Here is a 56794-nt window from a genome sequence, read left to right as displayed (position 1 = left end):
TGAGCAGCTGGCGACTAATGTGGAAAATGCGTTGACCCTCACCGAGAATGCCGAAGTCAGTTACGAACAGATTGGCAACTTGGTGATGCAGGAACTCAAGAAAGTGGACCCGGTTGCTTACGTGCGTTTTGCCTCGATCTACCGCGAATTCAAGGAAGTTGGCGAATTCGTGGATCAGATCAAGAGCATGGACAAGTAGCTCAAACCTGCGGAGCATTATGAACTTCGCAAGTCTCCTCGAAAAAGCTTTAGAGAAACGCTCTCCGTTATTTGAAAAGACGGAGGCTTTTCGCGTTGTGAACGGTGCTCCGGATGGATTCCCGGGGCTGACTCTCGACAAGTTCGGTGACCGTTACCAGATTCAATTTTTTGGCGAAGAACTTTTGCGCGAACGTCGCGCCATTGCCGATGCCGTGGCCCAGAAGTTTGCTCCGGTTTGCCTGGTGGTGAAGGAGCGTCTTTCCCGTTCGGGCAAGTCGCTGGAAAACCCGCCCATGGAAGTGGCGGTGGGCCGGCCGGAAGATTCCGTGGGCGTTGTCCGCGAGGGTTCAGCGAAGTTCCATATCGATTTGCTGGATACGGTGAACCCGGGGCTGTTCCTAGACATGCGCCATATCCGCTTGGAAATGGGTGAGCGTGGGGCCGACCGCCGTATGTTGAATTTGTTCAGCTATACCTGCGCCTTCTCGGTGCACGGCCGTCTAGGCGGTGCAGAGATTTCGACCAATGCGGATATCAGTGCGAAGATTCTGGACAAGGGCCGCGAAAATTACGCCCTCAACGGCCTTGAGCCGAAGCCGGGTGAATTCTTCAGGGGCAATGCCGTGGAATATGTTCACTGGGCGCAAAAGAAAGGCCTCAAGTTCGACGCTATCGTGCTGGACCCGCCCAGCTTTGCCCGCTTCAAGGGTAAGAATTTCAACGTGCGCGAACACCTGATGCCGTTGGTAGCTGATTGTGCTACGCTTTTGAACCCCAAGGGACTCTTCATGGTGAGTTCCAACTACAGCGAGTTCAATTTGTCAGCCTTCTCGCGGAATGCTCTTGCGGCGGTGGCTTCTGTACATCCGAAGGCGAATACGCTTTGGAACAAGTCCCAGGATATCGACTTCGTAGGTTCCGGCCATACGAAAGATAGTTGCCTGGTTGCTACGCTTATCGGAGTGTAGCCGCTTGCTACAGGCTCTATAAAGTTTATGCCCGTCCAAGTTCTAGGGACCGGGCATTTTTGTTTTGGTAGAAAGTGAAAATTTACTTTGCCGCGATGGTGAACATGCCGCTGCGCGGGATGTGAACCTTCCAGGTTAGCCACTTCATCTGCTTGTCGTTCACCATGGCGTAGGGGTCAACGAGGGCACAACTCTTGACGCCTGCAAAGTCCATGGCGGTACCGGCGAGGTCGTCGAAATTCTTTCCCTTGCCGAATACCTGATAGAACAACGGCTGTCCGAAGGTCACCATGATTTCGGGTTGAATGAAGCTGAGTTCCTTGGTAAGCATCTTGCGGAGCGCGGCTTCGAGAAGCGGCGCCAGCGGGCGCTCGGTAGACTTGAAGAAGTAGGTGACACCGATGTCTTTTTGTTCGATGCTTAGGCTTGCAAACAGGCGCGAAAGCATTTGGCCGACGGCGGTTTCAAAAAAGACGTCGGTGCTGGTTGCAGAAATGCTGCTGGCCTCGGCCGCCTTGATGGCAGGGAGCAGGAACAGAACCTTGGGCTTTTCGGGACCCACGTAGCGGGCGAGGGCTGCTTCTCTTGCATACATGGCTTCGCCCTTGATGGATTCGTAGAATGCGTCAAGGGTGACGGCGGATTCAAAAGCGGAGGCGGCGCGCTTGACGGCGCGGGGCGTTGGCATGTTTGCCGCAGGTATAGCCGTGGCCTTGGTGTCCACTGCGCCAAAAAGGCTGGGGGCAAAACCGGTGGTGTCCGGAATAGGCGCGCTTATGCCGCTTGAGGTACTTGCGCCGGGGGCTTGCGGAATGTCGGACGTAGCCGCAGCTGCAGATTGCATGGTCGGTTGCGGAACCGGACGGGGAGCCGCAGGCGGTACCGCGGGAGCCGGGCGGGCTGCCGCAGCTGTTGCGGGCTTACGGGTCAGCGTCCAGGGTTCATCTAGCAGGAGCTCCGCTTCGCCCAGGTCAATTTGTCCTGAAAGGTAATTGCGCAATTCGCTAAAGTCAAATTCGTCAGCCATTCAGGCGCTCCAGGCAAAAGTTCAAAATCGTCTCGGCCAAATCGACCTTCTCGCCCATGGCGAGGGGTGGAACGGGCTTGCCCTTTTCCACCAGGGCGAACCGCACGCAGTCGCGGCCAAAGCCGGAATCGGCGGCTACAGGCGCGTTCAAAAGCAAGGCGTCGGCGCCGCTCTTGGCAAGTTTTTCGGCGGCGTGTTCTTCAAAATGATCTGTTTCAAGTGCAAAGCCCACAATCACCTGGTCATCGCGTTTTTGCGCAACGCTGTCCCGCAAGATATTCGGGTTCGGTTCCAGCTCCAGAATCAGCTGGCTGCGGCTATCCTTGATCTTTTCGGTGGCGGCCACTTTCGGGCGGTAGTCGGCGACGGCGGCGCAATGAACGAGCACGCTGGCGCTCTTCATTCGCTCAAGGACGGCGGCGTGCATGTCGCGGGCGCTTCTAATCTTGGTCACGCGAACGCCCTTCGGGAATTCTGCTTCCATCGGGCCTGCGACCACTTCGACTTCAAAACCGTTGGCGTAGAACACCGAGGCAAGTGCCACGGCGGTCTTGCCGCTACTGCGGTTGCTGATGTAGCGAACTGGATCGATGGCTTCTTCGGTGCGGCCTGCAGTCAAGAGAACTTTCTTGCCGTGGCCAGGGAGGCTTGCATCTTGTGTCGGCGGAACATCTTGTGCCACAGGGCATGCGGGGGCGTTACGGGGGGTACCCCCGTTCGATGGGGTAGCGGATGCTGCGCCAGCGGCAGAAGCGAGGGGCAGGCTTGCCCCTTCCAACCATTCCACAATCTGTTCAGGCTCCATCAGGCGGCCTTGACCGACTTCACCGCAGGCGAGTTCACCCGCAGGGGATTCTAGCACGGTGGTGTCTTCGAAACTCCGCAGAATCTCGAGGTTGCGTTTAACCGCCGGAGAATTGTACATGGCCACATTCATGGCGGGCGCAATCACTCGCGGGCACGTGCAGCTCATAAAGCAAAGGCTTACCGGATCGTCGGCGATACCGCAGGCGAATTTACCGATGACGTTTGCAGTTGCGGGCACCACCAAATAGAGGTCTGCCCAGCGCGGAAAATCGATATGCTGGAAAGGGCGTGCTTCGACGGCGCCATTCTTCAGGTACACAGGACACTTGCTCAGGCTTGCGAAAGTCAGCGGCGCCACGAATTCGGTGGCCGCATCGGTCATGCACACGCGCACTTCGGCGCCCTTCTTTTGTAGCAGGCGCAACAGCTCGCAGCTCTTGTAGACGGCGATGCCGCCCGAGACTCCGAGAAGGATTTTCTTTCCAGCGAGGTTCATGCCGTTTAAGATAGAAATTTCGAGACCCGTTTAGTAGCCCAGTCGCTGACCAGTTTCAATATCCATGCGGCAATCATGATGGCTAGGAGGGTGCAGGCGAGGAGCGCCGTTACATTCCACTGGGTAAAGCTCCAGTGCAGTTTCTCGAAGATCTTGATAAATGCTCCTTGCGCCCAGACGATTCCCACGTGTTGCACAAGAAATACGCAGTACGAAAGGGCCGCTAGCTTTTGAAGGGGCTTGCTTATCGCATTCAGGCGAAGCAGGTGCTGCGCCAAATAAAATACGACGACGAAAAGGGCGAATGCGGCGAAGGTGCCGAGGGCGTCGGCGTTGATACGTCCCGGAATGTTTATGAGGGTTATTGCCATGAATGGAATTCCAGAGGCAACGGCGATGCGCCAATCCTTGAACCGCTCCAGATTTTCAATCAAGGCGAACCCGACAACAAACTTGAACGCGAGTGTGGCTGGGAGGGCGCTTAAAAGGCTGTGGTATTCAACGGGCAAAGCGTACTGTAATGCGTACAGGATGGCAAGCGAAAGTAGGGTGCCTACAGGAAGTTCCCTGTAGCACTTGGCCAGTAACGGATACAACAGATAGAGTAATACGATGGCGCCTACAAACCAGTCTCCGCAGAAAGCGTAGGTGTTTACACCGAAGATCTTGAAATATCCGTCAAAGCCGATAACTGTCAGCAACAGCGAAAAGGGGGTGCCTAAAAAGAAGGCGTTCCCGTCGGTTATCAGATGCCGAATCATCGACAGGGGAATGTAGAGACTCAAAATCCAGAAAGACGGGTAAATGGCCTTGATGCGCTTTGCGTAGAAGGTCTTGAACTGTTCTTTCGCATTGTCGGTGCCGCCAATGACGCCGTATTTTTTATAGAGCAGACCGCCCGAAAGTGCGATGAAAATCGTGACGGCGATGTTCCCGAAATCGTAGTTGAGCGTCTTGTTCAACAAATTAAAACAGGGAAGTCCTGCCACCGTGTATTCGTAACCAAAATGGTAGGTGATGACAAACAGCATCGCGAGGACGCGCAGAACATCCAATTCCTGAACCCGTTTTTCCATATAGATAAAATAGAAAATAGACCGCTCGGTCAGATAGAGCCGAGCGGTCATTCTGTGAACAACAAAGCCCCTGTTATTAAACAGGGGCGGTTGTGAGAGCGAGGCGATATCACATTCTTGTTAGTGCGATAGAGCCGAGCGGTCATATAAGAAATCCCGCGACTTTCATCGCGGGATTCCTTAAGCTTTAGGCTTTGAACAACAGAAGCTGATTAAGCTTCGGCTTCAGCGTCAGCCTTCTTCTTGGTGGCCTTCTTCTTCGGGGCAGCGGCTTCACCGATGGTGGTGCCAGATTCGCCCGGCTTGTGAGAGTCCATCCAAGCCTTGAGCTCGGCGGATTCACGGTTCTTGAAGTAGTCAACCACAGAGAGGAAGATCTTACGGTTGTTCTGATCGATTTCGGTCACGACAGCCGGAACTTCGTCGCCAACCTTGAATGCATCGGCCGGAACCTTGATGTATTCAGCGGTGAGCTTGGAAACCGGGATGAAGCCTTCGATACCGTCAGCGAGTTCAACCACGACGCCGCGGTCGAGCATACGAACGATCTTGCCCTTCACTTCGGAGTTAACCGGGTAGGCAGAGTCGATGGTATCCCACGGGTCTTCGGTGAGGTGCTTCATGGACAGAGAAATGCGGCGCTTTTCCTTATCGACAGCGAGCACGACGCATTCGACCTTGTCACCCTTCTTGACCATTTCGTTCGGGTGGGTGATCTTCTTGGTCCAGGACATGTCGGAAACGTGGATGAGGCCATCAACACCTTCCTTGATTTCGACGAAGGCGCCGAAGGAAGCGATGTTGCGGATTTCACCAACCACGCGGGCACCCGGCGGAAGTTCGGTTTCGATAGAATCCCACGGATCAGATTCGAGCTGCTTCATGCCGAGAGAGATACGTTCTGCATCTTCTTCAACCTTGAGAACGACAGCTTCGACTTCCTGACCAACGGTGAGGATCTTGGACGGGTGCTTGACGTGCTGGGTCCAGGACATTTCGGAAACGTGGATGAGGCCTTCAACGCCGCTATCCAGTTCAACGAATGCACCGTAATCGGTAATGGAAACAACCTTGCCCTTAACGATAGCGCCTTCCGGATAACGTTCGGCGATATCCTTCCACGGATGCGGCTTAAGCTGCTTCATGCCGAGAGAGATACGTTCCTTCTTGTCGTTGAAGTCGAGAACCATAACTTCGACTTCCTGACCAAGCTGAACCATTTCGGTCGGGTGGTTGATGCGCTTGTAGCTCATGTCGGTGATGTGGAGGAGGCCGTCTACGCCGCCGAGGTCAATGAATGCACCGAAGTCGGTGATGTTCTTGACGATACCCTTGCGAACCTGGTTCTTTTCGAGGGTTTCGAGAACGTCGCCACGCTGCTTGTTGCGTTCTTCTTCGAGAACGACGCGGCGAGAAACGACGATGTTGCGACGAGCCTTGTTGACCTTGATAACCTTGAGGTCGTATTCCTGACCGATGAGGGCGTTGATGTCCGGGATCTGACGGAGGTCGATCTGGGAACCCGGGAGGAAGGCGTCGATGCCGAACAGGTCGACAACCACACCGCCCTTGATACGCTTCGTGAGCGTACCACGCACGACTTCGTTGTTTTCGAATGCAGCGTGGATGCGATCCCACACGCGAACGAAGTCGGCCTTCTGCTTCGAAAGGATGAGACGACCGTCTTCATCTTCGAGCTTTTCGACAAATACTTCGATTTCGGAACCGATTTCGAGGGAGTCCGTGTCCTTGAATTCGTCACGAGCGATGACACCTTCGGACTTGTAGTTCACGTCGATCAGGACTTCCTGGTCGTTCACCTGGCTAATCTTACCGGTGACGAGCTTGCCCTGTTCGAGGCAATCCATGCCGGCATAAACGTCAGCGTTAGCCTTACGGAAGTCGGGGCTGCATTCGCCCTGAGCGGCGAGGATTTCAGCGAGATCTTCAGCGGTACCGAATTTGAGATTTTGAGACATATTGTTTTATTTGGGTTGCGGAACAAAAAATTCAGGCTACGCCACTACACCTACGTAGTCGAGAATCTTTTGAACCTGTTGTTCGATTGAGATGTGTGTAGTGTCAATTTCAATAGCGTCTTCCGCTTTCTTCAAGGGGGCGTTTGCGCGGGAAGAGTCCAGGCGGTCGCGTTCGACCAGGTTGTTCAGGACTTCTTCGAGCGTCACCTTTTCTCCCTTTTCAAGGAGTTCCTTGTAGCGGCGTTCGGCGCGGACCTTCACGTCCGTCACCATGAAAAACTTGTACTTGGCATCGGGGAACACCACCGTGCCGATATCGCGGCCGTCCAGGATGCAACTCTGCTTCTTGCCGATTTCGCGCTGCTGCTTGGTCATGGCGGCGCGGACCGACGGGAGGGCGCAGTAAATGCTCACATTGCTCGACACCTTCATGCCGCGGATTTCGCTTTCGCGAGAAACACCGTTGATGAGCACATGGTTTTCGGAGTCGAACCCGAGCGTGAGGCCGGCGAGCAGTTCGTCCATGGCAGGGCCTTCTTCGGCAGGCAGACCCTTTTCGAGGGCTGCAAGAGTCACGGCGCGGTACATGGCGCCTGTATCAAGATAGGTGATGCCGAGGGTCTTTGCCACGATCTTTGCGGTGGTACTCTTACCGGTACCCGAACCGCCATCGAGGGCGATAACAAAATTTTCTGAACTACTCATGAGTGGGGCTAAAAATAGAAACTTGATGCCCCAACGTCAATCAATAAAGGTCGTAATAGTAGTATGTGACGTACCCGTTGCGGTTGTCCCAGTAAGCCATGGTCATGCCGTCCCTGTAAAGGGTCAGTTCGTCATCGTCCTGGACGAAGTTGAAGTAACCGCCGAATTCTGCATCGTAGCCTTCGGTATATTCCGATTCCAGGTAGTAATAGCGGTCTCCGTCCAGGTTCAATGAGGCCAAGCCGTCGCTGTCGATTCTAAGGCTTACGGTCATGGAAGGGCTCAGGGCGCGGATGGGGCCGCAATCGTAGGCGCCGAAGGCGTCTGCGCGGCAGTCCTGCACGTAGTAGTAGCGAAAGTGCCTGTTGAAGCGGTATCCGTCTGCGGCAGGATCCGGTCCCAGGTCGCAGGCGGTGAAACTCAATAAGACAGCAAGTAATACTGCAAAAAACGACGCCTCTGGGAGCGCCGTTTTCGCAAAAGATTTCGGAAGTGTTTTCATCTTCTCGTTACGGATTGTCGTAATCACCGCCGTAGATTTCTTCTTCGGCTTCCTCGGTGTTTTCATCCTGGAAAGCTTCCGGAGCCTGCAAGTCGCGGGTGCTGCCGTACTTGCGCTTTTCTTCGTCGGTCAACTTGTTGGAGTAGACGATTTCTTCTTGTTCCTGGTTAGCAGTTTCTTCTTCTTCCTGTAAGATCTTCTGGCCCTGTTCGATGCGGCGCTTTACGCGTTCGTCTTCCATCTGCTTCAGGTTCGTACCGACCTTGGCCTGTTCTTCGGACATCACGTAGCGGCTATTGGCTTCGTCCATGGCTTCCTTGATGCCGACCAGGCGACCGCGACCGTCCACTTCAAGTCCGGCCTTGCGGAGTGTAGAAAGGGGCAGACGGCGAGCTGCAGTCTTGTATTCGTCCTTGAATTCGTAGCCGTCGGAAGTGGCGATGGCGTCAGCTTCGCTGGGGGTCACGTATTCAAGAGCTTCTTGCCAGCGGGAACCCTGCACGCAGGAGGTGAAACCCACGAGGGCGTTATCCAGAGCCTCGGGGTCGTCAGACCTAGAACCTGCACAGCCAGTCAGGACCAGCGCTGCCAGAGAAAAATAAGCCAAAAATTTTTTCATAGGATTAAACCTCCGAAAAATATAATTTCCGTATAAATATAAACATTTTTTGATAAAGTTACAGAAAAAGGATATTTTTTTTCAATTTATGCCCCTATTTCTTGCTATCATTTATGTTGATGAACGAAAAATCCGACATTTGCCGCATTATAAAAGACGATAGAGAGTTTATTCTAATTGGTACAGCCCATATTTCCCAGGCGTCCAAGGACCTGGTACGGGCGACAATCGAAGCTGAAAAACCGGATACTGTTTGTGTAGAATTAGATGAGGGCCGCCTGAATTCCATCAAGGACCCGGACCGCTGGAAAAAGACAGACTTGAAGCAGGTCATCAAGAAGAAGCAGTTGGCGACCTTGATTGCGAACCTGGTGCTGGGGTCTTACCAAAAGCGCATGGGTGCCCAGACGGGGGTCAAGCCGGGCTCCGAACTTAAAGAAGCGGTTGATGTGGCTGGAGAAAATGGTGCCGAGCTGGTACTTGCCGATCGCGACATCAAGATTACCCTCAGGCGTACTTGGGCCTGCACTCCGTGGTACCGCAAGCTGAACCTGCTGGGCGGTCTTATTGCAAGCATCTTCGACAAGACCGAAGTCAGTGAAGAAGACCTGGCAAAGATCAAGCAGCAAGATGCCTTGAGTGCCATGATGCAGGAATTCGGAAAGTCCTTCCCCGAAGTCAAGCAAGTGCTTATCGACGAGCGCGACCAGTTCCTGGCGAGCAAAATCAAGAACGCTCCGGGAAAAAAGATTGTGGCTGTTGTCGGTGCCGGTCACATGAACGGTATCGCAAAGATTATCGAAGAAGACCGGGAACTCCCCAGCGAAGAATCTATCAGTGTCATTCCCAAGAGTTCTCCCATCTGGAAAATTATCGGTTGGGCAATTCCGGTTGCAATCATCGCAAGCATTATTGCCGTGGGCGTGCATACGGGTGCCGAAAAGGCGGGCGAACTCAGTCTTCAGTGGGCCATGCTTACCGGCGGTGGAGCCATGCTGGGTACGATTGTCGCAGGTGGTCATCCGCTGACGGTTTTGGTGGCACTTATCGCGGCTCCGTTTACGGGTCTTACTCCTCTAATCGGTGTGGGCTTCTTTACGGCCCTTACGCAGGTCTACATGAGACCTCCGCGGGTGTCTGAAATGGAAACATTGTCTGATGACGTGTGGCAAGTCAAGCGCTGGTGGAAAAACCGCGTGACCCGCGTGATTCTCTGCTTCTTGTGTCCGGGAATCCCTGCCATCATCGGCAAGATTCTCGCCATCTTCAAGATTTACCAGGCCTTTTAACCTACTTAAGTCGAACGGGTAAAGCAATTAAAAAAGGCTTTCGGAAATTTTCCGAAAGTCTTTTTTTGCACAAGATGTTTCTATGAACAAAGAATAAATCTTATTCAGCGAAGAGTGCGGTAGAGAGGTAGCGGTCGCCGGTATCCGGGAGGAGTGCGACAATCGTCTTGCCCTTGTTTTCCGGACGCTTGGCGAGTTCCTTGGCGGCCCAGAGAGCGGCCCCAGAAGAGATACCCACGAGCACGCCTTCTTTCTTGCCGATTTCGCGGCCGGCTTCGAAAGCAGCTTCGTTTTCGACAGCAATCACTTCGTCGTAGACCTTGGTGTTCAAGGTTTCAGGAATAAAGCCTGCGCCAATGCCCTGAATCTTGTGGGCGCCAGCAGTACCCTTGGTGAGCACCGGAGAGCTTGCGGGTTCAACGGCCACAATCTTCACGTTCGGATTCTGGCTCTTGAGGTATTCGCCAACGCCAGAAACCGTACCGCCCGTACCGACACCGGCCACGAAGATGTCCACCTTGCCATCAGTGTCTTCCCAGATTTCGGGACCGGTGGTAGCCTTGTGGGCAGCCGGGTTTGCCGGGTTCACGAACTGGCCCGGAATAAAGCTGTTCGGGATTTCCTTGGCGAGTTCGTCGGCCTTGGCGATAGCGCCCTTCATGCCCTTGGCACCTTCGGTGAGCACGAGCTCGGCACCGTAGGCCTTCATGAGCTGGCGGCGTTCCACGCTCATGGTTTCGGGCATCACGATGATGATGCGGTAACCGCGGGCGGCAGCGACAGAGGCAAGACCGATACCGGTATTACCGGAAGTCGGTTCGATAATGACAGCGCCCTTCTTGAGCTTGCCGCTCTTTTCGGCGTCATCGAGCATCGCCTTCGCGATACGGTCCTTCACGGAACCTGCGGGGTTGAAGTATTCGAGCTTCGCGAGGATCGTGGCGCCGAGACCTTCTTCGACGTGGGTGAGTTCGAGAAGCGGGGTGTGACCAATCAGCTGGTCTGCAGAAGTATAGATTTTAGACATGGTTTTTAATCCTTATCTTTGAATTGTTTTTTCCTGTTAAAATTTACAAAGCTAACGTCAAGATGTCCTTGATAGCGGTAGCATCTAAAGGCACATAATGCCCGACATTGCCGTTTCTTACAGCTCTTGCGGCCATGGCGTCAAAATCCTTGTTGTCGATCTTGAGTTCTGTCAGGGTCGTTGCGAGGTGTAGCTTCTTGAAGAACTTCGTGAGTTCTTCAGACAAAATGTATGCCCTTTCGGTTTCGCTGTAGTTATAGGAATCGGCTCCGAAAACTCGGCTTGCCAAAAGCGCAAGGCGCCAGGGTTTCTGCTTGGCCATATATTTTGTCCAAGTGACGGTGACAACGGCCATGCCTTCGCCATGGGTAATGTTGTATTGGGCAGAAAGCTCGTGCTCGATTCGGTGGGAACCCCAGTCGGCACGACGGCCTGCATCCAGGAATCCGCCATGGGCGACGCTGGCGAGCCATTGGATTTCGCCGCGGGCGTTAATGTCCTTGGGGTTCTTGAGAAGTTTGTCGGCGTTAACCAACAATGCCCTGATAGCACCTTCGATCAGGTAGTCCGTGGTGTCGGAATTCTTTTCGTCCGAGAAATACCTTTCCAGAAGGTGAGACAATACGTCGGCAATGCCTACGAAAGTCTGGTATGCCGGGAGGCCCACGGTGTATTTGGGGTTCATGATGGCGAATTTCGGAATGATCCTGTCGTCTTCAAAACCGAGCTTCCATTCTCCGCTAGAAAGAATTGCCGCATTGGATGTTTCAGAACCGCTAGAAGCTGTCGTTGCAATCACGCCAATGGGTAACACTTGCTTGGGAGAAACACCCTTTTCAAAGAAATCCCATACATCGCCTTCGTAAGGAATTCCAAGAGCCACGGCCTTCGCCGTATCGATGGAACTTCCGCCGCCTACGGCCAGTACGAAATCGACGCCGTTCGTCTTGCCCTGCTGAACGAGTTCGCGGACAAGATCGATAGAGGGATTCGGCACCACGTTTCCGTTTTCAGAAAAACGAATACCCAGTTCCGCAACGGCACTTTTGATGACATCATAAATGCCGAGGGTCTTGATAAAATCACCGCTATAAACAAGCTGGAGCGACTTTACGCCATACGAAGCAAGCAAAGATTTTAACTTCTGCTCACTTTGTTCGCCAAAAACAATTTTTGCTGGATTATAATACTCAAAGCCTATCATTGCACTCTCCGAATAAAACAAATAAGCTTATTCAAAACGATTGCCGACAATGGATTCATTGTCAGCAATCATTCTGAGTTCACAGAGATTTTTAGATCGCGGCAAAACCGTTTTCGAGGTCGGCGATAATGTCTTCGTAATGTTCCGTACCAATCGACACGCGGATGGTTGCCGGGGTAATTTCGGCAGCGGCGAGTTCTTCAGCAGAAAGCTCGGCGTGGGTGGTGGTGTACGGGTGGATTACGAGGCTCTTCACGTCGGCAACGTTAGCCAGCAGGCTGAAGATCTTCAGGCTATCGATGAACTTGAAGGCTTCTTCCTGGCCGCCCTTGATGTCGAAGGTGAAAATGGAACCGCCGCCATTCGGGAAGTACTTCTTGTAAAGTTCGTGGTCCGGATGGTTCGGGAGGCTCGGGTGGCTCACGCGGGTAACCTTCGGGTGCTTGGTGAGGAAATCGATAACCTTCTTGGTGTTTTCCACGTGGCGATCCAGGCGGAGAGAAAGCGTTTCGACACCCTGCAACAGGAGGAATGCGTTGAACGGGGAAATAGCAGCACCTTCGTCGCGGAGGAGGATGGTGCGCACGTAAATCACGTAAGCGGCTGCACCCGTTGCGGTGAAAGGAATGCCGTAGCTCGGGTTCACTTCGGTGAACTGCGGGAACTTGCCGGAAGCTGCCCAGTCGAACTTGCCGCCATCCACGATGATGCCGCCGAGAGTCGTGCCATGACCGCCGATGAACTTGGTAGCGGAATGCACCACGATGTCAGCGCCGTGTTCAAGCGGGCGAATCAGGTACGGAGTACCGAAGGTGTTGTCGATGACCAGAGGAATCTTGTTCTTGTGGGCGATTTCGGCGATAGCGTCGATATCCGGGATGTCGGAATGCGGGTTGCCGAGCGTTTCGATAAAGATAAGCTTGGTGTTGGGCTTCACGGCAGCTTCAACACTCTTGAGGTCGTGGGTATCAACGAAAGTGGTTTCGATACCGAAGTCGCGGAGCGTGTGCTGCAACAGGTTGAAAGTACCGCCGTAAACCGTGCGCTGGGCAACCACGTGATCGCCCTTGCGAGCGAGAGCCGTGATGGCATAGGTAATGGCTGCTGCACCAGAAGCGACTGCGAGAGCGGCGACGCCACCTTCGAGGGCTGCGATACGTTCTTCGAGCACGCCCTGAGTGGAGTTGTTGATACGGCCATAAACATTACCGCCAGCCTTCAGGGCAAAACGGTCGGCAGCGTGCTGTGCGTTATGGAACACGTAAGAAGAGGTCTGGTAAATAGGAACTGCGCGAGAATCGGTTGCGGGGTCTGCCTGTTCCTGGCCAACGTGAATCTGAAGAGTTTCGAAATGGAGCTTGTTCTGTGTAGTCATTGTTTAAATTCCTTTTTTGATTGTTGTCCCCGGTGGGACGATTAAATGGTTTGTTGTTTTTTAGGCCTGGCTTTTCCAGGAATTTTCAGTTCTATTACACATTCGACAACTCATAGGCTATCCTACCTTCGCGACTCTTTCTCGCATTGTCATTCCGGACTTGATCCGGAATCTGTTTTTTCTTTGTTAAACCTTTTGGGGCGGCTTGTTCGCCCGACAGGTGGTAAATTAGAACTTAATTCCCACCATTCCAATAGGAAATTGACTGGGTATGCAGGAAAAATGCTTACATTTTTCTTACTAATAGTTTTAAACTATAACTAGTATTCGAAAAAATGCGGTTTAAACGCTATAAACCGCAATTCCAAGATTTTCCGTTAGGAATTTTGCCCTTTACTTTAGGACTGTTGCGCTTGAATTGGTCGAGTTTGACGCTATCCAGGTAATTTCTGATAATAGAATTAAGCTCTTTCCATACGGGCAGCGTAATGCAGATGTCGGCGCGCTCGCAGTTGTTCACGTCGTCGTCAAGGCAGGCGACTGGTGCAACGGAGGTTTCTAGAACCGAGAGAATTTGCCAAACGCTGCATTCCGAGGGCTTGCAGTTGAGCTTGTAACCGCCGGCTTTGCCACGGGCGCCCGTCAAAAGCTTGCCGCGCACCAGAGATCCCAAAATACCTTCCAGGTATTTTTCAGAAATTTGCTGACTTTCGGCAAGTTCTTGCAATTTGACGTATTCGTCCTTGCGTTCAGCAAGTTCGATCATCACACGGAGCGCGTAGCGGCCTTTAGTTGATATTCTCATACTAGCCCAATTATAACAAATGCTTGGAACTCAGACCATAGATTCTAGAAAAAATTTATATCAAGCACGGTCTTTTTACGGCCTGCGGGCTCAATGACTGCGGCCGAGAACTTGGCGGCAGCGAACAGGTGGTTCGTAATTTCGACAACCTCGTCTTCGGTCATGGCGTTGATTGTCTTTTCGGACTGTTCCATGGTGCGGAATTCGCCCAAGTGCAGCACTTGTTCGGCCATGCGTACCACGCGCTTTTCGGGACTGTCTGCACCCAGGTACATGCCGCCCAATATGTTTGTCTTGGTGCGTTCGAATTCGCCTTTGTTGAATCCGCGCTTCAAGAAGTTGCGGGTTTCGTTCAGTGAAAGGTCAAGTGCTGTACGCAGTTGGTGCGGCTCGGTGGCGAGCGATACGCCCCAGTCGGTGCAGTCGCGGTAAACATCGGCGGTAGAATACACGGAGTAGGCGAGGCCCTTGTCTTCTCGAATTTTCTGGAATAGGCGGCTGGCCATGCCGGCTCCCATCGCCACGTTGAACAGAGAAAGGGCGCAACGGGTGCGTTCGTCTACCAGGGAACGGTCAAAACTTAAGCCCCAGAAAAGGTTCGATTGGGCAATATCCTGCTTTTGTACGACCTTTACGCTATTGTGGGCCTTGTAAATGTCGCAGGGGGTGGTGCCGTTGATTTTCTTTTGTGCGAATTTTTCGGCACAAATTTCTACAAGTTCTTCGTGGTTGACTTTGCCCGAGGCACAAATCAAAAGCGGAATCTCGTTGATGACCTGTTCCTTGTACTTGAGCATTTGCTTGTGGGTGAGGGCCTTGACTTGCTTGATGTTTCCGGTAATGGAATGTGCAATGCCGCAACCTTTAAAATGGATTGCGTTGAATACGTCGCCCACGATTTCTTCGGGAATGTCATCGTAGCTGTGGATTTCTTCGATAATCACACGGCGTTCTTTTTCCATTTCCTTCTTGTCCATGCGCGGGTGCATGAGCATGTCTGCAATCACGTCTACGGCGAGCGGTAAATGGCTGCGCTCGATTTGGGCGTAAAAGCCTGTTTCTTGGCGGGTGGTGTAGGCTTCCAGATTCCCGCCCTTGTCTTCGATGGCGCGGGCAATTTCAAGGGCGCTGCGGTTTTCGGTTCCCTTGAATACGAGGTGTTCGTAAAAGTGGCTCAGGCCAAATTCATCTTTAGATTCGTGACGGGATCCGCGCGGAATCCATACGCCCATGGCCACCGAATAGGCGTGGGGCATGTAGTCCGTCAAAATAGTAATGCCGTTATCAAGTTCTGTCTTTTTAACAATCTGTTTCATAACTAGTTCTTTAAACCTCGATGGCTCGCGTATTCGCGGTGCTTCGCCTTCACTTCTTCGCTCACGTTCATGCAACCTTGCAGCTTGTAGAAAAAGTCTTCCAGCTGTTGCATGGTGTAAATCGTCTTTCGGCTAGTGATTTTCTTGAGCAAGGCGTCTTGCAGTTCGCTGCAGTGGACAATGCTCCAGACATTGTTGTCTTTAGGAACTTTTCGCAGGGTGCAGCGGTCGCTGAATACCACGAACGAAATAAAGTGTGCCTTTTCGTGGCGGATTTTCAAAAAGTGCTCCAGCGCAAGAATGTGCCCGATGTTCTGGCGGATGGGATTGTGGAAAGTGTGTTCGGTATGCTCGTTCAAGTGCTGCGTCCAGCGTTCGCTTTCCAGGTCGCCTACGATTTCACCGGAAAGATTCTTACTTTCAAGTACGTAGATTCCCGACTGGTGCAAAAGCAGGGCGTCGATTTCGGTGTAACCTGCGCGGGCCGGAATGTAGAGGTTGCGCATGAGAACATATCTGCGCTTGTCGGTGTCGCAGACGCGGGCAGTCAATGCCATCATCGCCGCTTCGCCGAAAATACCCCGCGGATCGTTGGCGATGCGTTCGTCATTGAATTTTGGGTCGGGCTTGAAGAAGTTTTCGCTTCGGGTGGGGGCGTGCGTAATGCCGTAGCCACCCAATTCATAAGGCCTGTCGAATTCTAGGGGATTGCTGCCGCCGAATCCTTGGCGCCTTTCCTGCTCAAAGTCTTTGAAGGTTTTGCGACGACCGTCGCTGTGGTACATTTTCCGGTTCTTTTTCGGCGCTTTTCCCTTGATCTTAAAGAAGATTAGGGCGAGTAACAAGATGAGGCCGATAAGAGTCGAAAAAGTCATGCCGCAAGTATAGAAAAAAGCCTAAATTGCGGATTTATCTGGATACAAAAAAAGCCGCTCTGGTGGGTTTGTCTCGTCTAGAGACCTGCGGCTCACATCCTGCGACCTACTCGCTGGGCGACGCCGTTTGCCTTTATCCACCAGAGGGGCTCAATGATTAATATACCACTTTTTTCTAAAAGTGGTAGAAATTTTTTTGAAAACCTTATTCCAAGTTGGAATATTCGGTACTTATTTTGTATTAACCCTGCAGGAAACTATGGGGCTTGAAGCCGAGCCCCTTTACCAGCTCGAAGTCCTTGCAACTGTTAACGCCGGCGGTGGTGAGCATGTCGTCGGTGATGGCGGCATTTGCGCCGCTCTTGAAGGCTCGCTTGCCGTCGTCGCCTAGGACGCCGCGACCTCCAGCAAGGCGGATGAATGCCTTCGGGTTGATGAATCGGTAAATGGCCACGATACGGCAGAATTCGTCGTTGGTGAGTTTCGGCAGGCTTTCGTAGGGCGTGCCGGGGATGGCGTTCAGTACGTTCACCGGTGTGGACTTGACGCCGAGTTTACGGAGGTCAAGGCACATGTCGATGCGGTCTTCCATGGTTTCGCCCAGGCCCATGATGCCGCCGCTGCAGATTTCGAGGCCTGCGGCGAGAGCATTTTGCAATGCGCCGATTTTATCGTCGTAAGTATGGGTGGTGCAGACGTCTGGGAAGTGCCTGCGGTAAGTTTCCAGGTTGTTGTGGAAGCGGGTGAGGCCCGCTTCTTTCAACTTGTCAAACTGTTCGCGGTTCAAGAGGCCCGCCGAGAGGCACACGGAAAGCCTTGTCTCTTTTTTGAGACGGCGAATAGCTTCGCTAATCTGTTCCACGTCGCGATTCGAAAGGGTGCGGCCCGAAGTCACGATGGAATAGCGCGGAATGCTTGCGGCTTCTTTCTTCTTGGCGTCTTCTACAATTTCGTCGGCGCTGAGTAACTTGTATTCGGGGGCGCCGGTGTGGTAATAGCTGCTCTGAGCGCAATACTTGCAGTTTTCGGAGCAGCGGCCGCTGCGGGCGTTCACGATGGAGCAAAAATCAAAATCGTCGCCGTGGAATTTTTCGCGGATCTCGTTTGCGGCGTCACAAAGTTCCTGGAGATCTTCGCTCAGCAGTTTAACTGCTTCATCGCGGTTGATTTCATAACCGCCTAAAACTTTTTCCTTAAGTTCCTGGATAAAAGACATATCTTACTCCTTGAACAATTTTTCGCGTGCAAATATAGAAAAGATATGTTATATTAAGAAAGTAAACATCTAATCCGTAAAAGGGAGATTTATGCTCAAGAAACTATTCCTGCCCGCCGCTGTGATGGCCATGGTCTTTACTGCTTGCGATTCCGACAGTTCTACGTCGCCGAAAACCGATGACCAGCCTCAGGGAACCGGTACGGAACAGTCTGGTGCAATAAATGGAGATGCCAATAATAATACCGTTGTGAAAACAGATCCGGCTTCTGCGAATGCTTCTTCGGGGGCTCCTTGTACCGTAGAAAAACTGTCCGCAAATTCCTTTATCATGACAATGAAACAAGATGGTGCGGTGACAAAGGTTACGACTACAATTATTGGTGACCGGGCAGAAATCGATTACGTGAGCGTGTACGATGAATCTGTGCCGCTGGCAACGGTCCAGTCTCTGTGCGAATCGAACAAGCAGGAGGCTCTAGCAGAAGAAAATGCAACTGTGACATGCGAAGGCCGGACCATGACGGCTCACGAAGTCGGCGATGCGGAAATAGGCTTTGGTGGTGCGCTACAATCTGCGGAAAATGCTTGTAAAGAGATGAATGCGTACTTCTCGGATAACAATCCCGATCAGACGGATCCCGGTCAGAATACGGACCCGGTGATTGACAATCCGAACCAGACGCCCGGTTTGGATCAGGGGTCGGGTAGAGCAACTTGCCAGATTACGGAAAATTCGACAAACATGTTGAAGATGGTTGCTGTTCAGCCGGATTCGGGATCAATTTATACATCGTATGAGTATAAAAATGAAACTCTTGTGACTGAGATTCGTTTTGAATTCCTGCCGACAGTATCGTTGAGTGAAATTAACGAGTTTTGTGCCGAAACCAAGGCGGATGTCGTTGATATGTTTGAAGAAGGCGCTGTTGCCGATGTGGACTGCGATGACCATAGTATGACTACAGTCATTACCGAACCGTCTTCGATCAATGTACTTCCGTATCTTGCTAAGGAAATGGTCGAATACTGCAATGAAATTCAGCGGACCGGTGTGATTCCTGAAGATGACGAAGACGATTTCTAACAATCTTTAACAGAAAACAAGAAAAGCTCGGCAATGCCGAGCTTTTTCTGTATAAAAGGAGATGCCCGCTCGGAGGCGGGCATGACAAGGGAAAAACAATTTTGACTTAGAAACCGTTTTTTTCAGAGAATGATGCTTGGATACATTTTGTTAAAGAAACGAGTGAGACAAGGCGTCGCTCGCCCGTAGCGTACGAGATTGTACGTGAGGTGCGAGCGCAACGAAGTATCACGAAGTTTATTTAGCAAAAGGAGGCATCACCTGCCAAAGCACGGCCTTATGAGCATGCAGGCGGTTTTCTGCTTCTTCGAAGCTCATGTTCACGTCGAGGTTGTCCATCACGGAGTCGGTGATTTCTTCTCCGCGGTGTGCCGGGAGGCAGTGGCTGACCTTGCAGTGAGCCGGAGCGAGCTTCAGGAGTTCGTCGTTGATCTGGAACGGCAAGAAGTGAGACTGCTTCGTTGCCTTTTCGCCTTCCTGACCCATGGAAACCCACACGTCGCTATAGAGAATGTCGGCATCCTTGACGGCATCCTTCGGGTCGTTGAACACGCGGTACTGGCAACCGTGCTTCTTCAGGCCTTCCTGAGCTTCTTCTACCACCTTGGCGGGCTGTTCGAAACCCTTCGGGCAGGCCAGCGTGAAGTTCATGCCCACCTTGGAGGCGAGGGCGAGGAAAGAGTTGGCGACGTTGTTGCCGTCACCGATGAAGGCGACTGTCTTCGGCTTGCCATCGGCGTTCTTGAAACCGCCGAGGTTTTCGCAAATCATCTGAGCGAAAGCAATTGCCTGGCACGGGTGATAGTCGTCGGTCAGGGCGTTCACGACGGGCACGCTACCGTATTCGGCGAGCTGTTCCACCAGGTCCTGCTTGAAACAACGCACCACGATGGCGTTCACCCAGCGGCTAAGGCAACGGGCAACGTCCTTGACGCTTTCGCGCTTGCCAAGGCCAATGGAATCGGGGGCGAGCAACACGGCGTGGCCGCCGAGCTGGTTCATGCCCACCTGGAAGGTGGTGATAGTTCGCAGCGAGGGCTTTTCGAAGAACATGGCGATGTTCTGGCCGTGCAGACGGTCAGAGACCTTGCCGGCGTGGACTTCTGCCTTGAGGCGAGAAGCGATTTCGATAGTTTCCAGGATTTTTTCTTCGCTCCAGTCCATGAGGCGGAGGAAGTGCTTGTTGCGATCAATCATTTTTGATTCCTTTGGGCAAGCCCGTAAAACAAAAAAAATTAAAAAACGGAGCTTTTACACTCCGTCTTTAACAGGAAATCACAATAGAATGCTAACGGATATTAGCGAAGTTTCTTTTTGTGACGGTCACGACGACGGCGCTTCTTACGCTTGTGAGTCGCAATCTTCCTGCGCTTTCTTTTCTTTCCGCAAGGCATGTTGTTTCTCCGTTAAGGGTTAAACTTAAAAATGTGCCTCCAAATAGAGAAAATTTTTGGGGCTTTGTCAAGGCAAAACGCCCCAAAACACATAAAAATATACAAAAAATGCATGCAAAAACCCCCGACTTGCGCCGGGGGCCGGGGGGTTACCCCCATTTCGGGTGTGTGGAGTTTTATTTTTATATACCCAATCCCACACTGGTTGCCCTGGAGGCAACCGCCGTATGTATGGGTAAAAATATATTCGTTTATTCTAAATAGCTTAAAGGAAACTATTAATCCGTTGTTCTTTTATACAACGGTCGATGCTTGATTACAAGCCCAGTTCGCCGAAAATCAGCAGGTACTTGGAAATGGTTCTACACCATTCGTAATGGAATCCGCTGTAGGCGTTTACCACGCACTTGTCCCAGTCCTGTACTTCGGTCTTGTAAACGTGCACGGCGTCTTTTGCACAACGTAACATCTGGTGCGGGGCGTTGGCGTCGTCTGCCAAGAAGGCGTTTGCTTCGCCGGCGGTTTCCAGCGAGTAGTGGGTGAGCATCGTAGATACGCCCACGGTACGGCCCGTAATGGGGAGCGTGCCTGCAGCCATCGCCTTAAGGATGATGGACGATGAGGGCTCGCGGAGGTTTGCCGCAAAGAGGGCGTCGGAACCGGCGAGGGTGTCTCGCAGCTGGAACGTGCTGTCCAGTTCGCTGTCTAGGTCCTGCACATACATGACGTCCGGATACTGCTTGGCGAAATCCTTGTAGTAGGTCCATTCGCTGTTTCTGGACGAAATGCCTACGAGAATGAAAATGTCAAGCCTGGCGATGTCCGAAAGGATGGTGGCCAAAGTTTCGGAGGTGTTGCCGGCTTCTTCGTCCAGGTGCACATAAAGAACCAACTTGCCGTCGAAGTCTACGCCCAGTTGAGACTGTAACTGTGTGCGGGCCTTGGCTTTAGCTTCCTTAATGGGAAGGTTGTCCTTGTTGAAGTCCCAGACTTGGTAACTTACGCCGAACTGTACGCCGATGAGCTTGTCGGCGTTACGGTTCAAGAATCCGCTGATACCGCCGGGGAGGTTGGTGTTCAGCATGGCGTCGCGGTAACCGGGCGACGGGAACAGCACCTTGGTGGCGTACAGAATGCCCACCTTAAGCAGGCTGACTTTACCCCAGAACTCATAGCCGTCCATATTGTAATCCTTGCGGGGGAGACCGATCTTTTCGATTTCGCTGGAAGAAATATGGAAGTCGTAGGTGATGTTGTGGACGGTAAAGAAGAACGGAATCTTGTATGCAAAATCCCTGTAGGTCGTCTTGGACAGGGCGCCTGCAAGAGCGCCGCCCCATTCGTGGCCTAAGATGGCATTGCATTCAAACTTGGTTTCTTCGGCATAGGCGAGTGCCGCCGATGCGAGGAATGCGAACCTGATATGGTTGTCGGAGTACGGGGCGCTCTGGGGAGGACCGTACACAAAGGGCCTGCCAAAATACTCTTCGTTGTATATATAAGTATGCAGGGGGTCCTTTTCGGAAACCCAGATCTCGTAGGGCTTGCCCTGGAGTTTTTCGACGCCGCTATAAATACAGTGGTAGCTGTCTACGTCGACCATCAGGTTCTTGAAAAACGGCGAGCAGGTAAGGACCGTGGTTCCGGCGCTTGCGAAAGCGTCGGTCATGCGGTTGACCGCAGTTGCCAGTGGGCTGGTTTTTCTCCAGTTTCCGGCTTCGGGACTTACGACGAGGATGTTCATTCCTGCTCGGTTCTCCAAATAAAATTTTACTTATAGATAAAGTTTAACATAAATTTATTTAATTATTTTTAGAAAGTATAATCCTGGGGAAAATTTTCCTAGGAAAAAAGGTATTATTACAATACAAAATCACTTAGTTGAAGGAAAATCAAATGAAAAAACTCTTTATCGCCTCTCTGGCTGCCGCCGTCGCATTCACGATGGTGGGCTGTAAGGGTACTAACGAAAAGCGCGGTGACGAACACCTTAAGGAAGGTCGTTATCGCAACGCTATCAATTCTTACCTCGAGGCTAAGAAGAAGGGTAGCATGTCCGATGAATTCTATGATAACTTCACTCTCGCCCTGGTTCGCGCCGCCGAAACTGAAGCCAAGAAGGATTTGAACAGCGACCTTATCAATGGATACTTCGACAAGGTTTCTGTGAACATGGCTGAAGTCCAGAATGCTGAAGTCATTCAGGAATACGTGACCACCCTCGCCAACATCGGTAAGATGCAGGCCGCTCAGGATGGCATGGACTACGGCACCATCGTGAACGCTTTCGCAAAGATTGACACCGCTCTTGCAACAGCCAAGGCCAAGGGTGCTGGTGAAGCTGCCGTGAAGGCTATTCGCACCGAAGCTGAAAATGCTTACGTTGCCAAGAACCTCTCCGAAGCCGTGGGTGAATCTGACCCGGTGGTGAGCGAATACCAGATTATGAAGATTGCCGAAATGGCACCGGAAAATGCCGACGTGAAGGCCGCTCTGAACAAGAGCCGTAAGGGCACTCGCGGTTACTTCCTGATCTTCGGTGAACAGATCGGTGAACCGGTGAGCCGCCGCGTTGACAAGTGGGGCTACGTCATGGCTATGCCGACCCTCAAGATTGCTCCGGGTTCTCTCTCTGCAGAACTCCAGTTCTGGGCCTCTACGGGTAACAACACTGAACTCGACCCCAGCAAGATCAAGCTCGTTTCTACCGACGGCAAGGAAGTCTTTGCCAAGGGTAACAGCGGCTGGTGCGAAGCAGAAGTGCTCGTAGGCAAGAAGGGCCAGGAAAAGATCGAAAAGAAGAAGCAGAGCTTCAAGGGCAAGGGCAAGCTGATGAACGAATTCCAGTGCTCTGTGAACGTGAGCTTCTCTTACGCCAAGGACTTCGTTCCGGATTACATCGAATACAAGGATGAATTCGGTATCGGCCGTAAGTACCTCGGTCAGTAATAGACCGCTCGACTCTGTCGCAAAAAATAGAGTGTGACTTCGTCTCGCTCTCGCCAACGCCCTCGGTTAACACCCGAGGGCTTTTTGCTCACGTATAGACTTAGTTCGAAGAACCAAGTTTCGAAATTATGAAAGGCGAGAGTAATCTCGCCTTTCTTTTATGCTATAAGTAGATTCTTGTAAGGGAAAATAATGAAGGCTTGTTTTGAACTAGATTGTGCAGATAAAAACTAGCTGAGTGATGTTTTTTGATTAGTCTAGGATAGGCGTCTGAGTCTGTTTGGGGAGGGCCTGGCGAAAGCCTGGCCTCAAAGCGAACATTAGAGGCCGAATCCATGTGAGCGTGCGGAGCAGGCTGAGACGGAACGTTATGTAGCTGAGTAAAAGGAAAAAACCGAGCTTGTCGCCCGGTTTTTAAATCTTTGCGCGGTTGGGCGCGAGCGGTCTTAAAAACTAGCCTTGCCGCTCAAACCGAGGGAGAACCTACCCTTGCCAAACGGAGTGTTGTCGGTGTCGGTAAAGTTGTAACCGTACCAGATAACGATTTCCGTATTCATGGTGGGGTAGAGGTAGTGGTTCATGCCCAGGAACTGGAAGTCGTCTTTGTGTACTTCGCGGTCCGGATCGTGGTATTCGTAAGAGACGCCCAAGGTGTACTTCTTATGAATGTTGAAGCTGGGCTCGATAGCGAACAACATCTGGTCGTCGGTCATGAGCTGTTCTTTCGTAGGATATTCCTTGTCTACGATGGCGTAGAAGAATGTTGCTGCCAGGTTAAAGATGGCGTAGTTCATGCTGGGTTCCAGCAAGAAGGAGTGGGTTCCCTTGCCCTTGTAGGGGTGAAGTCCCCAAACGGCGTAGATGCCGTAGTTGAACTTTTCGAAGCTCTTGGAGTAGTCCACTTCGGTACCCAGAACGTAGGTGTAGGGGCGGTTGATTTCCTGGCCGAACACCCAGTCGAAGCTCGGCTTGATAATCAAGTGCTCATCGGTGTGGTTCAAAAGCGGGAAGGCGTAGGTGGCGAACATGGAGAGTGTATGGTCCGTGTCGTCGGAGGCGCCCAAGTAGAAGGCTCCCTGGCCATACTTTTCGTTACCCACTTCGGCGCCGAAACCGCGGAGGCTTTCTTCGCGGGTGATGACGGCGTAGCGGGAGGCATCGCGCCAGAAGTAATAGTTGAACGCACCGGCGCTGTAGGTCATGTCACCGAAAATAAGGGAAACCTGGTGGCTCACGTCCCAGCGGAACTGGACTCCGTCAAAATCGAAGGAGTTGTAGCGGCCTTCCGAACCCATAGCGGTGGAACGGGCTAAACCGTGGCGGATTTCAGATGCCTGGAGGTCGCCGTCTTTGTTAACGTAAGTGCTGTGGGTGGTTCCCATGACGACCACGGAGAGGTTTTCGTCGAGGTGGGCGTGCAGGGCAAGGTCAATGTCCTGGTTGCCGGCATTGGTCGGATCAAAATCGCTGTCAAAATAGCTGGCGTAGTCCATGTTCACGTCGCCGTGGACTTGAATGTCGGCGGCGAGGGCCAATGTGGCGGCAGAGGAAATGGCCAGTGGCATAATCAATTTGCGCATATCTGTTTCCAATATGATTTGAAATTTCTTGTGCAAAGATAGAAATATCCGAAGGAAAAAGCCAATTCGAACGTGTACGATTTTTGTAAATTTGCCCATATTCCTATTCATGAGGTCTTTCGATGTTCAATCCCGTTAGGTTTGTTAGGCTGTTTGTAATTTTAACGCTCCTGGCCGTACAAGGGGCTTTTGCCATTACCGCTGACGAAGCTATGGAAAAATCCAAGGCCTGGTTCAAGTCGGGCAAAGCCTGGAATCTTGATTTCAGGGTGCAGGTCTTTTATGCGGATTCCCCGGACGTTGCTGCCCAAAACGGAAAGCTACTGGTGGCCGAAGGTGACCGCTTCGTGCTGGATATGGCGGGTATCAAGTTCTATAGCGATGGCGAAAACCTGTGGCAGCACAATGTGGAACAGAAACAGGTGCTGATCAAGTCGGTAGAAGACTTGTCCAGTTCCCTGCATCCGTCGGAACTCCTGTTCAAGTACCTGAACTGCAAGGCCAAGGAAATCTCGGAAGGTGAATTCAACAAGCAGAAAATGTGGGTGCTGAAGCTGGACCCTTCCAAGTACAAGGGTCAGTTCACTCAAATGGAAGTCTGGCTTTCGAAAAAGGATTTTTCGCCGAAGCGCCTTTATACGGTTGATCCCACTGGAAACGGTTCCTGGTACAATATCGTGAACCTTTCGGTGGTCAAGTCCTGGAAGGCGGAAGATTTTAGGTACAAGCCTGTAAAGGGCGTCGATGAAATTGACATGCGGTAATTTATGAAACGGACTCTAAAAAAATGTTTATGGCTTGCGCTGTTTGCGCTTCCGGCCTTTGCTGCAGAAACCCTGTTCAGTAACTACACCCTGAATGTCAATTCTACGGGTAAGACCGGTAGCCTTTGGGTGTTTTCTCACGGGGACATCTATAGCGGCGTGACTCTTTTGAACTTGAATGTGGGCACGTCGGGAGTTCAGATGTCTGACCCTAAACAGGAACAAGTGTCTGATACGATGACGGCGAGACCTTCCGGGATGTTCAGCGATGTCCTTGCCGAACACCGCCGTATTCCTTCGGTTTATGCAGGCAAGCTTGGCTACGTGCTCCCCATGATTGGCTTGGATGACGATGGTTATGCCACGCAGCCTGCCGGGTTTTTCTCGGTGCGCGGAATAGATAATGTGATTGAAACCCCATTGAAGATTCCCGATGCGTTCCAGGAAATTGATACGGCCATGTACTATGCCGTAAGCGGTTTTGCCTTTGATTCTACCAAGAAACAGCTTTGGTTGGCTCGCGGTATTGCCGGTCTTGGACTTTACGACAATTCGGGTAGTAGTTCCAAGCAGGGAATGTATCAATTGAATTTGCAGACAGGAACCCTTGATTCAGCCAAGATGAATTACAAGTGGAAGGACAAGGTGAATCCCCGCATTTTTGACGTGAAGTTGCATCCGGTTACGGGAGACCTGTGGCTGGCTACCTCCAAGGGGCTCTGGAAGCGCTCTGCCGATGGCAAGGTTTCCAAGGCGTCTACGGCCCTTGATACCAATGCCCGCGTTACGGGACTCTGGATGGGTGGTGACCCGCTGACGATCGTTGCCGAAACTTCACGCATGGAAAAGGATTTGATGAAAGGTGCCCTGTGGGTGCTGCGTAAAGGCTCCAAGGATTTTTCGAAGGTAAATTTCTTGGATACGGCTGGCAAAAAGCAGAAGAAAGATGTTTATGACGATGGCGATTATACGATAAGCAACGTGGCCTTTATTGCCAATGTGGCCTATGTGGCCGTCCTTGGCCCGGGTGGTGGCGTAAGTGGTTACTTCAAGCTGGATTCTGCCGGAATCCGCGCCTGGGATATGGATGATGACGGCAAGAACCAGTGGCTGTACGGTTACGCCACGGGTGCTACCGACCGTGATGCGGCTATTACTTCTATCTGTTCTTTCCCGCTGGACAGTAAGACGGAGGGCTTAGCCATTTCTACTTACGGCAATGGCATTTCAGTTTCTGCGGATTCGGGCAAAACCTGGAGTACCATCTTGAACCGCGCCAAGCTGGGCGGAAACCTGGGGTCCATTCGCATGGTGCCGTCGGTGATTACGGCGGGTGACCAGTCGCTGGTTTCTTACAAGGTGAGCAAGGAATCGAAGATTACGATCGACGTGTTTAGCTACGACATGCGTAAAGTCCGCACCATTGTCAAGGATGTCCACCGCGATGCCGATGCCTCCCGCAGCACGAACCCGAAAGAAGATTTCTGGGACGGTCGCGACAAGGCGGGTAGGGCCTGCACCATGGGCGTTTATTATGTGCGCGTCAAGGATAACCACGGCCATATTGGCTGGGGCAAGGTGATGACCTTGGGAGGGCACAAGTAATGAAGAAAATTCTGTGCATGTTCCTTGTCTTTATGTGTGCCGCCTCTGCTTTTGCGGGCAAGAAGGCGACGTTAGGTAGCTTTGACGGCTTTGTGGAACGTATGGGTGCCGGTACCCGTGAATTGGGCCGCGGCAACACGGGCTCTGCCGATACGGCCTCTATGCCGGCGGCTTACTGGAACCCGGCCATTCTCGGTTTCCGTGACAACTTTGCGTACACCCTGAACGCCGAAAAGCGCGACCTGGACCGTGTGGGCGGATCCTTGGGCCTTGAAACCAAGGTGGGCAAGCGCATGGGTGTGGGCTTTGCCATGCTTTACCGCGGTGACATGAATTTTGACGTGATTAACGAAGACGACGAAACCATGGGAACGGCGACGCCCTACTTTACCATGATGTACTTGGGCTTCGCTTACCGCGCCACCCGTCGAGACGCCTTTGGTCTTTCTCTGTCCATGAGTTACGATAACATGGATATTTCGGAATATTACGACGGCATTGAACTGGTGGACGATTACCGTAGCCCGGTAACGCTCAACCTGAGCTGGCTCAGGCAGTGGAACGACAAGTGGTCAACTTCGGTGGTTGTCCGCAATTTGAGCTTTAGCGAAAATCTGTCTGCAAAGTGGAGCAAGAATACCAGTACCGACAACTCTGTGGAAAGTACCGATGGCGTGCGCCCGAAGGTTCTGCAGATCGGTCTTGGTTACCGTTCCAAGGTCATGGGGAAGCCTGTTTATGCCTGGATGGAAGCCCTTGATTATCAGGTTGCAGATACCCTGTTGGCCTTCGATCCGGATTTACATGTATGGACGGGCCGCGTGGGTTTTGAATGCGAACTGATTCCTGACGGCACGCTCCGTTTGGGTATGGATGACTTGGACTGGACGGTGGGTGCCGGCTACAAGTTCAAGATTCGCATCGGTAAGAAGAAGTATCCCTTCGATGTGAACTACGCCCTGATCTACGAAACGGAAGCGGGAATCTGGACTCCCCTTAGCTTTGGCCTGCGGGGCTCCATTCCGTGATTTCAAAAATCTATATAGATGGCGTGCGCAGCATTGCCGGGTTTGAGACTGAATTCGGGCCCGGCATTACGGTGGTTCATGGCCCCAACGGCTGCGGAAAGACCTCTATACTGGAATCTGTACATCTGCTTGCCCAGGGTTTTTCTTTCAGGGCCCGGGATTTGAAGGAGATGATTGCCTGGAATGGCGATGAATTTATTTTGCGCGGAAGCTTTGACGATTCCGATCAGGGCGTGAAGCGCGGAATTCGCGTGGGACGTCGCAGCAGCGATGTCCGCGAGAATGGTGAAAATCTAAAATCGCCTACGGCCTTTTTCGGGCGTATGCCTGCCGTGGTGATGCAGCCTTCGGACATTGAACTTTTGCGGGGCGCCCCTGAAGTGCGCAGGCGCTGGCTCGATGAAATCCTATGTTACCGTTCCCAGGCGAATGCCTCGGTATTAAAGCGCTACCGCCGCGTACTGCAACAGCGTAACCAATGGCTGCGCCAATACAAGCGAGATGGTGTCGCTACCGGCGGCGAAGACCTGTTCCATGTGCTTACGGAACAGCTGGTGGATTTGGGCGCAAAACTTTGGGCCACCCGCATTGAACTTTCCAAGGAAATTTCTCCGATTATTACGGGCTACTACCGCAAGCTTTCGGGCGGTGTAGACGAAATCGCCTGCGCTTACAAGAGTTCGATTCTCAAGGAGCTGGACGCCCTCGATGGCGCGGAATTCCTGGACGATTCCGAACTGGACAAGGCTGCCATGGCGGCTGATAGGAGCGGCCTCTATATTGCGTCGGACTCGGGAGAATCCGAAGACGGTTCCGTGGACGAAAACGCCTTGCGGGAAGCTTACCGCCGTAAGCTTGCGGGTTTGGAATTTGCCGAAAAGATTCAGGGAATTACGCTGTCGGGCCCCCATAAAGATGACCTGGGCGTTTGTATAGGCGAAAGCGAAATGCGCACGGCCGGTTCCCAGGGGCAGTGCCGTTGCGCTGCGGTGGCCATGCGCTTTGCCGCAGTAGATGTGGCAACCCGTTACTTGAACAAGCCGATTCTTTTGCTTGACGATATTTTTGCGGAACTGGATGTCAAGCGTCGTGATGCGGTGGCGAACCTCATTGGTGAAAAGGCCTGCCAGGTGATTATCGCAACACCGCAGCTAGAAGAAATGCCATTTACCCCGGATGCGGAAATCGGGCTTTCCCATAAATAAACACACCTCAGAAAAATCTGAGGCATTTATCAAGTGAACCTTGAAATTGTGGATATGGATCCTTCGACTACGAGGCTTGAGCCTCATAGCTCAAGATGACTTCTGCGATTACTTCTTCAGCAAATCGCGGATTTCTGTAAGGAGCTTTTCTTCGGCAGACGGTTCAGGAGGTGCCGGAGGAGCAGCCGGGGCTTCTTCTTTCTTGCGCATATTCTGCATGAAGCCGAGGAACTTCTTCATGACGATGAACACCACGATGGCGACGATGAGGAAGTCAACGATGCCGCCGATGAAGTTGCCGTAGGGAATGGTCACGCCTTCGGCAGTCGTAAAGGCGAGAGACTTGAGGCCTTCGCCAGCATCCTTGCCGCCGCCCATGGCGATGATTGCCGTAACGGCCGGCATCACGATGTCGTTTACGAAGGAGGTGACGATTTTACCGAATGCACCACCGATGATCACACCGATAGCCATATCGACGATGTTGCCCTTGAATGCGAAGGCTTTGAACTCTTCGAGAAGGGACGATGCTTTGCCTTTGATACCCATATTGGATCCTTTTGTTAAAGTTAAGATAAAAATATGTTTAAAATATCGCTTTGGCAAGAGGGTTTTCTAAATTTTGCACGCTATGTCATGGTTCGTTTTAGCTCTACTTTCGGCCTTCTTTTTGGGCTGTTATGACCTCGCCAAGAAGAAATCGGTGCAAGACAATGCTGTCCGTGTGACGTTGTTCTTTTGCAGTGCCTTTTACGCCCTCTTTATGAGCCCGCTCCTTTTGACGGGGCATTGTGAATCCTTGCCTTTGCAAAGCCATGTTTATTTGTTTGGAAAGGCGGCCATTGTAGGCGGCAGCTGGATTCTGACCTATAATGCGCTGGCCCATTTGCCTTTGAGTATTGCTACTACGATTCGTGCTCTTGCGCCCGTATTTACGATTTTTATAGCGGTGACTTTTATGGGCGAGCGCCCCTTTGCGCTCCAGTGGGCGGGTGTTGCCATCTGTATTTGCTCTTACGTGGGGCTGAGCCTCGCGGGCCGTAAAGAAATGGGACATTTCTTTAGCAACGGCTGGGTGATTTGCATGGTGCTGGGAACGCTCCTGGCGGCCTGCAGCGGTGTGTATGACAAGTTTATTTTGCAGCGCATGAACTTTGACCCGCTTACGGTACAAGTCTGGTTCAGCATTTATATGGCTCTCTGGCAGTTTGCCATTTGTGCGGTCACTTGGTTCCCGACGCGGCATAAGACCACACCCTTTAAATTCCGCTGGTCTATGCTTTTGGTGGCCGTGCTCCTGATTATTGCGGATCGTTGCTACTTTGTGGCAGTGAGCGATCCCGATGCCCTTATTTCGATTATCACGGTGTTCCGCCGTTCCAGCGTGCTGATTTCGTTCTTTGCGGGGCTTATTTTCTTCAAGGAACGCAAGAGCAAGATGAAATTCGTTGCCCTGTTGGGAGTGATTCTCGGTATTTGTCTGATTGCTTTCGGAAAATAGTCTAGCTTTCTACTAAATTTATCGGTATGAAAGGCATTACAGGAACAATTGGTGCAGGAAAGTCCCTTGTTGGCCGCATTTTGCGCGACAAGAAGATTCGCGTGATTGACGCGGATGTGGCGGTGCATCACTTGTACCGTGACAACAAGGCTTTGCGTGCTGCCATTGCCAAGGAATTCGGCGAGGACATGCTGACAGAGAAGGGCGTGAGCCGTACTCGCATGGCGAATCTGGTCTTTAGTGATCCGACGGCGAGAAAGCGCCTGGAGGCCCTTGTGTATCCGGCCCTTACGGAATACCTGTTGCGGGCAAACCCGGCTTTTGTGGAAGCGGCCTTGTTCGAAAATGTTCCTGAACTGGTAAAGCATCTGGATGAAATCTGGGTAGTGAGCGCAGCCCGAGAAGTCCGCAAGAATCGCCTGATTGCAAATCGTGGCTTTAGCGAAGAAGATGCGGATCGCCGTATCGATTTACAGTCGGCAAAAGATTCCGAAGAAGAATGGATTCGGCTTTTCCCTGGGAAGAGATTACGTTTTATCGACAATTCGGGCGACGAGGCCCAGCTGAAAAAAACGATTGAAACCCTTCTATAAAAAATGCAACGTCGCGAGGACGCTGCATTTTTTAGGTGGTATTGGAAGGATTTTGTTTGGAAGACTGACTAGCGGATATGTTTTCCGCCAAGGTTGAAGTAACGGACGTTGCCCTGGGCGTCGGTTTTCTTGACTTGGACAGCCCCGTTACGGATAATCAACTTGTTTCCTGCTGCGGGCTGCTTTGCGAACTGTTTGCTCTTGGAAATCTTGTTGACTTCGTAAGAGTGACTGGGCAGTTCCGTGATGTCGTAGCTCTTGCCGGTGGCGGCGATTGCCTGCAGGCTTCCGGCAAGGTAAGCGAAAGGTGCGTTCCAGTTGATGGCCACTTCGTTGGTGGCGTAGCTACAGCTGTTGTCGTAGTAAGACTTGGCGACTGCATCCAGCTGGACATATTTCTTTGCGCAGTCATTTGCCGTGTAGTTCGGTCCGCCTACGAGCATTCCGGGGATAGCTTCTTCAATGCCGTCGGCTTGACTTGGACGGTGGTGCGGATCTTTTGCGGAGTTGACACCGTAACCGGTGAGGTAAGAAATATCCATGGGGTTTCTACCCAGCAGGTAATCGAGAATACCCGTAGCTGCATCGAGATATTTCTGTTCCTTGGAAAGAATGTAGGCATGGACAAGTATCATGCCTTTGTTTGCGGCAAAGCTGTTGGAACCCCAGTTGAAGTCTTTTTCGACGAGGGAGACTCCGTAGCCGTTGTTTTCCAGGTCTCCGACATATTCATCGGCGAGGGTGAAAATGCAGGCTCTTGCAGAATCCAGAATGTCCTTGTCAAAAATTTCGGGATTGGTGGCGATGGTAAAGGCGGCCAAGGCGTACGTGGTCTGCCAGCTTTGCAATACCCAGCGGAAACGCTTGAAGGGGTACTTCTTGAATACGCTGGCAAATTCTTCGTTCTTGGAAATTCTGTAAAGTTCGGCGTTGGCCCAAATTTCTTCATCGATGGGGTAGCCGTCGATGTAGGTGCCTGTATTCACGCCGGCCGGCTGTTCGAAATAGGCGGCTTCGTTGTGCATTGCCCACCATCTGGCCTTGGATGCGGCTTCTGCGCACTTGGTGGCGAATTCAGAATCGTAGGGACTGTAAATTTCGGCGGCCAGGGCGGCGACTGCAGCGAGGTTCCATGCTGCGGTTACGCTTTTGCCGATGGCATAGCGCTTGGCAACATCCTTTTCGGGCATGACGGTTCCGCTGAACTTCAGCGTAGTCAGCTTGTGGAATACGCCGCCGTCAGTGGGGTCTTGCATGGTCAGCATCCATTCCAGATTCCAGCGGATTTCGTCAAGAATGTCCGGAACATCGTTGTTGCTTTCGGGAATGTTCAGATTGAGCTTTTTGAAGTATTCCTTGTTCTGCTGGTAGAGCTGAAGCAAGGTGTAGGTAGAAATGCCAGAGTTGACAATGTATTTGCCGTAGTCGCCGGCATCGTACCAACCCTTGGATCCGTCAAAGGTGGAGTCTTCGTTGGTAATGCCTGTAGATGCGTGATAATATACGGCGTTGTCGGGGTGGCCGGCGGCTCGTGCATAGATGCCGGCGTATTTTTCTTCGAGAGCCGTTGAAGAACGCTGGAAATAGAAGAACTTCAGCGATGCCTTGGTGGTTTCTTCGAGGGCGTCGTCCGCAATGATAATGGGGTGACCGATGGCTTCGTCGCCCAGGTAGGCCTGGTAGGTGCCTGCGGTCTGGATTTCGGAGAAATCTACCAGAGAGGCAGCCGTGTCGCCGGCCGGAGCCCAGGTCTGTGCCTTGGGAGCGGTAACCTTGAGGGCTTCTTCGCCACTTTTATTCTTGAAGACAATTTCTTTGCCTTCGGCTCCGATGACAGCCATTTGCTTTTGGCTCTTTGTCAAGAAGCCGACCTGGTTCTGATAAGCCGTAGCGGCAAAAAGTCCCGTGGCGCTAAATGCGGTAACGGTAAGTGCCGATGCGAGAGTAGTGCGGATTTTATTGTTGATTCCCATACAACCGTCCTTGTGTTTTTTACAAATCTAAACCATTATGGGCTCACTAGGTAGGGGGGCGGAACTAGAAAGTGGTTACACCTGAAAACTACGCAGTTATCTATATTTGTGACGTGAATTACGAACTCCGCATAGAAAAAATGGTGCAGGGCGGCGAAGGTATGGCCCGCCTGCCTGATGGTCGCGTATGCTTTGTGCAGGGGGGCCTGCCAGGCGAATTGTGCAAAGTCGAACTTTCGCAGAACAAGAAAGATTTTACGCGGGGTCGAGTTGTTAAAGTTCTTGAAAAAAGTTCCGACCGCGCGGAACCGAAATGCCCGCTTTTCGGAAAATGTGGCGGCTGTAGCCTGCAGCATTTGGCAAGCGAAAAACAGGCGCCATACTTGGAGCGGGTCGAGCGTGAAAATTTCAGGCGCTTGGCCCATGCGGAATTGCCCGAAGATTTCAAGATTCATGTCGGCCCGGCATGGGGCTACAGGAATCGCGCCCGTGTAGTGATTGCTTCTAAAAAGGAAGGCAAGATCGTTTACGGTTTCCGTATGCAAAAAAGCAACGGAATTATCCCTTTTGAAAGTTGCCCCGTGTTGACACCGGCGTTAAATGAATTCCTGAAAAAGAACGCCAAGAGAATTTTTGATTCTGCCAAGAATCGCGGCCCCAAGGCCTATGAACTGGACGTGAATCTTTTTGATAACGGCAAGGGCGAAATCAGCTATTATTACAGAGGCATGCCTGCCCAGGAATTTGAAAAAAATGCCGTTAGCGTTGTAGATATTGCAGGCTCGCAAATCCGTTCGGACGCTTCGGTGTTTTTCCAGAGCAATTTGGCTCTTTTGCCGGAGCTTGTGCAGTCGGTGCAAGAAGCCGTTGATGCTGGCTTTGCAAATGGCGAAGCTAGCGACGCCTGGCTGATAGACTTGTTCAGCGGGGTAGGGTTCTTTGCCGCCCTGTTGAAGGACCGCTTCAAAAAGATTACCACGGTAGAACGTGAAGAAGGTTGCCTTAAGCATGCCCGCCTGAATTTGAACGGGGGCGTTACGGGGGTGTCCCCCGTCCCCAAAAACATAGAGAACGTCTCGGCGCCTGCAGAAGAGTGGCTTGTGAAAAACGTGGTGGATGTACCAGCCACCTTGATCGTGGACCCGCCCCGTACGGGTCTCCCCGTAGAGGCTCTCGACGCCATTGTGAAAAGTTCTGTTAACAGACTGGTCTACGTTTCTTGCGACCCGGTGACCCTTGCCCGCGACTATGCGAAATTCGCCCAGGCCGGGTTTAGCCTCAAAAAAGCGGAAGGATTCGCCTTTTACCCCCAGACGCCCCATTTGGAGATGATGTTCATCCTTTCCCGATAGCCGAGAAAAAGAGTTTTTTCTAGTTTATTCGGTAAGCAATGGAGGCGAGTATGAAAAAATGGTTGTTTGCAATGATGATCGCATGCCTGTTTGCTGGGTGTTCGGTCGAAGAGACCGCAATTGTTTGCGGTAGGGAATGGAACCCTGCGCTAGAAGTAGTGGCCGACACCATGAGCGAATTCGAAATGAGGGATCCCATGATCGTTCAGTTCCGCTATGGCAAGAACTTCGATTTCGCCACGCTGAAAACTACCTTCTACGAAGGGACGATTGCCCATAAGGGTGAAAAGATTTGGGACCACGAAGTGGCCGTTAGCGAAAAGATGGGTGTCTACACGTTGCAAGGCAAGTCCCGCCATCATAGCGGCGTGATGAATGCCCGCGAACTATGTCGTAAAAAAGAACCGGGCCCGGTTGTCATTGAAGTCAGTGGCGATGGCAAGGTGCTCATGTCGAAACAGATTCTCCTTACTAAAAATCGGTAACTCATGAAGAAAATTTTATGCGCTGTCACAGCTGCCCTTATCCTTGGCGGTTGCGGTGAATCAAAAGTCAACGTCAGCTACAAGGTGGACGCCCCTGTTACGGTAGAACTTTATGCCGAAGGCTATTTTTCGACCATAGACCTGAAGGGCGAAGAGAAAATGGGGACGGTGACTGCCGCCTATGCGAACTTGACCTATTCCAATTCGGGAGATACCCTGAAGGTGCACCGTGACTACGTGATGGACAAGTCTCGCGGCTACCTTAAGAACTATATGCCCTCGGAACTGGCTTGGCGTGTGAAGTCGGTGGACATGACGGCCATTGACCGTGAAGTGAAAAGCGTGGATGGCCTGGATAACGGCTACGATTCTTTGCTGGCCCGCATTCCCATGCCCGAAGTCTGGCGCAAGCAGCTCCTGAACCCGGAATACAAGCCGCACTTGAGACGTCTTGAAAAGCACCGCTGGGAAATGGATCACATGCTGGTGGGTGATGTGCCGGTTAAGGGCAACATTACGCAGATACTCAAGGACCAGGGCCGTCTGAACTTCGCTTTGATCCAAGTGGATTCCGTGGTGGTGAAGGGCTTTGAAAACCGTGACCACCGCCGTTGCCTGGATTACGTCGTGTACTTGTGGGAAATGGAAAGTTTCCCCTATTACATCTGGGAACAGCACGTCAATAGCAATATTGTCCCTGAAAAGTTCAAGCACTACAACAAGGGACTTAAGGCCGAATACCAGACTCAGTTCGAGGTGATGATCGACCCGACGACGGGCATTCCTTGTCAGGAACGCGAAGTGAAGGTCGGTACCCATACCATGGTGAACCCTGAAACCAAGGATACCACCACCTTCAAGAGTCAGATTACTCTGGAAAGACTTTATACCGTGAAGAAACCTGAAGCGGAAGAAGCCAAGTAATGATGAATAAAGCCTTCTGCATATCCCTTTGCCTTGGTGCATTCCTGATGGTGGGGTGTACGTCCCACCCGTCGCCCCAGCAGACCATGGTGGATGACCGTTATATGGTCTACAAGGAAATGGAAAAGGCTTACCGTACGGCAGAAGAAGAGTACATGAACCTGCTCTTTAACATCGAGCGTATGCCTGAAGAAGAAGAGCTGTGGATCATGAAGCGTGACAAGATGCTGGAACTGATGCAGCTGAAGGAACTCATGCTGAATGCCCGCGCCGAACTGGACCAGGCCATGCAGGAATGGGAACGCCACATGGTGGACTTGCAGGCGGAACAGAAGAAGGCTCAGGTCAAGCCGTATAACCCGAACTTTACGGGCAGAGACGGTCAACGCACTAGTCCCGGACAGTTGTTGCCCGGCGAAGTCAAACCCAAGCAAAAATACGGCGAACTTTAGAAACAACTACGGCGGGTTTTCACCCGCCTTTCTTTTACTGCAAAACTCCTGGCCTATTGCCATGAATTTGTGACTTCGCCCTAAGGCGAATGCTGCAGCCATGCTTGCATGGCTATAGCTGAGCCGTCGGCGAAGCGGTTAATAGTTGGCTACTGCCATGAATTTGTGAACCCCATTCCAATGGAGAATTTGATTCTCGTGGGGGCGATGCTTTCGGGAATGCCCGGAACGTCGATGGGCGAGAGCTTCTCGCCGCCTTCCAAATTGTCGTCTTCGCCGATGCGGTTAAGGCCGCGGGCCAGCGTAAGCGAGATGTCGAACGGGGTGCCGTAGAAGATACGGTTGCTCATGCGGAAGGATAGACCTACAGAACGGTCCCAGAAACGGTGGTCCGTAAGCTTGTCGGTATCGAACCACTTGGAGTTCCAGGCGGCGCCCATCTGGGCGAATCCGTCGATGTAGAAACTGCGGGTCTCAAAGATCCACAGGGACTTGCGCCAGTCATCATAGACGGGGAACAGGTAGTGGAGTTCTGCGATGGCGGTGCGCATACCGGCGAGCGTGTAGCTTTCGGAGTTACGCAGGTAGGGGTAGCCTTCGAGGAACAGGGCGTCGTAGTAGTAAGAATCGAGCGTGTCCTGCTTGGCGTCGGTACTCCATTTGTACACGCCTGCAATTTTACCGCCGGCCGCAAGGCGGGCGCCGGTAAGCGGGCTCTGGATGCTTCCGTAAAGATTGACGCCGAGTTCGTTGATGTGGAAGTTGCGGTACTTGGGCGTGATTTTGCCGTTTGCGTTAATGGTAAAGCTTTCGGCGAATGTTCCCGGACGGTACAAGTCAGAAGTAGACGATTGTAGGTACAGGCGCAGTCCGTTCCCTTGCCCGGTGATTTCAGAGCCTTCGGCATGATCGCCATAGAGGCCGAGGGCGATGAGCAAGCTCAGGCGTTTCTGGTAAGTCCAGTCGAAGTTGTCTTCGTAGAGGTTGAAGTTTGCCCAGTCGTAGCTGACGGCGATTTGCAGGGTGTCGATGCTCTTGAAAATGCTGTAGCCGGCTCCGGCCATAATAGCCTGCATGGGAATGGCATAATGGCTTGTGTGAAGGCTGTCGCCGTTGTTGGCTGCGACATCTTCGTTGCGGACTGTGTCTTTGCTGGTGTAATTCGCGTAGGTGTAGCTGAGGGCGAGGTCGAGAGGCGTGCTCTTGTTTTCCCAAGAAACGAAGAATTCCTTTTCTTGTTTGGGATTCAAACCGTCACCGTTGATGTAGTCAAATCCGGCGCCAATTTCCAGAAGCAATCCGATTTGAACGGTGTTCTTTTTGAGAGGGTCCGAAAGGATGGCGGCTAGCCCGGCCTTTGCTTTCAGCTTTCCTTCGCCATAGACCGTAAGGTCGGGGGCGTTTTCGCTGAAGACCACCATGGGTACAAACAGGGGAACGAAGGGGATGGGCTTGTAGTCCCGTTCGATGCCAGCGAATTCGATGTCTGCGATTTCGATGGGCTTCTTGATTTTTTCAATAGGTGTACCGCGGAGCGTGATGGCCGCGGGGGCGGGTTTTTGCGTAATGGTTTGCGAGGTGTCTGCAACCTTGATGACTGAATCACGGGAAACGATTTGAGGGATGCAGGGCACTGAATCTGTGGATTGCGTCGCCCCTTCGGGGCCCGCAATGACGTTAGACGTGTCGGTCGGAGCAACGCAGTTTGTATCAGCGATTTGGATGGTGCTGTCCCGTTCTGTAATGGAAACTGTCGTGTCGTTGACCATGGGAACGGTGGAGTAGGGCATCTTGTAGAGCGAGAAACCGTCCTTGTCGTATTCCGTGAAGTAGAGCGTGTCTCCGGCCAGAACGGGGGTGAATGCGCCGCCGACCACGTTGGTGAGCGGGGTTTCTGCGCCGGTGGTCAAGTCTTTCTCGATCAAGTTGAAAATGCCGTTGCGGTTGCTGGCAAAGATAATCCTGTTGTTGTCAAGCCAGTTTACGTCGCGTTCGTCGAATCCTTCGGTGCTGACAATCTTGAAGTTGCTGCCGTCGCTATCGATGATGGCGATTCCGCGGGTTACGTCGTCAAAGAAACTAAAGGCGATGTGCTTACCGTCGGGGCTGAATTTCGGACTGTAAATGTTGTAGTAGTCGAATTTGGCGTCGGGAACGTAAATGTCTACGGGATCTTCGGAGGTATAGTCGTTAATGTCTTTGGGGTAAGGAACCTTGGACAGCTTGAAACGGGTGCTATATGGTTCACGCATGGCGAAAATAATGGTGGTTCCCTGGGCGTCGATGGCGGGGTAGACCGCATCGGCCAGGTATGTCACGAAAATCATTTTCTTGTTGGTATCGCTTACGGCGATGTCGAAGTGGGCATGGCCATCCTTGTCGCGGTTCTGGTAGCTGACATAGGCGAGAAGGGGACCCTGGGTGCTGTCTTCATGAACACCAATGCCTTTGTCGAGCCAGGCCTTTTTGAGCTTGAATCCGTGCTTGGCGTAGTCGCCGATTTCAATGGTGCTGTCTTCGCTGTCGTTTTCGACGGTGATTTCGCCGATTTCTACACCGTCAATGACTTCGTCTTTCTGGCTGGAGTCCTTCTTGTCGAGAGGCATCTTGAAAAGCCCGCCGTCAAACCAGAGCCCGCCGAAATTGGATACGCCGTAGAGGGTCTTGCCAGCCACAATGGGGAAATCTTGCCAGAAGGAGCCTTCTGTCATCTTGGTTCCTTCTACAAGGGGACCGAGGCTATCGCGCTGCGCCTTGTAGGCTTCGGTGATTTCTTTTTTCCAGTTATCGTAGAGTTGCTGTTCGCTGATGCCGAGAACTTTCTTGATCGCACCGTCGAGAGTCATGCGGTGGTATTTGGACAGCTCGTGCCAAATCTTGGGCATGGCGTCTTCGCCGTACTTCTGGCTGATGTAGCGTACCAGCGAAAAACCCTGGGTGTAGGGGCCCAGTTCTGCAAAAAGCGAATTGTCCGAGAAGTCGTGCATGTAGGGGAGCGTGAGCAGACTGTCGTTAAGGGCCGCCACACGGAGCAACATGTCGCGATGGCTGTCCCAGGCGTCAAAGCCCATGCGGCTAGATTCGTACTGGGCGGTACCTTCGGCGAACCAGAGCGGTTGCAGCGTAAAGGGGATCAGGGTTGCGAAATCCTGGGTGGTTCGCTCGTTGTAATAGTCGGTGTAGCTGAGCTGCAAGCCGTATATGCTGGGCTTGAACTTGCTTGCGTTTTCGATGCTGACCAGGTGACTGAATTCGTGGGTCACCACGTCCGAAAGCCAACCATGGCTACTGCGGATTTTAAAGTCCCAGTTGGTAAGCCAAAGATTGATGGAGTTTTCACTGGGAATGGCGTTGCCATTGCTGTAAAGGGCGTTATTGAGGGTCGCATTCACGCGGCCGGGCAAATCGTGGTGGTAACGGCTTACTACGGAGTCGTAAACGGCTTCGGCGTAGGCGGAAACCTTCGATGCGTGGGAAGAATATTCGGCCGGGTAAATGAAGTTGAAATGATCGGTGCCTGCGGCTTTCCAGTGAATGTCGCTATTGTTGCCGTAAAAACCGTTGGCGAAAGCTACGCCAACACAAAAAAACACAAGGCTCGAAATATAGGCACGCATAAGTACCCCACAATATACAAAATGGTGAACCGAAATATTAAAAATGGCGAGTCTCGACGGCAGGCAAAAGGGCTGCCGTTGAGGCGAAGGGTGACCTATGACAAGCCAATCCTTTTGGAGTTTTCATACATCTTTGGTCGCTATAATAAAAGACCGCCCTTAATGGGGCGGTCTTCTATGATTATGGGAGTAGTTTCTGATTACTTAAGGCCGTAGGCTTCGTCCATGCCTTCGATGAGTTTGGAGCCCTTGACGCCATCTGCAGCAGATTCGAAGAGGGAGAATCCGCCAGTGTAACCCCAGTGGGTGAGCGGAATTTCCAGCGTGTCGCTGATTTCTCTCATGGCGGTCATGTAGTTCAGCACAGACTGTTTGTCGGTCTTCAGGTTATAGGCACCGAATTCGTTAATGATCACCGGAACATTGTTCCTAGCGGCCCATTCCTTGGCGGGGAGGATCAGATTAAGAATGTATTCCTTGTTAGCGATTTCGTTGTAGCTGAAGATGGCATCCTTGTACCACTTGGGGAGAGACTTCGTAACACCGAAATCTGCGCTGTATTCGGACCACTTTTCCTTATCGTAGGGGAACATCAGGTTCTTCACGCTCTTGAGGTCCGTCCAGTTTGTGCTCTGGTGAGTGAATACGAACGGTTCGTAAGTGTGAATGGCGTAGACGATGTTGTCGTCATTGAGTGTTGTTCCCTTGGCGAGGAGCTTGATGGAATACCATTCAGCATCGCCGAAGATAAGGGTGTGCTTCTTGTCGACGGTGCGGATGGAGTCGATGATTTCCTGTGCAGCCTTGCGCCAGTTGGCGGTGCTGACCTTGCCGTTTTTCATGTCGGGTTCGTTCAGCAGTTCAAAGAAGATGTCTTCGCGGGCATTTTCTGCGTAGTGGGCTGCAACGTGCTTCCACACTTCGGCCATCATCTTGGTGTACTTGGCGTTGATGGCGGTCTTGGTGTTGTAGCCGTTGTCGTATTCGTGGTAGTCGATGACGAAGGACATGCCGTATTTAGCGGTCCATTCGTCAAAGGCATCGAGGACTCCGAAGAGGTTTTCGTCGTCGAATGCGAGGGCGACCGTGTCGGCAGCGTCGGCAACGAAGGCGTCACGGTTGGTAGCGTAATGGTCAAGGTCGATGGGCAGACGCAGGGACTTGATGCCGTTTTGGGCCATGAGCTTTACGTCGTCCTCGTCAAACTTGAATTTGCCATTGAATACTGCGGAACTGTCTTCGAGCCAGTTGGTAATGTTGATACCCTTGTTCAGGTACTTCATGGCCTTGGCCTGAAGAGGATTGGAAATGGCGATGTCACCAATGGTGACTTCCGGAATGACGGGGTCCTTGATTTCCATGTCGGCGACGTCTTTTTCCACTTCGCTGGTATCTTGCAGGTAGACGTTGTCGATGAGCAAGGAGTCAATCTTGCCGTTACCCTTGGCCTGGAAACTGATGTTTGTAATGTTGGCCGGGTTGAATTCCACTTCTACACCGCCCCAACCTTCTTGCGCCAGGTCCTTGAAGCGGACCACAGCCTTGGTCCATGTGCGGGAGGCCTTCATGCTCATCATGTGGACGTCGTAATTGGTCACGTCGGAAGTTTCGACGCGAACGGTATGGGCACCGCCCTTGTACCAATAAGTGAGGCCACCGTATTTGGTGTAATCGACTTCGGTATCCACGGTTACGCCCCAGCCGACGTACGGGTCGTACTTGTATTCACCCTTGTCGAGAGCGTAATAGACAGCCCAGACGTAATTGGTGCCATTGTCGGACTTTCTTGCGGTGGTGTAACCGTCTTCATTTACGGGAGACTTGATTTCGGATGCGCCGTCACCATCGTCGCCGCCATTGTTGTCATTATAGTCGTACCAGTAGAATTCACCCTGCAGGGAGGCATTGTCGCCATCTTCAAAGTCGTCGATGAGGAGGCCCTTTCCTTCTTCCTTGGGAATGGTAACTGCGGCTACGATGTCCGTTGCTTCGGGCGGCATGACAACCTTGCTTCCGCTGGGTTCCGTGGCCGTAGAATCGTCTACAGCGGGAATCGAATCGGTGGGGGTAGATGCTGTGTCTGCAGGTGTGTTGGCAGAATCGCCGGGAGTCGGATTGTCGTTAACTTGAGTGGAGTCGGTTACCGGGAGATTGTCGATAGGGGTATCGACAGATTTACTGGAGGAGTCGTCACCGCAGGCGCTCAGGAAAAAGAGTGCCGCTGCGGAAAGAGATAGACTGGTTTTGGCTTTGAAGTTCATCTTGACCTCTCATTTGAGTTTTATGTATTCTAAAAACTATTTTGCTGCGAGGTGAAAAGAAAGGATTTTGCTTCAATTTGCGTTTACGCGAGTAAACTCGGAAGTCTCCATTTTCACCCTTTTACCCTAAATTTATCACCGAAAAATCAAAGCGATTCTGACTAAATGGCTTGTTTTTGTGTGAGTGTAGTAGGTGTATCTTTGCGTTTACAGCCTCTATAAACTGGATTTTTTACTACCTTTTGATTGATGCGTTTTTTTTCTGAAAAATATCACAGTTCCGTCTGCTTTGTTCGCAAAGAAAAGCCTGCAGACTTGTGCTGGGAAACGCAGAAGATGGTTGACCGACGTTACGTTGGTTGCAATCGGATTGATTTAAAGAAAGAAGACGTCCCCCCTTACGGCTATGTTTCTGGGGACAAATTAAAACCGGTCAAGGTTTATGTGGTGATACGTGGGCGCTCGGTGCCCGATGGCGTATACACCTACGATGGCGCTGGTCAAAGTGCAGTGCCCGATGTGGCGGGACAGCTGGTGCGTATTGGCGGCAAGGACGAAATGAAAAAAATCGTGGCCGCCTTTCCGGATAAGGACTTCGCAGGTGAAGCTCCGCTGCTCTACATTTTTACGGGGCTTTTTGAACGTTCCGTTTGGCGCTACAGGGAATCTGCCTATGCGCAAGTGACGCAAGACGTGGGCGCTTGTGCGGCTAGCGTCATGCTGCATTCCAAGGCCAAGGGTGCCAAGGTTTTCGCTTTGAGTGGTTTTGTAGATGACGAAATTGCAGTAGCGTTGAATCTGCCTGCCACAGAAATCCCGCTGGCTGCTTTGGCGGTGTTCCCGGAATATAGCGAATTGGCTTTTGATTCTGTTGACGGCGGCGTAGGCGAAACGGCTTATTCTAATCGCGGTGAAATGGAATCGGAAATAGATTACGATGCATCGCGATACCCGTCGCTATTCATGCGGCAGAACCGTGCAGAAAATATAACGGACCTTTCGAAGTGTATCCGTATTCGAAGGCTTGCGGCCCAGGCATTCCCGGGAGACGAATTCCCGCTGACTCCGGCCAAGTTCGACGCGGCTCATTACCTCGATAAAATCCAGGACATCGAAGAGCCCCTGAATAACCGCTTGCCCTTTAGGAAGGCGGGGCTTGACTTGGATGATTTTTCCAGTATACTCCGTTGGCTGGAGGCCGGACAGATCAATTTGTTCGGCGCAGGCCTTTTGAGAATCTGGATAGTCTCTTTTGATGTGATGTTTGTTTACCCGGGTGTGTATCGATACGTGCCTGTGCGCAAATCGATTTACATGCAGTCGGGAATGTTGAATGTCAAAAAGTTCGCCAAATGCCATTTGTCTCCCGAAGTGGCGGATAATACGGCCCTTGCGGTGATTTTGACGGCGGACTTGAAAGAATCCTGCAATCTGCAGGGAGAACGTGCCTACCGGTACATGAACTTGAATGCGGGTTATTTTATTCAGTCCATGACCCTGTCGGCGACACTAGTCCGCAGAACTTTGCGTAGCGAAAGGTTCTTCTATCACGATGAACTTAGAACGCTATGTGAAATTCCCGAAAATGAAAGCATTATCGCCGAGATTCTGGTCGGCAAAACTTAAGCCATCAGCTTTAAGATAATCGGCGTGACGATGGCGGTAAATAGCCCGGCGAGGCCTATGGATAGGCTACTCATGGCTCCTTGAATTTCTCCCATTTCCATGGCCTTGGTAGTACCCAGTGCATGGCTTGCGGTACCGATGGCGATTCCCTGCGCGACCTTGTGCTTGATGCGGCAGAACCTGCATACGGCGGGGGCTGCGACCGCACCCGTGATTCCCGTGACGGTAATCGCGATAATCGTTACCGAGGGAATGCCGCCAATCTGCGCCGAGATGACGCTACCCATGGGAATCGTGATGGACTTGGGCAAAAGCGAAAGCATGAGCGTATCGCTGAGGCCGACGAGTTTGCTTACGACAATGACGCAGGCAAGCGAGGTGAGGCTGCCCGCAAAAATTCCGGCGAGAATCGGTTTCCAGAATTGCTTGAGCTTGGAAATTTGCCTATAGAGGGGGACTGCAAGCACCACGGTAGCGGGCGAAAGCATGACCGAGATGTAGTCTCCGCCCACATTGTAGCTTTCAAGGCTGATTCCTGTAGTAAGCAGGAATCCTACAATTAAGATGTTTGCAATCAGGAGCGGGTTCAAGAAGGAATACTTGAATTTTTTGCTGATGGTGACGCCGATTTCGAAGGCGACAAGCGAAAGCATAATTCCGAACAGGGGAGAATTGATGATGGCGTTCATTTTTCGCCCCCGTTTGATTCGTTATGAGGAGCTCGCTTGGTGAGGCGTTCTGCACGTAATGCCAAATTTTCGCGGTATTCCTGCTTGCGGATGAACAATTGCGTAACGCGGCCGCCGACAGCGATGGTGACGAGCGTGAAAGCGATGCACAAAAACAGGAGTAGGGGCCATTTCGAAAGGACGTCGTCGCCGACGGCCATGATGGCAATGCTCGGTGGTAAAAAGAAAAGTGCCAAGTGATTCAGGAAAAAGCTGGAAACGCCCGAAATCTGCTCCGGCTTGATTGCTTTTGTACAAAGTAAAATCAGAAGCAGGACCATGCCGATAATGTTCCCCGGGAGGGGTACGCCTACGATGCGGTGGAGGAATTCCCCGGCCACACAAATGGCGAAAATGACGGCAAGTTGGAGCGGTATTCTCATTTCGGGCGTAAATGTAGAAAAGTATATTCTATATTTCAAGCTATGAAAATCGTATTTATGGGAACGCCGGAATTCGCGGCCTGTTTTTTGAAGCATCTCAAGGAATCTGATTTTGCAGACGTGGTGGCTGTGGTGACTCAGCCCGACAGGCCTGCAGGGCGCGGGCGCGTGTTAACGCCGCCGCCAGTCAAGCAACTGGCGCTCGAATACGGGCTGCCCGTACTCCAGCCGACCGACTTGAAGGCTCCCGAATTCGAGAGCGACCTGCGCGCCTTCGATGCGGATTTGTTCGTGGTCGTTGCCTATTCGATTTTGCCGAAGAATATTCTGGCTGTCGCCAAGCATGGTGCGGTGAATGTACACGGTAGCCTGTTGCCCAAGTATCGTGGTGCCGCCCCCGTGCAGCGTGCGATTGCTGACGGCCTGCCCGAAACAGGCGTGACCGTGTTCCGCCTGGATGAAAAGATGGACCATGGTCCGATTCTTGCCCAGAAGACGGTGGTGATTGACCATCAGGATACGACCGCAAGCCTCTTGGAAAAGATGGTGGCGCCGGGCTGCGAAGCGCTGGACGATGCCATTCATCAGTTGCTTGAAGGCCGCGAAAAGGACTTGACGCAGGACCATGCGCAGGCCAGTGGCGCCCCGAAGCTTAAAAAAGAAGAAGGCTTGATTGATTTCAATTTGCCGGCAAAGGTGATTCACGACCGTATTCGCGCCTTTAATCCGTGGCCGGGTGGCTATGGAAAGCTGGGTGGCCGTATGGTTTACTTGCGCAAGACGGATACGCCGGAGAACGGCCCGAAACTGGCCCCGGGCGCGGTGGAATTCAAGGATAACCGATTCTACGTGGGCACGGGCGAAGGCGTTCTTGAAGTGATTGAAATTCAGGCCGAAGGTAAGAAGCCGATGCCGGTGGCCGACTTTATGCGCGGAATCCAGAAACGCGAAGGGCTCGCTTTTGCTTGATGAATCGCTGAAAGAGAGAATGGATGCGTTCCGCGTCCTTGTGCTTTGGCAGAAGGACGGTAGCTTTATCAAGGAAAGCGGACTTTCGCCTTTCGCGATGGAACTTGCCTTGGGCGTATGCCGTAGGCATTTGTACCTGCAATACTTTTTAAAGACCCTCGTCAAGAAAATGCCGTCGCTCGAAGTAGCGACCGTGCTTGAGATGGGACTCTTCCAGATGTTCTTTATGGAAATCCCGGACCATGCCGCCGTTTCGACAAGCGTGGAGCTTGCGAAGGCGGCGAACCTTCAAGAAGGTTCCGCGCGGCTGGTGAATGCCGTGTTGCATGCCGCGCGCAAGTCCGGGCTCCCGGCGCTCCCCCCTCAAAAGGTGCGGCGCGTGTCCATCGAGAATTCGGTGCCCGAATGGCTGGTGCGCAGGTGGTTCGATATTTATGGCGGCACACGCGCCGAAGCGCTCGCCAAGGCGACGCTTGAGCGCCCCGTGGAATGGATTCGCGTGAATCTCCAGAAGACTTCTGCTCCGGTGATTGCCCAAAAGCTGGGAATCACAGGCGCAAGCATTCTCTACGACCGCTACATTCAAGTACCCGCCGATGCAAAGCTCAAAACGATTCTGGAATCGGAATCTTTTGCGAAGGGCGAATTCAGCATGCAGAACCCCTCGGCTTACGAAGTCGTGAAACTCTTGGACTTGAAGCCGGGCCTTAAAGTGTGGGATGCCTGTGCTGCTCCCGGCGGAAAGGCCGCCTTGATGGCCGAGATGGATGCTTCCCTCGATATTCTCGCCAGCGATGTGTCTGAATCCCGCGTGCTCAAGATGCGCGATGTGGTGGACCGCTTGGGACTCACGAATGTCCGCGTGGAATGTGTCGATGTACTCGGGGGCGTTGCGGGGGCTCTCCCCGCTAGAGAGGGTAGCGAGCAACGGAAACGTGCGAGCGAGGGAGAGACATCTCCCTTTGACAGAATATTGCTCGATGTCCCGTGCAGCAATATGGGCGTGATTGCGCGCCGTCCGGAATCGGTATACCGCATGACGCCGGAGTCGGTCAAGGAACTGGCGGAATTGCAGTACTCGATTTTGCAGGCGGCCTCGGCCAAGCTTGCTGTGGGCGGAATTCTGGTGTATGCGACTTGCAGCCCTGATCCGGAAGAAACGACCAAGATCGTTAACCGGTTCGTGAAAGAAAATTCTGGATTTGAAAAGGTTGGCGATGCGGTGCTTCCGGGTGCCGAAGATTCGCGTTTTGATGGATTCTTTGCTCAGGCCTTGCGCCGAAAATAACAAAAGGTTTTTATGGGGAAATTAAAGAAAATTTTTTTGCTTGTGGCGGGCGTGGCGTTGTCTGCGTTTGCCCAGGAACCGCAGAATGTTGAAGATGTGGCTTTCTCGAAGGCCTATATCGGAATCGAAGGCGGTGAAATTTATCCGTTCGGCGATTTGATCGATGCTGTTTACAACACCTATTATGGCGGATTCAATTTCCGCTATTCCTACTGGGAAAATGTAGATGGCGTCGTGATGTTCCATTACGCCTACTTTGAACCCCGTCCGGATGCGGTGCCTTATGACGGTGTGCACCAGGCGTCCGGAAAGCTGGGTTTTGATTGGCATTTCCCGATGATCCATCCGGTTAGTTTGGGTGGCGGCTTTGCTTGCAACTGGACCCGTGCCGACTTGGATGATGGCGTGAATAAAGACTCAATTTACAATAAACTGGGTGGAACTTTGACCGACAACGAAACCGAATTCGGCTGGTATGCCCGATTGAACTTGATGATTTTGAATTTGGAAAATTACCGCGTCGGTGTTAACATGATGTGGGAAGAAATTTGGACTTTGCCCAAGCGTTCTGATATGTTGTATGTGGGACTGTATATAGAAAGGAAGCTTTGGTAATGAAGAATTTTGCCCTGATATCTTTGTTATGGGGAGCTGTTGCTTTTGCCCAAGTTCCTGCAGAAATGGAAGGTATGGAATATGAAACCCGTGCCGATGGAACTTTTTTGATTGGTGGCCCGACATACGCCTTCGATAGAGTGATGGGCGCTGGTGGCGTGCATTCTGAAAGCGAACTCTGGACTCCTGCGAAATTGCGTGACCGTATTCTGTTCAACCGTCTGTCGGGAACGCCGGACTGGACTCCCTTGGATCCCGCTGTCTGGGTCAAGACGGGTAACGAACTAGGTGACTTGATTTATCAGGATTTTATAACCGAGACCCATAGGCCTGAAAACAGGACTCCCATTTTGGAGGGGGGCTTCCGTTCTCCGAGCTTTATGGGCTTTTGGGCGACGGCGAGACTTTTCCAGGATGACCATTTTTGCAGTGGTGCGTATGCCTATCGCCGAGACGCCGTAGAAGGAAATTATTCTCATTTTGGAGAAAACTGGCCGATGTTCAGTTCGGTATACGGAGGCTTGGGCTATACGAATTCCCTGGTGAACGCCTCTGTGTTGGCGGGCGAAGAATACCTGTGGTTCTATACGGAAAGTTCCCGCTGGATTCCGGCGCATTACAAGCCCCGTGTAGAGGCCCGTGCCGATGTGGGTAATGTGTCTGTAACCCTGGCTTATGAAGATATTGAATACCAGTACAAGCCGAAAAAAGAAGAAGGTTCCCGTAAAGAAGTGAACGGCTCCGTTTACTACAAGTGCGGTAAGGCTTGCCAGCAGGGAATACTCCAGATTTCTGCCGGTATGGCATTCCGCGCCGTCGATGACGAAGGGACCGTCTACACCGAACTTGAAGAAGATCGTGTGGCATGGCCGTTCATGGAATTGCGTGTACAGCCGGTGCAACGCTTAACTGCCGATGTGACCTTCGGCGTGAATGAGAGGGATTGGCTTGTTCAGGATAGCGTGGAATACTTGGCCCCTGCTCCCGAAAATATGGGCGTTGTGGTTGGCGTCAAGAATATTTCGGGTTCCCGCCTGAACCCGCTTGCCGACACGAAGGAATTCTACAATGGGCACGAAATTGACTTGACCGCCGATGGACAGATGAATTTGGTGCAGGCCTATGCCGCTTATGTGGATACTCTGGGCGGTTTTGTGTCTATTGGCGGCCGCGGTAGTTTCTGGGCTGAACATGGTGCTGAAACTTTTGACGTGGAAGCCTACGAAGTTGATGAAAAGAAGGGGGTGAAGCTCCGCTATGGCGATGTTTCCCGTATTAATCACTGGATTAAGGGCTTGACCGCTGAAATGTGGCTTAATACCTGGTATGGCGACATGTTCAAGTTTACCGCCATGACGGGCTTTGAACACATTGATGGCCCCGTAGACCAGGCCGAAGTGACTCCTGTCGAATTCTATTCGGGCTTTATGGGGGACTGGCTCCTGAATAAGACCTTCAAGGTTTCCCATTCCTTGCGCTACAGAAGCGATGCCAAGTGGAACCTGAGATCTTCTAACCCCATGGTGGTCAAGGGTGACTGGGTATGGGATGCTTCCTTCTCGCAGATGTTCCCCAAGTACGGTATCACTTTGACCGGTACCTTGCTGCATGTGCTTGCCGATGAAGTGGCTGAAACGGTAAATGGCGGCTACGATCGTGTCCGCTTTATTTGCCAGGCGAAGAAGACTTTCTAGTTAAAGTAGGGCGAGGGATTTTAAGCAGAAGCTGTTTGCGAAGAAATCGCTGGCTTCGCTGCGCTTGACCCATCGAAGCTCCGGAGCGGAATGCTGCGGGGCTTTTGTTTTAAGGCAAATGTGCAGAACATCGCAGTCCATTTTGTGGACGGTGATGTTGTGCTTGAAGTTACCCACGTGTTGAACGCTTGTGACCAGGTCTGCGTCAATGTAGGCTTCGGCCTGGGCGGGCAGGCCTGCAGTCGCATGGCGGGGCGATTCAAAGTGGGGTAGCGTAAACTGGTTCTTGAAAAACTTTTGCCCGCCGTGAACCGCAAGAATCTTATGGTCGGCGCTTTCGATAACGAGAACGGTTCCGTGCCAGTCCTTTTGAATGTGCTTCTTGGCGGGCGGAAAGTTGGCGGTGCATTTTTCGGCAAAAGCCTTGCAGGCCCCTTGAAGGGGGCATTTTTCGCAGTCAGGATTCTTGATTTTGCAGACGGTGCGGCCCAGTTCCATGAGGGCCTCGTTGTGCATGTAGGCTTTGGGCGAGTCTGCAATTTCCCGGGCGTAATTCCAGTAGATTTCGGAGGCGCTTTTGCCGTCGCGCTTAATCTTGTCGGTGGGCAAGAAGTCCAGGGCGTAGAGCCGCGAAAAAATGCGTACCAGGTTACCGTCTAGAATGGCTTCCCGCTGGTGGTAGGCGAGGCTCAGGATTGCGCCGGCGGTGTAAGCGCCGATACCCGGCAACGCTTCCAGCTCCTTGCGGGTCTGCGGCATTCTTGCTACGAGGTCATCCTGGAGCCGTTGGCGACGGGATCCATACATTTCTGTTTGGCAAATTATCTTAGCTGTTTTCAGTATATTCCTTGCGCGGCTGTAATAGCCCAAACCCTGCCAGTACTTGAAGACTTCTTCTTCGGTGGCGGCGGCGAGGGCTTTAATGTCCGGAAAACGCTTCATCCACCTCACGAAATAGTCGCGGACGGTAGAAACCTGGGTCTGCTGGAGCATGGTTTCGCTGATCCAGACGGCGTAAGCGTCTCGCGGAGCGTCCAAGTCGGCTAAACGCCACGGAAGTTCCGCGGCGTTCTTTTTGAACCATTCGCGCAGGCGCTTGAGGATGGCGTTATCCATTACATTCCGTAGGCTTCGCGCTTCAGTTTCCTGAAGAATTCGAACTGGGCCTTGGTGGAAGACTCCATGGTGTACTTGAGGCTGCGTTCGTGGGCCACCTGGCGCATCTTGGCGTAGGCTTCGGGCTGTTCCATGTACAGCTTGCGGCATTCTTCCAGCGCATTCAACCAGGCGTCTTCATCGATGGGCAGAATGCGGCCGGCTTCGCTATCCATCACGATATCGTGGGGACCGCCATAGTTGCTGACGATTGCGGGGGTGCCTGTAGACATGGCTTCGACCACCACGTTGCCGAAGGTGTCGGTAACGCTGGGGAACAAGAAGAAGTCGGAATCGGCATAGAGGCTTGCAAGAGTTTCGCCGCCCTGTTCGCCTGCAAAATGCACGCTGTCGTTGCCTTCGAAGAACTTCTTGATTTCTTCCAGGTACCAGCCGTAACCCACGTACATGAGTTCCACGTCGCTATGCTTGGCGGAGAACTTTTTCCAGACGTTGTTCAGGAATTCCAGATTCTTTTCCTTGGAAATGCGGCCGATAAAGGCGAAACGTACCTTGCGGTTGCCTTCGCTTTGGACAGCTTCGGTAGAACCGTTGTACTTTTCCCAGACGCCCTTGCCACGCAATTCCATGGAGAACTTTTCCAGGGGGAGTCCGCGGGGCAGAATTTGCACCTGGTTGGCGGGAATCTTCAGCTGAGAAGTCAGGATGTCGGCGTAGTCCTTGCAGGGGCTTACCACGGGCTTCGTCATGCCGTAGAAAATCTTCATGAGCCAAAGCACAAAGTGGAACATCCACTTGGCCTTCACGAGCGTCTTGGTGTAAGTCGGGACGTCGGTGCGATAATGGCTAAAGACCTTGATGCCTGCAACTTTTGCGCAGAAGCATACGAGCCATGCGCCAGGACTGGGCGTTTCAAATTCAATCAGGTCAATGGGGTAACGCTTGAGCAGGCGAAGAACCGGGCCTACGCGGGGAATGGCCAGTTCGCTGTTGGCATACCCAAGCTGTTCCATGCTGAACATGCGGGGAAGCAAAAGGCAATAGCTGTTTTCTACCACTCCGCATGGGCGGGTGTTGAAGGCGTTGCCTGCCAAAAAGGCGTTCATGCCGTGTGCCCGCATGTAGGGAATCACGTTCCTCAAGTTGTTGGCGATGCCGTTGGTTTCGTCCAGGTTATCCGAATAGAAAAGAATGCGGACGTCGTCGGCGGGGTGTTGCTTGCGTTCCTTTTTCAGGTAAGCGCGCAACTTCAAAAGTTTGGGAATGTTTAAAATCAGCGACCCGAAAACGATGGGCGGAATCATGCCCGTGCGCAGGTTTCCAGGAGGCTGGTGCTTAAAGCCGAACATCTTCTTGAAGGTGCTCGTGACCTTACGCCCGAAAATAGCGGGGCGTGTGTCCAATGCGTCGGTTGCCTTAAGCTTTGTTGAATTTGACGCAGTCGGCATACTTCACTCCTTTTCCACCGAACAGGTCCAAAGCCGATCCGATGGTGAGGTCTATCGTTCCGTTTGAAATTTGCTTACAGTGTTTCAAGTCGGCAAGCGATTTGGCGCCGCCGGCGTAGGTACAAGGAATGGGGCTGTGTTCGGCAAGGAACATGATGAGTTCGTCGTCCATGCCCTGCTGCTTGCCTTCCACATCGGCAGCGTGAATCAGGAATTCGTCGCAGTAGCGGGAAAGGTCTTCCAGCGTTTCTGCGTTCACTTCGATGTCAATCAAAGTCTGCCAGCGGTTAATGGCGATTTTCCAGCGGGGTTCCTCTTCGGGGGCGCTTACACGCTTGCAGCTTAAATCCAGAACCAGATGGTCCTTGCCAACGGTCTTGGATAACAGTTCCAGGCGTTCGCGGTCCAGCTTGCCTTCCGGGAAAATCCAGCTGGTCACAATCACATGGCTAGCGCCGGCATCCAGGTATTCCTTGGCGTTCTCGGCAGTGATGCCGCCGCCTACTTGCAGTCCGCCAGGGTAGGCGGCAAGGGCGGCCTTCGCGGCTTCGGTATTGCCCTTGCCCAACATAATCACGTGCCCGCCCGTGATGCCGTCTTTCTTGTAGAGTTCTGCGAACCAGGCCGGGGAACGGTCCGTTTCGAAATTGGTCTTGAGACCGGCACCGCTGTCGGAGAGCGAACTGCCCACAATCTGTTTTACACGTCCATCGTGCAGGTCAATGCAGGGGCGAAACTTAGTCATTAGTCTTTAACTCCGGTAATGCTCCAGTCCAATTTCTTTCCGTGGCTTGCTTCGCTGCGGCCCCTATAGAACAGGACTTCGCCGCCGGTGACAATCTTGAAGGCCTTCTTGGCGAACCAGCCGTCCACCTTGTCCAGGAGGCTAGCCTTCTGCAGGGTCTTTGCCACGTTGAACTTGAGGACCGGAATACTGGCGTCTTGCCATTCAAATGTCATGTCGCCCTTCGCAAACTTCTTGCCGCTATAGTCGCTGTCGCCTTCCTTGATTGCCTTGGGCTGTGCAACCTTGATTCCGTTTTCGTCGTTGTAGAGCGCATAGCCGAAAGGTTCTCCATCCTTGGAGAGGGAAACGCGGCCTGCGAACAACGGGGATTTTGCACTTGTGCTAAAGTTGATGGAACGTGCGGCAATATCGATTGCCTGTACGGTTTGCCAGGTTTGGTCCATGTAGGCGTAGCCCTTGACGGCAATGGTGTCTTCGTTGTAGGCAATCTTACCCGAAACGCGACCGTAGGGAATATGAACGTATTGTCCAAAGGATTCCTTGCCGATTTTCCATACGCCATTGCCCGAGACCTTTCCGACTACGGCCGATTCAAAGGTCACGTCAAGCAGGAATAGCCCACCCTTGTCTGCGGTAAAGTAGACGCGGTGACCTTTGCCGGGCTTGTGTTCCATCTTGTATTCGCCATTGATGTCGATGGAGCCTGATGCCTTGTCTGGCTGGAGGCGTTCAGGCGGATATTGGCGGCCGACAGTGTATGTCTTGCTTTTGAAATTCCAGAAGCTCATGTCGCAGGTGACCTTGTTGCCTGCACCCGGAATGTTCAGCGTAGAATAATTGATAAAGGCACGGGTGCCGTTGTCAAAAACGAATTGGTAACTCCAAGTCTCGTTAAAATCCTTAGCGCTGTTCTTGTGGGGCATGAAGTCGTCCACAGAAACGTTGCGCACGGCCCCCTGCGGTGCAACAACGTCGCCTGCAAATGCAAAGGCGCAAATGCAGAGAATGGCGAAAGAAATATGTTTTAACATCTTGAAGTACATTGTTTTTAATCCTTGATTCCGAAATCCGTTTTTTACAGACGCAGATCCTGGCCCATACCCATTTTAAGTTCGGTACGGCGGCGGAGCACCATTTCGTTGAACAAGTCGGTCAGGCAGTCTTCGATACTGATCATCGGCTTCCAACCCATGTTCATGGCCTTGGTGGGGTCGCCAATCAGGAGCGGAATGTCGTTGCTGCGTTCGTAGCCGGGGTCGAATCGGAAGTCCACGCTGACGCCGGCGATATCCACCAGCATTTCGGTGAGCTCGCGGAAGGTGTAAGACTTGCCGCAGCATAGGTTGTAGACTTCGCCCGGTTCGGACTGGTTCAAGAGCTGGATCATGCCGCGGGCCACATCGCGCACGTCCACGAAGTCGCGGCTGATGTCGAGGCTGCCCGAATAGATGGTGGGCTCGGTTCCGTAATACTTGATTTTGACCAGCTGGTAAGTAATCGACGGAATCACGAAACGGCGGCTGTGATGCGGACCCGTAAAATGGAAGGGGCGCACGAATACCACATGGAGCCCGTAGGCGTTCTTGAACTGGTTGCCCAGAAGTTCCATGCAGGCCTTCGACGTTGCGTAAGGAGTCAGCGGGTTCGGAAGGTCCGTCTCTTTGTGCAAGTAGGTAAGCTGGTGGTCGGTGCGCCCGTAGATTTCGCTGGAGCTCAACAGCATCACTTTTGCCTTGGGGCAGTTCTTGCGAACATTTTCCAGCAGGTTCTGCGTACCCAACAGGTTGATGTTCAACGTTTCGTAGGGTTTCTTGTAGCTGAGGCCTACAGAAGACTGACTTGCCAGGTGGTAAATGTGGGTGGGCTGCACATGCTGGATCATTTCCTGCACGTCCTTGAAGTTCAAAAGGTCTCCGTTCAGGTATTCTACCCCTTCGACCTTTTGCCAAGGCTGCGGCTGCTCATCACTAAAACTGAACAAGTCGTGGGTGGTGCCCACCAGGCTTGACAGAATGTGGTAGCCTAAAGCCCCAGTTCCACCTGTTACAAGAATACTCATTTTATACACACTCCTATGGTATTACTTAATAGCTCCCCAGCTTTGTGCAATAATGTCTTTGTCGATGTTTACCACCTTTTCCACGGCTCCAATCTTCGTGGGCAAGATGTAAACGCGTTTCCCCTTTTCTGCCTTCTTGTCAACAGCCATGGCGTCCCATGCGGCTTCCACGTCGATATCGTATTTCTTCGGGAATCCCAGGTCGTCCAAAAGTTTGTTCTGACGAGCTTCTTCTTCGGCGCTGATTTTGCCCAGGAGAACTGCCGCGCGGGCGGCCACGCGCATGCCCAGCGAAACGGCGATGCCGTGGGTGAACATGCTGTAATGCGTCAGGTTTTCGATGGCATGCCCGAAGGTATGCCCGTAATTCAAAATAGCGCGCAGGCCTGCTTCCTTTTCGTCGATGCCGACGACTTCTGCCTTAATGGCGCAGCTGCGGTAAATCAGGTGCTTGAGCACGTCGAGGTCGTGAGCCTTAATCTTCTCGACGTTTTCTTCCATGTAGCGGAAGAATTCTTCGTCGTAAATCACGCCGTACTTCACGATTTCGGCGAGGCCCGCCAGGTATTCCGTTTCGGGCAACGTGCTGAGCACGGCGAGGTCGCAAACTACAGCCTTGGGCTGGTAGAAGGCACCGATCATGTTCTTGCCTTCGGGGTGGTTCACGGCAACCTTTCCGCCCACGGAACTGTCGACCATGCTAAGGAGCGTTGTCGGGAACTGGATGAACGGAATGCCGCGCTGGTAGGTGGCGGCACCGAAGCCTGCCATGTCGCCTACGACGCCACCGCTGAACTGCAAAAGGCAGCTCTTGCGGGTGTAACCGCGGTGCAGCATAAAGCTGAACAGCTGGTTCAGGTTGTGCAAGGTCTTGTTCTTTTCTCCGGCCTGGAACTTGAAGATCGGGCAACGTCCGGCCTGGCCTCTCAGTTCGCCGAGCATCTGGCTCTGTACCTTGGCAATGTTGGTGTCGGTGCAGACCAGGAATTCGTGGCTCGGAGCGAGCTTCAAACATTCCAGCAGTACGCCTGCTTCGGGAATGATATTCTTGCCGATAAAGATGGGATAGCGTCCGCCGCTGCTGGGGCACACGTCCAGGGCGTGGCTGTTCCAGAAGTTCAGGATGTACAGGATGCGTTCGATGACGTGGTCTTCGGTGAATTCGTCGGAGCTTTCCACGCTGAAGTCGGCGTTCGCGTAATTCTTTTCGCGTTCCTTGAGCATCACCTTGATTTTTTCAAGGCGTTCTTCGTCGCTCAGGTTGGCAAGCAGCGGGCGAGTGTTCTTGCGGCCAATGCGTTCCGAAAGCACTTCGGGCTTTGCCCACAGGCGAATGATGGTGCCGTTTTCGCGGATGACCTTCAGGTTGTCCGGCTGCGTGAGTGCGCCACCGCCCAAGGAAATAATGTGCGGGGTTTCTTTCTTTGCAAATTCGGCAACGACGTCCCGTTCCATTTCGCGGAACTTGGCTTCGCCGTCCTGCTCAAAGATTTCGCTGATGGTCTTGCCAGCGCGTTCGACGATAACGGCGTCGGTGTCCACGTAGGGGCGGTTCAACCGTTCTGCCAGGGCGCGTCCGGTGCGGGATTTTCCGCTTGCCATGAATCCGGTGAAAAAGATGTGCTTGTTCATGTTAGCCCTGCATTCCTTTACGCATAATCTGTGCGAGTTCGTCGTTCGTCTTGTTTTTAGTTTCTTCGGGGAACCATTTTCTAAAGCTTTCGATACCCTGGTGCACCAGCATGCCTTCGCCGGTTACCACCTGGCAACCCTTGGCCTTTGCGCTTTGCAAAAGCTTGGTCATGGGGGGCGTATAGACAATGTCGCACACGGCCTGCCCCTGGTGGAGAGCTTCTTCGCCCA

Annotated in this window: 51 protein-coding genes (2 of these 51 cut by a window edge); 21 read left to right on the top strand and 30 right to left on the bottom strand. The window is 52.4% G+C overall.

Annotated elements, in window-relative coordinates:
* Both nrdR and ACJMNB_RS03280 read left to right on the top strand, forming a co-directional pair.
* On the top strand, positions 1-199 hold the end of the coding sequence (gene nrdR, locus ACJMNB_RS03285) for a transcriptional regulator NrdR (protein ID WP_173556478.1). 245 nt of this gene lie to the left of the window's left edge; the window shows 199 of its 444 coding nt (coding positions 246-444); its start codon lies beyond the left edge, outside the window; its stop codon occupies positions 197-199.
* Between the two features lie 19 nt (positions 200-218).
* Positions 219-1169 carry a class I SAM-dependent rRNA methyltransferase gene (locus ACJMNB_RS03280; protein ID WP_405338957.1) on the top strand — a complete coding sequence of 317 codons (951 nt, stop codon included), beginning with the start codon at positions 219-221 and terminating at the stop codon, positions 1167-1169.
* A gap of 82 nt (positions 1170-1251) precedes the next feature.
* On the opposite strand, the gene ACJMNB_RS03275 is transcribed toward ACJMNB_RS03280, so the two are convergent.
* The 7 genes from ACJMNB_RS03275 to ACJMNB_RS03245 all read right to left on the bottom strand — a co-directional run bounded on the left by ACJMNB_RS03275 (position 1252) and on the right by ACJMNB_RS03245 (position 8380).
* Positions 1252-2196, bottom strand: a complete 945-nt coding sequence (locus tag ACJMNB_RS03275) for a hypothetical protein (RefSeq protein ID WP_405338955.1) — start codon at positions 2194-2196, stop codon at positions 1252-1254.
* Positions 2189-3499 carry a bifunctional phosphopantothenoylcysteine decarboxylase/phosphopantothenate synthase gene (locus ACJMNB_RS03270; protein WP_405338953.1) on the bottom strand — a complete coding sequence of 437 codons (1311 nt, stop codon included), beginning with the start codon at positions 3497-3499 and terminating at the stop codon, positions 2189-2191. The genes ACJMNB_RS03275 and ACJMNB_RS03270 overlap by 8 nt, the downstream gene beginning before the upstream one ends.
* Before the next feature lie 5 nt (positions 3500-3504).
* Positions 3505-4575: an acyltransferase family protein gene (locus tag ACJMNB_RS03265; protein ID WP_405338951.1), complete on the bottom strand. Its 1071-nt coding sequence runs from the start codon at positions 4573-4575 to the stop codon at positions 3505-3507.
* A 212-nt stretch (positions 4576-4787) separates the two neighbouring features.
* Positions 4788-6554, bottom strand: coding sequence for a 30S ribosomal protein S1 (gene rpsA, locus ACJMNB_RS03260; RefSeq protein WP_405338949.1), 1767 nt, complete (start codon positions 6552-6554; stop codon positions 4788-4790).
* 36 nt (positions 6555-6590) lie between these two features.
* Positions 6591-7259, bottom strand: a complete 669-nt coding sequence (gene cmk, locus ACJMNB_RS03255; RefSeq protein ID WP_405338947.1) for a (d)CMP kinase — start codon at positions 7257-7259, stop codon at positions 6591-6593.
* 40 nt (positions 7260-7299) lie between these two features.
* Positions 7300-7827, bottom strand: coding sequence for a hypothetical protein (locus ACJMNB_RS03250; RefSeq protein WP_405338945.1), 528 nt, complete (start codon positions 7825-7827; stop codon positions 7300-7302).
* Positions 7769-8380 carry a hypothetical protein gene (locus tag ACJMNB_RS03245; RefSeq protein WP_405338943.1) on the bottom strand — a complete coding sequence of 204 codons (612 nt, stop codon included), beginning with the start codon at positions 8378-8380 and terminating at the stop codon, positions 7769-7771. Before ACJMNB_RS03245 ends, ACJMNB_RS03250 begins: the two co-directional genes overlap by 59 nt.
* 119 nt (positions 8381-8499) lie before the next feature.
* On the opposite strand from ACJMNB_RS03245, the gene ACJMNB_RS03240 reads away from it, so the two are divergent.
* Positions 8500-9669: a TraB/GumN family protein gene (locus ACJMNB_RS03240; RefSeq protein ID WP_405338941.1), complete on the top strand. Its 1170-nt coding sequence runs from the start codon at positions 8500-8502 to the stop codon at positions 9667-9669.
* A 100-nt stretch (positions 9670-9769) separates the two neighbouring features.
* Here the strand turns inward: ACJMNB_RS03240 and cysK are convergent, their stop codons facing one another.
* The 7 genes from cysK to bioB form a co-directional block, all read right to left on the bottom strand.
* A complete protein-coding gene (cysK, locus tag ACJMNB_RS03235) occupies positions 9770-10696 on the bottom strand; it encodes a cysteine synthase A (RefSeq protein ID WP_405338939.1) in 927 nt (308 codons plus the stop codon).
* A gap of 43 nt (positions 10697-10739) precedes the next feature.
* Entirely contained in the window at positions 10740-11900 is a 1161-nt protein-coding gene (locus ACJMNB_RS03230) for an iron-containing alcohol dehydrogenase (RefSeq protein WP_405338937.1), read from the bottom strand.
* Positions 11901-11991: 91 nt separating this feature from the next.
* On the bottom strand, positions 11992-13275 hold the full coding sequence (locus ACJMNB_RS03225) for an O-acetylhomoserine aminocarboxypropyltransferase/cysteine synthase family protein (protein ID WP_405338935.1): 1284 nt from the start codon (positions 13273-13275) through the stop codon (positions 11992-11994).
* A 349-nt stretch (positions 13276-13624) separates the two neighbouring features.
* Positions 13625-14080 (bottom strand): RrF2 family transcriptional regulator, encoded by a 456-nt coding sequence (locus ACJMNB_RS03220; RefSeq protein WP_405338933.1) that lies wholly within the window; start codon positions 14078-14080, stop codon positions 13625-13627.
* Positions 14081-14124: 44 nt separating this feature from the next.
* A complete protein-coding gene (locus ACJMNB_RS03215; RefSeq protein ID WP_405338931.1) occupies positions 14125-15396 on the bottom strand; it encodes a M16 family metallopeptidase in 1272 nt (423 codons plus the stop codon).
* A gap of 2 nt (positions 15397-15398) precedes the next feature.
* Positions 15399-16271: a nuclease-related domain-containing protein gene (locus tag ACJMNB_RS03210; protein WP_405338929.1), complete on the bottom strand. Its 873-nt coding sequence runs from the start codon at positions 16269-16271 to the stop codon at positions 15399-15401.
* Positions 16272-16512: 241 nt separating this feature from the next.
* Positions 16513-17487 carry a biotin synthase BioB gene (bioB, locus tag ACJMNB_RS03205; RefSeq protein ID WP_405338927.1) on the bottom strand — a complete coding sequence of 325 codons (975 nt, stop codon included), beginning with the start codon at positions 17485-17487 and terminating at the stop codon, positions 16513-16515.
* A 91-nt stretch (positions 17488-17578) separates the two neighbouring features.
* Between bioB and ACJMNB_RS03200 the strand changes: the two genes are divergently transcribed.
* Positions 17579-18574 carry a hypothetical protein gene (locus ACJMNB_RS03200; RefSeq protein WP_405338925.1) on the top strand — a complete coding sequence of 332 codons (996 nt, stop codon included), beginning with the start codon at positions 17579-17581 and terminating at the stop codon, positions 18572-18574.
* Positions 18575-18811: 237 nt separating this feature from the next.
* On the opposite strand, the gene argF is transcribed toward ACJMNB_RS03200, so the two are convergent.
* On the bottom strand, positions 18812-19771 hold the full coding sequence (gene argF / locus ACJMNB_RS03195) for an ornithine carbamoyltransferase (protein WP_405338923.1): 960 nt from the start codon (positions 19769-19771) through the stop codon (positions 18812-18814).
* Positions 19772-19890: 119 nt separating this feature from the next.
* Here argF and ACJMNB_RS03190 point away from each other — a divergent pair, with 119 nt between their 5' ends.
* Positions 19891-20232: a hypothetical protein gene (locus ACJMNB_RS03190; protein ID WP_405339096.1), complete on the top strand. Its 342-nt coding sequence runs from the start codon at positions 19891-19893 to the stop codon at positions 20230-20232.
* 52 nt (positions 20233-20284) lie between these two features.
* Here ACJMNB_RS03190 and ACJMNB_RS03185 read toward each other — a convergent pair whose 3' ends face one another.
* A complete protein-coding gene (locus ACJMNB_RS03185) occupies positions 20285-21712 on the bottom strand; it encodes a glycogen synthase (protein ID WP_405338921.1) in 1428 nt (475 codons plus the stop codon).
* 152 nt (positions 21713-21864) lie between these two features.
* Between ACJMNB_RS03185 and ACJMNB_RS03180 the strand changes: the two genes are divergently transcribed.
* Positions 21865-22917 carry a hypothetical protein gene (locus tag ACJMNB_RS03180; protein ID WP_405338919.1) on the top strand — a complete coding sequence of 351 codons (1053 nt, stop codon included), beginning with the start codon at positions 21865-21867 and terminating at the stop codon, positions 22915-22917.
* Positions 22918-23363: 446 nt separating this feature from the next.
* Here ACJMNB_RS03180 and ACJMNB_RS03175 read toward each other — a convergent pair whose 3' ends face one another.
* Entirely contained in the window at positions 23364-24497 is a 1134-nt protein-coding gene (locus ACJMNB_RS03175; protein WP_405338917.1) for a hypothetical protein, read from the bottom strand.
* A gap of 122 nt (positions 24498-24619) precedes the next feature.
* Here ACJMNB_RS03175 and ACJMNB_RS03170 point away from each other — a divergent pair, with 122 nt between their 5' ends.
* From ACJMNB_RS03170 to recF, 4 genes are read left to right on the top strand one after another with little or no spacing between them, the layout of a single operon-like run.
* Positions 24620-25261 (top strand): LolA family protein, encoded by a 642-nt coding sequence (locus ACJMNB_RS03170; RefSeq protein ID WP_405338915.1) that lies wholly within the window; start codon positions 24620-24622, stop codon positions 25259-25261.
* A gap of 3 nt (positions 25262-25264) precedes the next feature.
* The gene (locus tag ACJMNB_RS03165) at positions 25265-26866 is read left to right on the top strand and encodes a hypothetical protein (protein WP_405338913.1); all 1602 of its coding nucleotides are present in this window, start codon (positions 25265-25267) and stop codon (positions 26864-26866) included.
* Positions 26866-27894 (top strand): hypothetical protein, encoded by a 1029-nt coding sequence (locus ACJMNB_RS03160; protein ID WP_405338911.1) that lies wholly within the window; start codon positions 26866-26868, stop codon positions 27892-27894. Before ACJMNB_RS03165 ends, ACJMNB_RS03160 begins: the two co-directional genes overlap by 1 nt.
* The gene (gene recF, locus ACJMNB_RS03155) at positions 27891-29099 is read left to right on the top strand and encodes a DNA replication/repair protein RecF (protein WP_405338909.1); all 1209 of its coding nucleotides are present in this window, start codon (positions 27891-27893) and stop codon (positions 29097-29099) included. The genes ACJMNB_RS03160 and recF overlap by 4 nt, the downstream gene beginning before the upstream one ends.
* Positions 29100-29207: 108 nt before the next feature.
* Here the strand turns inward: recF and mscL are convergent, their stop codons facing one another.
* Positions 29208-29648: a large-conductance mechanosensitive channel protein MscL gene (mscL, locus tag ACJMNB_RS03150; RefSeq protein WP_405338907.1), complete on the bottom strand. Its 441-nt coding sequence runs from the start codon at positions 29646-29648 to the stop codon at positions 29208-29210.
* Between the two features lie 82 nt (positions 29649-29730).
* On the opposite strand from mscL, the gene ACJMNB_RS03145 reads away from it, so the two are divergent.
* A complete protein-coding gene (locus ACJMNB_RS03145) occupies positions 29731-30600 on the top strand; it encodes an EamA family transporter (protein WP_405338905.1) in 870 nt (289 codons plus the stop codon).
* Positions 30601-30626: 26 nt separating this feature from the next.
* The gene (gene coaE / locus ACJMNB_RS03140) at positions 30627-31193 is read left to right on the top strand and encodes a dephospho-CoA kinase (RefSeq protein ID WP_405338903.1); all 567 of its coding nucleotides are present in this window, start codon (positions 30627-30629) and stop codon (positions 31191-31193) included.
* A 68-nt stretch (positions 31194-31261) separates the two neighbouring features.
* Here the strand turns inward: coaE and ACJMNB_RS03135 are convergent, their stop codons facing one another.
* The gene (locus tag ACJMNB_RS03135; protein ID WP_405338901.1) at positions 31262-33166 is read right to left on the bottom strand and encodes a glycoside hydrolase family 9 protein; all 1905 of its coding nucleotides are present in this window, start codon (positions 33164-33166) and stop codon (positions 31262-31264) included.
* Positions 33167-33279: 113 nt separating this feature from the next.
* Here ACJMNB_RS03135 and ACJMNB_RS03130 point away from each other — a divergent pair, with 113 nt between their 5' ends.
* From ACJMNB_RS03130 to ACJMNB_RS03115, 4 genes are read left to right on the top strand one after another with little or no spacing between them, the layout of a single operon-like run.
* A complete protein-coding gene (locus ACJMNB_RS03130; RefSeq protein WP_405338899.1) occupies positions 33280-34518 on the top strand; it encodes a class I SAM-dependent RNA methyltransferase in 1239 nt (412 codons plus the stop codon).
* 50 nt (positions 34519-34568) lie between these two features.
* Positions 34569-35003, top strand: a complete 435-nt coding sequence (locus ACJMNB_RS03125; RefSeq protein ID WP_405338897.1) for a hypothetical protein — start codon at positions 34569-34571, stop codon at positions 35001-35003.
* 3 nt (positions 35004-35006) lie between these two features.
* Positions 35007-35927, top strand: a complete 921-nt coding sequence (locus tag ACJMNB_RS03120; RefSeq protein ID WP_405338895.1) for a hypothetical protein — start codon at positions 35007-35009, stop codon at positions 35925-35927.
* Positions 35927-36379, top strand: a complete 453-nt coding sequence (locus ACJMNB_RS03115; protein WP_405338893.1) for a hypothetical protein — start codon at positions 35927-35929, stop codon at positions 36377-36379. The genes ACJMNB_RS03120 and ACJMNB_RS03115 overlap by 1 nt, the downstream gene beginning before the upstream one ends.
* A gap of 149 nt (positions 36380-36528) precedes the next feature.
* Here the strand turns inward: ACJMNB_RS03115 and ACJMNB_RS03110 are convergent, their stop codons facing one another.
* Entirely contained in the window at positions 36529-39972 is a 3444-nt protein-coding gene (locus ACJMNB_RS03110) for a hypothetical protein (RefSeq protein WP_405338891.1), read from the bottom strand.
* 224 nt (positions 39973-40196) lie between these two features.
* Positions 40197-42257 (bottom strand): cellulase family glycosylhydrolase, encoded by a 2061-nt coding sequence (locus ACJMNB_RS03105; RefSeq protein WP_405338889.1) that lies wholly within the window; start codon positions 42255-42257, stop codon positions 40197-40199.
* Between the two features lie 249 nt (positions 42258-42506).
* On the opposite strand from ACJMNB_RS03105, the gene ACJMNB_RS03100 reads away from it, so the two are divergent.
* Positions 42507-43883, top strand: a complete 1377-nt coding sequence (locus ACJMNB_RS03100) for a nitroreductase family protein (protein ID WP_405338887.1) — start codon at positions 42507-42509, stop codon at positions 43881-43883.
* Here ACJMNB_RS03100 and ACJMNB_RS03095 read toward each other — a convergent pair.
* Together ACJMNB_RS03095 and ACJMNB_RS03090 are read right to left on the bottom strand one after the other, a co-directional pair.
* Positions 43880-44572, bottom strand: a complete 693-nt coding sequence (locus ACJMNB_RS03095; protein ID WP_405338885.1) for an LrgB family protein — start codon at positions 44570-44572, stop codon at positions 43880-43882. The two genes, ACJMNB_RS03100 and ACJMNB_RS03095, sit on opposite strands and share 4 nt — an antisense overlap.
* The gene (locus ACJMNB_RS03090) at positions 44569-44994 is read right to left on the bottom strand and encodes a CidA/LrgA family protein (RefSeq protein ID WP_405338883.1); all 426 of its coding nucleotides are present in this window, start codon (positions 44992-44994) and stop codon (positions 44569-44571) included. The genes ACJMNB_RS03095 and ACJMNB_RS03090 overlap by 4 nt, the downstream gene beginning before the upstream one ends.
* Before the next feature lie 42 nt (positions 44995-45036).
* On the opposite strand from ACJMNB_RS03090, the gene fmt reads away from it, so the two are divergent.
* From fmt to ACJMNB_RS03070, 4 genes are read left to right on the top strand one after another with little or no spacing between them, the layout of a single operon-like run.
* Positions 45037-45963: a methionyl-tRNA formyltransferase gene (gene fmt, locus ACJMNB_RS03085; RefSeq protein ID WP_405338881.1), complete on the top strand. Its 927-nt coding sequence runs from the start codon at positions 45037-45039 to the stop codon at positions 45961-45963.
* Positions 45956-47251, top strand: coding sequence for a transcription antitermination factor NusB (locus ACJMNB_RS03080; RefSeq protein WP_405338879.1), 1296 nt, complete (start codon positions 45956-45958; stop codon positions 47249-47251). Before fmt ends, ACJMNB_RS03080 begins: the two co-directional genes overlap by 8 nt.
* Before the next feature lie 12 nt (positions 47252-47263).
* Positions 47264-47866, top strand: coding sequence for a hypothetical protein (locus ACJMNB_RS03075; protein ID WP_405338877.1), 603 nt, complete (start codon positions 47264-47266; stop codon positions 47864-47866).
* The gene (locus ACJMNB_RS03070; protein ID WP_405338875.1) at positions 47866-49560 is read left to right on the top strand and encodes a hypothetical protein; all 1695 of its coding nucleotides are present in this window, start codon (positions 47866-47868) and stop codon (positions 49558-49560) included. The genes ACJMNB_RS03075 and ACJMNB_RS03070 overlap by 1 nt, the downstream gene beginning before the upstream one ends.
* Here the strand turns inward: ACJMNB_RS03070 and ACJMNB_RS03065 are convergent, their stop codons facing one another.
* The 7 genes in view from ACJMNB_RS03065 to aroE are tightly spaced (at most 32 nt apart) and all read right to left on the bottom strand, a layout consistent with a single transcriptional unit that may run on beyond the window.
* Positions 49561-50676, bottom strand: coding sequence for an A/G-specific adenine glycosylase (locus ACJMNB_RS03065; protein ID WP_405338873.1), 1116 nt, complete (start codon positions 50674-50676; stop codon positions 49561-49563).
* Positions 50676-52124 (bottom strand): glycosyltransferase, encoded by a 1449-nt coding sequence (locus ACJMNB_RS03060; protein ID WP_405338871.1) that lies wholly within the window; start codon positions 52122-52124, stop codon positions 50676-50678. Before ACJMNB_RS03060 ends, ACJMNB_RS03065 begins: the two co-directional genes overlap by 1 nt.
* Positions 52093-52869: a phosphoribosylformimino-5-aminoimidazole carboxamide ribotide isomerase gene (hisA, locus tag ACJMNB_RS03055; protein ID WP_405338869.1), complete on the bottom strand. Its 777-nt coding sequence runs from the start codon at positions 52867-52869 to the stop codon at positions 52093-52095. The genes ACJMNB_RS03060 and hisA overlap by 32 nt, the downstream gene beginning before the upstream one ends.
* Positions 52869-53915 (bottom strand): hypothetical protein, encoded by a 1047-nt coding sequence (locus ACJMNB_RS03050; RefSeq protein ID WP_405338867.1) that lies wholly within the window; start codon positions 53913-53915, stop codon positions 52869-52871. The genes hisA and ACJMNB_RS03050 overlap by 1 nt, the downstream gene beginning before the upstream one ends.
* Positions 53916-53947: 32 nt before the next feature.
* On the bottom strand, positions 53948-54931 hold the full coding sequence (locus tag ACJMNB_RS03045) for a GDP-mannose 4,6-dehydratase (protein WP_405338865.1): 984 nt from the start codon (positions 54929-54931) through the stop codon (positions 53948-53950).
* Between the two features lie 21 nt (positions 54932-54952).
* Positions 54953-56563, bottom strand: a complete 1611-nt coding sequence (gene aroB, locus ACJMNB_RS03040; RefSeq protein ID WP_405338863.1) for a 3-dehydroquinate synthase — start codon at positions 56561-56563, stop codon at positions 54953-54955.
* A gap of 1 nt (position 56564) precedes the next feature.
* On the bottom strand, positions 56565-56794 hold the end of the coding sequence (gene aroE, locus ACJMNB_RS03035) for a shikimate dehydrogenase (RefSeq protein ID WP_405339094.1). It continues 643 nt past the right edge of the window; 230 of the gene's 873 nt are visible here — the last part of the coding sequence; its start codon lies beyond the right edge, outside the window — the gene reads right to left on this strand; it ends in the stop codon at positions 56565-56567.

Source organism: Fibrobacter sp., assembly GCF_045131395.1.
Classification (GTDB): Bacteria; Fibrobacterota; Fibrobacteria; order Fibrobacterales; family Fibrobacteraceae; genus Fibrobacter.
Note: the sequence above shows the minus strand (reverse complement) of the source record. Positions and strands in the feature narration are given on the sequence as shown.

What these genes read in the sequence shown, in the direction of transcription:
- ACJMNB_RS03280 (WP_405338957.1), top strand. Translation starts at nt 219, where the DNA reads ATGAACTTCGCAAGTCTCCTCGAAAAAGCTTTAGAGAAACGCTCTCCG.
- ACJMNB_RS03275 (WP_405338955.1), bottom strand. Translation starts at nt 2,196, where the DNA reads ATGGCTGACGAATTTGACTTTAGCGAATTGCGCAATTACCTTTCAGGA.
- ACJMNB_RS03270 (WP_405338953.1), bottom strand. Translation starts at nt 3,499, where the DNA reads ATGAACCTCGCTGGAAAGAAAATCCTTCTCGGAGTCTCGGGCGGCATC.
- ACJMNB_RS03265 (WP_405338951.1), bottom strand. Translation starts at nt 4,575, where the DNA reads ATGGAAAAACGGGTTCAGGAATTGGATGTTCTGCGCGTCCTCGCGATG.
- rpsA (WP_405338949.1), bottom strand. Translation starts at nt 6,554, where the DNA reads ATGTCTCAAAATCTCAAATTCGGTACCGCTGAAGATCTCGCTGAAATC.
- cmk (WP_405338947.1), bottom strand. Translation starts at nt 7,259, where the DNA reads ATGAGTAGTTCAGAAAATTTTGTTATCGCCCTCGATGGCGGTTCGGGT.
- ACJMNB_RS03250 (WP_405338945.1), bottom strand. Translation starts at nt 7,827, where the DNA reads ATGAAAACACCGAGGAAGCCGAAGAAGAAATCTACGGCGGTGATTACG.
- ACJMNB_RS03245 (WP_405338943.1), bottom strand. Translation starts at nt 8,380, where the DNA reads ATGAAAAAATTTTTGGCTTATTTTTCTCTGGCAGCGCTGGTCCTGACT.
- ACJMNB_RS03240 (WP_405338941.1), top strand. Translation starts at nt 8,500, where the DNA reads ATGAACGAAAAATCCGACATTTGCCGCATTATAAAAGACGATAGAGAG.
- cysK (WP_405338939.1), bottom strand. Translation starts at nt 10,696, where the DNA reads ATGTCTAAAATCTATACTTCTGCAGACCAGCTGATTGGTCACACCCCG.
- ACJMNB_RS03230 (WP_405338937.1), bottom strand. Translation starts at nt 11,900, where the DNA reads ATGATAGGCTTTGAGTATTATAATCCAGCAAAAATTGTTTTTGGCGAA.
- ACJMNB_RS03225 (WP_405338935.1), bottom strand. Translation starts at nt 13,275, where the DNA reads ATGACTACACAGAACAAGCTCCATTTCGAAACTCTTCAGATTCACGTT.
- ACJMNB_RS03220 (WP_405338933.1), bottom strand. Translation starts at nt 14,080, where the DNA reads ATGAGAATATCAACTAAAGGCCGCTACGCGCTCCGTGTGATGATCGAA.
- ACJMNB_RS03215 (WP_405338931.1), bottom strand. Translation starts at nt 15,396, where the DNA reads ATGAAACAGATTGTTAAAAAGACAGAACTTGATAACGGCATTACTATT.
- ACJMNB_RS03210 (WP_405338929.1), bottom strand. Translation starts at nt 16,271, where the DNA reads ATGACTTTTTCGACTCTTATCGGCCTCATCTTGTTACTCGCCCTAATC.
- bioB (WP_405338927.1), bottom strand. Translation starts at nt 17,487, where the DNA reads ATGTCTTTTATCCAGGAACTTAAGGAAAAAGTTTTAGGCGGTTATGAA.
- ACJMNB_RS03200 (WP_405338925.1), top strand. Translation starts at nt 17,579, where the DNA reads ATGCTCAAGAAACTATTCCTGCCCGCCGCTGTGATGGCCATGGTCTTT.
- argF (WP_405338923.1), bottom strand. Translation starts at nt 19,771, where the DNA reads ATGATTGATCGCAACAAGCACTTCCTCCGCCTCATGGACTGGAGCGAA.
- ACJMNB_RS03185 (WP_405338921.1), bottom strand. Translation starts at nt 21,712, where the DNA reads ATGAACATCCTCGTCGTAAGTCCCGAAGCCGGAAACTGGAGAAAAACC.
- ACJMNB_RS03180 (WP_405338919.1), top strand. Translation starts at nt 21,865, where the DNA reads ATGAAAAAACTCTTTATCGCCTCTCTGGCTGCCGCCGTCGCATTCACG.
- ACJMNB_RS03175 (WP_405338917.1), bottom strand. Translation starts at nt 24,497, where the DNA reads ATGCGCAAATTGATTATGCCACTGGCCATTTCCTCTGCCGCCACATTG.
- ACJMNB_RS03170 (WP_405338915.1), top strand. Translation starts at nt 24,620, where the DNA reads ATGTTCAATCCCGTTAGGTTTGTTAGGCTGTTTGTAATTTTAACGCTC.
- ACJMNB_RS03165 (WP_405338913.1), top strand. Translation starts at nt 25,265, where the DNA reads ATGAAACGGACTCTAAAAAAATGTTTATGGCTTGCGCTGTTTGCGCTT.
- ACJMNB_RS03160 (WP_405338911.1), top strand. Translation starts at nt 26,866, where the DNA reads ATGAAGAAAATTCTGTGCATGTTCCTTGTCTTTATGTGTGCCGCCTCT.
- mscL (WP_405338907.1), bottom strand. Translation starts at nt 29,648, where the DNA reads ATGGGTATCAAAGGCAAAGCATCGTCCCTTCTCGAAGAGTTCAAAGCC.
- ACJMNB_RS03145 (WP_405338905.1), top strand. Translation starts at nt 29,731, where the DNA reads ATGTCATGGTTCGTTTTAGCTCTACTTTCGGCCTTCTTTTTGGGCTGT.
- coaE (WP_405338903.1), top strand. Translation starts at nt 30,627, where the DNA reads ATGAAAGGCATTACAGGAACAATTGGTGCAGGAAAGTCCCTTGTTGGC.
- ACJMNB_RS03135 (WP_405338901.1), bottom strand. Translation starts at nt 33,166, where the DNA reads ATGGGAATCAACAATAAAATCCGCACTACTCTCGCATCGGCACTTACC.
- ACJMNB_RS03125 (WP_405338897.1), top strand. Translation starts at nt 34,569, where the DNA reads ATGAAAAAATGGTTGTTTGCAATGATGATCGCATGCCTGTTTGCTGGG.
- ACJMNB_RS03120 (WP_405338895.1), top strand. Translation starts at nt 35,007, where the DNA reads ATGAAGAAAATTTTATGCGCTGTCACAGCTGCCCTTATCCTTGGCGGT.
- ACJMNB_RS03115 (WP_405338893.1), top strand. Translation starts at nt 35,927, where the DNA reads ATGATGAATAAAGCCTTCTGCATATCCCTTTGCCTTGGTGCATTCCTG.
- ACJMNB_RS03105 (WP_405338889.1), bottom strand. Translation starts at nt 42,257, where the DNA reads ATGAACTTCAAAGCCAAAACCAGTCTATCTCTTTCCGCAGCGGCACTC.
- ACJMNB_RS03100 (WP_405338887.1), top strand. Translation starts at nt 42,507, where the DNA reads ATGCGTTTTTTTTCTGAAAAATATCACAGTTCCGTCTGCTTTGTTCGC.
- ACJMNB_RS03095 (WP_405338885.1), bottom strand. Translation starts at nt 44,572, where the DNA reads ATGAACGCCATCATCAATTCTCCCCTGTTCGGAATTATGCTTTCGCTT.
- ACJMNB_RS03090 (WP_405338883.1), bottom strand. Translation starts at nt 44,994, where the DNA reads ATGAGAATACCGCTCCAACTTGCCGTCATTTTCGCCATTTGTGTGGCC.
- fmt (WP_405338881.1), top strand. Translation starts at nt 45,037, where the DNA reads ATGAAAATCGTATTTATGGGAACGCCGGAATTCGCGGCCTGTTTTTTG.
- ACJMNB_RS03075 (WP_405338877.1), top strand. Translation starts at nt 47,264, where the DNA reads ATGGGGAAATTAAAGAAAATTTTTTTGCTTGTGGCGGGCGTGGCGTTG.
- ACJMNB_RS03070 (WP_405338875.1), top strand. Translation starts at nt 47,866, where the DNA reads ATGAAGAATTTTGCCCTGATATCTTTGTTATGGGGAGCTGTTGCTTTT.
- ACJMNB_RS03065 (WP_405338873.1), bottom strand. Translation starts at nt 50,676, where the DNA reads ATGGATAACGCCATCCTCAAGCGCCTGCGCGAATGGTTCAAAAAGAAC.
- ACJMNB_RS03060 (WP_405338871.1), bottom strand. Translation starts at nt 52,124, where the DNA reads ATGCCGACTGCGTCAAATTCAACAAAGCTTAAGGCAACCGACGCATTG.
- hisA (WP_405338869.1), bottom strand. Translation starts at nt 52,869, where the DNA reads ATGACTAAGTTTCGCCCCTGCATTGACCTGCACGATGGACGTGTAAAA.
- ACJMNB_RS03050 (WP_405338867.1), bottom strand. Translation starts at nt 53,915, where the DNA reads ATGTACTTCAAGATGTTAAAACATATTTCTTTCGCCATTCTCTGCATT.
- ACJMNB_RS03045 (WP_405338865.1), bottom strand. Translation starts at nt 54,931, where the DNA reads ATGAGTATTCTTGTAACAGGTGGAACTGGGGCTTTAGGCTACCACATT.
- aroB (WP_405338863.1), bottom strand. Translation starts at nt 56,563, where the DNA reads ATGAACAAGCACATCTTTTTCACCGGATTCATGGCAAGCGGAAAATCC.